At 64.3% G+C, this 54,111-nt stretch carries 59 protein-coding genes, 1 tRNA gene, 1 pseudogene and 1 riboswitch (1 of these 62 only partly in view); of the genes and pseudogenes, 29 read left to right on the top strand and 32 right to left on the bottom strand.

Features of this window, described 5'->3' with window-relative positions; translation table 11 throughout:
* Positions 1-786, top strand: the 3' portion of a protein-coding gene (locus B4F51_RS18435) for a lytic transglycosylase domain-containing protein (protein WP_296227900.1). Its footprint begins 411 nt before the window's first position; the window shows 786 of its 1,197 coding nt (coding positions 412-1,197); its start codon lies beyond the left edge, outside the window; its stop codon occupies positions 784-786.
* Positions 787-869: 83 nt separating this feature from the next.
* Here the strand turns inward: B4F51_RS18435 and B4F51_RS18430 are convergent, their stop codons facing one another.
* The 10 genes from B4F51_RS18430 to B4F51_RS18385 form a co-directional block, all read right to left on the bottom strand.
* Positions 870-2,054: a pyridoxal phosphate-dependent aminotransferase gene (locus B4F51_RS18430; RefSeq protein WP_296227899.1), complete on the bottom strand. Its 1,185-nt coding sequence runs from the start codon at positions 2,052-2,054 to the stop codon at positions 870-872.
* Positions 2,055-2,100: 46 nt separating this feature from the next.
* Positions 2,101-2,568, bottom strand: a complete 468-nt coding sequence (nusB, locus tag B4F51_RS18425) for a transcription antitermination factor NusB (protein WP_296227898.1) — start codon at positions 2,566-2,568, stop codon at positions 2,101-2,103.
* A gap of 39 nt (positions 2,569-2,607) precedes the next feature.
* On the bottom strand, positions 2,608-3,111 hold the full coding sequence (gene ribH / locus B4F51_RS18420) for a 6,7-dimethyl-8-ribityllumazine synthase (protein WP_296227897.1): 504 nt from the start codon (positions 3,109-3,111) through the stop codon (positions 2,608-2,610).
* A 92-nt stretch (positions 3,112-3,203) separates the two neighbouring features.
* The gene (gene ribBA, locus B4F51_RS18415; RefSeq protein ID WP_296227896.1) at positions 3,204-4,334 is read right to left on the bottom strand and encodes a bifunctional 3,4-dihydroxy-2-butanone-4-phosphate synthase/GTP cyclohydrolase II; all 1,131 of its coding nucleotides are present in this window, start codon (positions 4,332-4,334) and stop codon (positions 3,204-3,206) included.
* Between the two features lie 115 nt (positions 4,335-4,449).
* Complete coding sequence (locus tag B4F51_RS18410) at positions 4,450-5,103, bottom strand: riboflavin synthase (RefSeq protein ID WP_296227895.1); 654 nt, start codon at positions 5,101-5,103, stop codon at positions 4,450-4,452.
* A 3-nt stretch (positions 5,104-5,106) separates the two neighbouring features.
* The gene (gene ribD / locus B4F51_RS18405) at positions 5,107-6,219 is read right to left on the bottom strand and encodes a bifunctional diaminohydroxyphosphoribosylaminopyrimidine deaminase/5-amino-6-(5-phosphoribosylamino)uracil reductase RibD (RefSeq protein ID WP_296227894.1); all 1,113 of its coding nucleotides are present in this window, start codon (positions 6,217-6,219) and stop codon (positions 5,107-5,109) included.
* A 24-nt stretch (positions 6,220-6,243) separates the two neighbouring features.
* On the bottom strand, positions 6,244-6,819 hold the full coding sequence (locus B4F51_RS18400; protein WP_414706789.1) for a GspH/FimT family pseudopilin: 576 nt from the start codon (positions 6,817-6,819) through the stop codon (positions 6,244-6,246).
* On the bottom strand, positions 6,816-7,217 hold the full coding sequence (locus tag B4F51_RS18395) for a prepilin-type N-terminal cleavage/methylation domain-containing protein (protein ID WP_296227892.1): 402 nt from the start codon (positions 7,215-7,217) through the stop codon (positions 6,816-6,818). The genes B4F51_RS18400 and B4F51_RS18395 overlap by 4 nt, the downstream gene beginning before the upstream one ends.
* Positions 7,217-8,029 carry a pilus assembly PilX family protein gene (locus tag B4F51_RS18390; RefSeq protein ID WP_296227891.1) on the bottom strand — a complete coding sequence of 271 codons (813 nt, stop codon included), beginning with the start codon at positions 8,027-8,029 and terminating at the stop codon, positions 7,217-7,219. The genes B4F51_RS18395 and B4F51_RS18390 overlap by 1 nt, the downstream gene beginning before the upstream one ends.
* Positions 8,023-8,961 carry a PilW family protein gene (locus B4F51_RS18385; protein ID WP_296227890.1) on the bottom strand — a complete coding sequence of 313 codons (939 nt, stop codon included), beginning with the start codon at positions 8,959-8,961 and terminating at the stop codon, positions 8,023-8,025. Before B4F51_RS18385 ends, B4F51_RS18390 begins: the two co-directional genes overlap by 7 nt.
* An 846-nt stretch (positions 8,962-9,807) precedes the next feature.
* On the opposite strand from B4F51_RS18385, the gene B4F51_RS18380 reads away from it, so the two are divergent.
* The 6 genes from B4F51_RS18380 to B4F51_RS18355 are packed head-to-tail and all read left to right on the top strand — an operon-like array spanning position 9,808 to position 16,058.
* Complete coding sequence (locus tag B4F51_RS18380) at positions 9,808-10,356, top strand: GspH/FimT family pseudopilin (protein ID WP_349676305.1); 549 nt, start codon at positions 9,808-9,810, stop codon at positions 10,354-10,356.
* 2 nt (positions 10,357-10,358) lie between these two features.
* On the top strand, positions 10,359-10,910 hold the full coding sequence (gene pilV, locus B4F51_RS18375; protein ID WP_296227888.1) for a type IV pilus modification protein PilV: 552 nt from the start codon (positions 10,359-10,361) through the stop codon (positions 10,908-10,910).
* Positions 10,907-11,635, top strand: coding sequence for a PilW family protein (locus B4F51_RS18370; protein ID WP_296227887.1), 729 nt, complete (start codon positions 10,907-10,909; stop codon positions 11,633-11,635). Before pilV ends, B4F51_RS18370 begins: the two co-directional genes overlap by 4 nt.
* A gap of 5 nt (positions 11,636-11,640) precedes the next feature.
* Positions 11,641-12,222, top strand: coding sequence for a pilus assembly PilX family protein (locus B4F51_RS18365; protein ID WP_296227886.1), 582 nt, complete (start codon positions 11,641-11,643; stop codon positions 12,220-12,222).
* Positions 12,219-15,581 (top strand): pilus assembly protein, encoded by a 3,363-nt coding sequence (locus B4F51_RS18360; RefSeq protein ID WP_414706788.1) that lies wholly within the window; start codon positions 12,219-12,221, stop codon positions 15,579-15,581. The genes B4F51_RS18365 and B4F51_RS18360 overlap by 4 nt, the downstream gene beginning before the upstream one ends.
* A gap of 12 nt (positions 15,582-15,593) precedes the next feature.
* Positions 15,594-16,058 carry a type IV pilin protein gene (locus B4F51_RS18355; protein WP_296227885.1) on the top strand — a complete coding sequence of 155 codons (465 nt, stop codon included), beginning with the start codon at positions 15,594-15,596 and terminating at the stop codon, positions 16,056-16,058.
* A gap of 27 nt (positions 16,059-16,085) precedes the next feature.
* Here B4F51_RS18355 and nrdR read toward each other — a convergent pair whose 3' ends face one another.
* Both nrdR and glyA read right to left on the bottom strand, forming a co-directional pair.
* Complete coding sequence (nrdR, locus tag B4F51_RS18350; RefSeq protein ID WP_296227884.1) at positions 16,086-16,550, bottom strand: transcriptional regulator NrdR; 465 nt, start codon at positions 16,548-16,550, stop codon at positions 16,086-16,088.
* 117 nt (positions 16,551-16,667) lie between these two features.
* Positions 16,668-17,915: a serine hydroxymethyltransferase gene (gene glyA / locus B4F51_RS18345; protein WP_296227883.1), complete on the bottom strand. Its 1,248-nt coding sequence runs from the start codon at positions 17,913-17,915 to the stop codon at positions 16,668-16,670.
* A 132-nt stretch (positions 17,916-18,047) separates the two neighbouring features.
* Positions 18,048-18,177, bottom strand: a riboswitch (ZMP/ZTP riboswitch).
* A gap of 140 nt (positions 18,178-18,317) precedes the next feature.
* On the opposite strand from glyA, the gene ydfG reads away from it, so the two are divergent.
* The 14 genes from ydfG to B4F51_RS18275 all read left to right on the top strand — a co-directional run bounded on the left by ydfG (position 18,318) and on the right by B4F51_RS18275 (position 29,512).
* Positions 18,318-19,070, top strand: a complete 753-nt coding sequence (gene ydfG / locus B4F51_RS18340) for a bifunctional NADP-dependent 3-hydroxy acid dehydrogenase/3-hydroxypropionate dehydrogenase YdfG (RefSeq protein WP_296227882.1) — start codon at positions 18,318-18,320, stop codon at positions 19,068-19,070.
* A 69-nt stretch (positions 19,071-19,139) separates the two neighbouring features.
* A complete protein-coding gene (ybgC, locus tag B4F51_RS18335; protein WP_063392977.1) occupies positions 19,140-19,544 on the top strand; it encodes a tol-pal system-associated acyl-CoA thioesterase in 405 nt (134 codons plus the stop codon).
* On the top strand, positions 19,541-20,233 hold the full coding sequence (gene tolQ / locus B4F51_RS18330; RefSeq protein ID WP_296227881.1) for a protein TolQ: 693 nt from the start codon (positions 19,541-19,543) through the stop codon (positions 20,231-20,233). The genes ybgC and tolQ overlap by 4 nt, the downstream gene beginning before the upstream one ends.
* Before the next feature lie 12 nt (positions 20,234-20,245).
* Positions 20,246-20,680 (top strand): protein TolR, encoded by a 435-nt coding sequence (tolR, locus tag B4F51_RS18325; RefSeq protein ID WP_296227880.1) that lies wholly within the window; start codon positions 20,246-20,248, stop codon positions 20,678-20,680.
* A 46-nt stretch (positions 20,681-20,726) separates the two neighbouring features.
* On the top strand, positions 20,727-21,773 hold the full coding sequence (gene tolA / locus B4F51_RS18320) for a cell envelope integrity protein TolA (RefSeq protein WP_296227879.1): 1,047 nt from the start codon (positions 20,727-20,729) through the stop codon (positions 21,771-21,773).
* A gap of 56 nt (positions 21,774-21,829) precedes the next feature.
* A complete protein-coding gene (gene tolB / locus B4F51_RS18315; RefSeq protein ID WP_296227878.1) occupies positions 21,830-23,134 on the top strand; it encodes a Tol-Pal system beta propeller repeat protein TolB in 1,305 nt (434 codons plus the stop codon).
* 29 nt (positions 23,135-23,163) lie between these two features.
* Positions 23,164-23,682, top strand: coding sequence for a peptidoglycan-associated lipoprotein Pal (pal, locus tag B4F51_RS18310; protein WP_296227877.1), 519 nt, complete (start codon positions 23,164-23,166; stop codon positions 23,680-23,682).
* Positions 23,683-23,750: 68 nt separating this feature from the next.
* On the top strand, positions 23,751-24,524 hold the full coding sequence (gene ybgF / locus B4F51_RS18305; protein WP_296227876.1) for a tol-pal system protein YbgF: 774 nt from the start codon (positions 23,751-23,753) through the stop codon (positions 24,522-24,524).
* Positions 24,525-24,688: 164 nt separating this feature from the next.
* A complete protein-coding gene (queC, locus tag B4F51_RS18300) occupies positions 24,689-25,363 on the top strand; it encodes a 7-cyano-7-deazaguanine synthase QueC (RefSeq protein WP_296227875.1) in 675 nt (224 codons plus the stop codon).
* A gap of 6 nt (positions 25,364-25,369) precedes the next feature.
* Positions 25,370-26,485: a YeeE/YedE family protein gene (locus B4F51_RS18295; RefSeq protein ID WP_296227874.1), complete on the top strand. Its 1,116-nt coding sequence runs from the start codon at positions 25,370-25,372 to the stop codon at positions 26,483-26,485.
* Positions 26,486-26,531: 46 nt separating this feature from the next.
* A tRNA-Lys gene (locus B4F51_RS18290) sits at positions 26,532-26,607 on the top strand.
* Positions 26,608-26,707: 100 nt separating this feature from the next.
* A complete protein-coding gene (locus tag B4F51_RS18285; RefSeq protein WP_296227873.1) occupies positions 26,708-27,202 on the top strand; it encodes a nucleoside 2-deoxyribosyltransferase in 495 nt (164 codons plus the stop codon).
* Between the two features lie 125 nt (positions 27,203-27,327).
* On the top strand, positions 27,328-28,500 hold the full coding sequence (locus B4F51_RS18280; RefSeq protein WP_296227872.1) for an acyl-CoA dehydrogenase family protein: 1,173 nt from the start codon (positions 27,328-27,330) through the stop codon (positions 28,498-28,500).
* 97 nt (positions 28,501-28,597) lie between these two features.
* A complete protein-coding gene (locus tag B4F51_RS18275; RefSeq protein WP_296227871.1) occupies positions 28,598-29,512 on the top strand; it encodes a TauD/TfdA dioxygenase family protein in 915 nt (304 codons plus the stop codon).
* 4 nt (positions 29,513-29,516) lie between these two features.
* Here B4F51_RS18275 and B4F51_RS18270 read toward each other — a convergent pair whose 3' ends face one another.
* The 3 genes and pseudogenes from B4F51_RS18270 to B4F51_RS18260 all read right to left on the bottom strand — a co-directional run bounded on the left by B4F51_RS18270 (position 29,517) and on the right by B4F51_RS18260 (position 30,987).
* Entirely contained in the window at positions 29,517-29,978 is a 462-nt protein-coding gene (locus B4F51_RS18270; RefSeq protein ID WP_296227870.1) for an NUDIX domain-containing protein, read from the bottom strand.
* 1 nt (position 29,979) lies between these two features.
* Positions 29,980-30,318 (bottom strand): ABC transporter permease, encoded by a 339-nt coding sequence (locus tag B4F51_RS18265; protein ID WP_296227869.1) that lies wholly within the window; start codon positions 30,316-30,318, stop codon positions 29,980-29,982.
* Positions 30,315-30,987, bottom strand: a pseudogene (locus B4F51_RS18260) (ABC transporter ATP-binding protein). The gene B4F51_RS18265 and the pseudogene B4F51_RS18260 overlap by 4 nt, the downstream one beginning before the upstream one ends.
* 312 nt (positions 30,988-31,299) lie before the next feature.
* Between B4F51_RS18260 and B4F51_RS18255 the strand changes: the two are divergent.
* The gene (locus B4F51_RS18255) at positions 31,300-31,677 is read left to right on the top strand and encodes a hypothetical protein (RefSeq protein WP_296227868.1); all 378 of its coding nucleotides are present in this window, start codon (positions 31,300-31,302) and stop codon (positions 31,675-31,677) included.
* Positions 31,678-31,746: 69 nt separating this feature from the next.
* Here the strand turns inward: B4F51_RS18255 and B4F51_RS18250 are convergent, their stop codons facing one another.
* The 3 genes from B4F51_RS18250 to B4F51_RS18240 all read right to left on the bottom strand — a co-directional run bounded on the left by B4F51_RS18250 (position 31,747) and on the right by B4F51_RS18240 (position 33,128).
* A complete protein-coding gene (locus tag B4F51_RS18250) occupies positions 31,747-32,286 on the bottom strand; it encodes a DUF3318 domain-containing protein (RefSeq protein WP_296227866.1) in 540 nt (179 codons plus the stop codon).
* The gene (locus B4F51_RS18245; protein WP_296227864.1) at positions 32,283-32,660 is read right to left on the bottom strand and encodes a phage holin family protein; all 378 of its coding nucleotides are present in this window, start codon (positions 32,658-32,660) and stop codon (positions 32,283-32,285) included. The genes B4F51_RS18250 and B4F51_RS18245 overlap by 4 nt, the downstream gene beginning before the upstream one ends.
* A gap of 141 nt (positions 32,661-32,801) precedes the next feature.
* Positions 32,802-33,128, bottom strand: a complete 327-nt coding sequence (locus B4F51_RS18240) for a DUF883 family protein (protein WP_296227862.1) — start codon at positions 33,126-33,128, stop codon at positions 32,802-32,804.
* A 283-nt stretch (positions 33,129-33,411) separates the two neighbouring features.
* On the opposite strand from B4F51_RS18240, the gene B4F51_RS18235 reads away from it, so the two are divergent.
* Positions 33,412-34,050, top strand: coding sequence for a peroxiredoxin (locus tag B4F51_RS18235; protein ID WP_296227861.1), 639 nt, complete (start codon positions 33,412-33,414; stop codon positions 34,048-34,050).
* Positions 34,051-34,211: 161 nt separating this feature from the next.
* Here the strand turns inward: B4F51_RS18235 and B4F51_RS18230 are convergent, their stop codons facing one another.
* Positions 34,212-35,594, bottom strand: a complete 1,383-nt coding sequence (locus tag B4F51_RS18230; protein WP_296227860.1) for an NCS2 family permease — start codon at positions 35,592-35,594, stop codon at positions 34,212-34,214.
* 424 nt (positions 35,595-36,018) lie between these two features.
* A complete protein-coding gene (locus B4F51_RS18225; RefSeq protein ID WP_296227858.1) occupies positions 36,019-37,212 on the bottom strand; it encodes an acyl-CoA dehydrogenase in 1,194 nt (397 codons plus the stop codon).
* A 103-nt stretch (positions 37,213-37,315) separates the two neighbouring features.
* On the opposite strand from B4F51_RS18225, the gene B4F51_RS18220 reads away from it, so the two are divergent.
* Positions 37,316-38,137 carry an IclR family transcriptional regulator gene (locus tag B4F51_RS18220; protein ID WP_296227857.1) on the top strand — a complete coding sequence of 274 codons (822 nt, stop codon included), beginning with the start codon at positions 37,316-37,318 and terminating at the stop codon, positions 38,135-38,137.
* A gap of 10 nt (positions 38,138-38,147) precedes the next feature.
* Here the strand turns inward: B4F51_RS18220 and kynA are convergent, their stop codons facing one another.
* From kynA to kynB, 3 genes are read right to left on the bottom strand one after another with little or no spacing between them, the layout of a single operon-like run.
* Positions 38,148-39,032 (bottom strand): tryptophan 2,3-dioxygenase, encoded by an 885-nt coding sequence (gene kynA, locus B4F51_RS18215; protein ID WP_296227855.1) that lies wholly within the window; start codon positions 39,030-39,032, stop codon positions 38,148-38,150.
* Position 39,033: 1 nt separating this feature from the next.
* Positions 39,034-40,287: a kynureninase gene (gene kynU / locus B4F51_RS18210; protein WP_296227853.1), complete on the bottom strand. Its 1,254-nt coding sequence runs from the start codon at positions 40,285-40,287 to the stop codon at positions 39,034-39,036.
* 41 nt (positions 40,288-40,328) lie between these two features.
* Positions 40,329-40,958: an arylformamidase gene (kynB, locus tag B4F51_RS18205; RefSeq protein ID WP_296227851.1), complete on the bottom strand. Its 630-nt coding sequence runs from the start codon at positions 40,956-40,958 to the stop codon at positions 40,329-40,331.
* 159 nt (positions 40,959-41,117) lie between these two features.
* On the opposite strand from kynB, the gene B4F51_RS18200 reads away from it, so the two are divergent.
* Positions 41,118-41,642: an Lrp/AsnC family transcriptional regulator gene (locus B4F51_RS18200; protein ID WP_296227850.1), complete on the top strand. Its 525-nt coding sequence runs from the start codon at positions 41,118-41,120 to the stop codon at positions 41,640-41,642.
* A gap of 73 nt (positions 41,643-41,715) precedes the next feature.
* Positions 41,716-41,922, top strand: a complete 207-nt coding sequence (locus B4F51_RS18195) for a DUF3079 domain-containing protein (protein WP_296227849.1) — start codon at positions 41,716-41,718, stop codon at positions 41,920-41,922.
* 10 nt (positions 41,923-41,932) lie between these two features.
* Here the strand turns inward: B4F51_RS18195 and B4F51_RS18190 are convergent, their stop codons facing one another.
* A complete protein-coding gene (locus B4F51_RS18190; protein ID WP_296227848.1) occupies positions 41,933-42,499 on the bottom strand; it encodes a flavin reductase family protein in 567 nt (188 codons plus the stop codon).
* A 185-nt stretch (positions 42,500-42,684) separates the two neighbouring features.
* On the opposite strand from B4F51_RS18190, the gene msrA reads away from it, so the two are divergent.
* Positions 42,685-43,245: a peptide-methionine (S)-S-oxide reductase MsrA gene (gene msrA / locus B4F51_RS18185; RefSeq protein WP_296227847.1), complete on the top strand. Its 561-nt coding sequence runs from the start codon at positions 42,685-42,687 to the stop codon at positions 43,243-43,245.
* Positions 43,246-43,258: 13 nt separating this feature from the next.
* Here the strand turns inward: msrA and B4F51_RS18180 are convergent, their stop codons facing one another.
* The 4 genes from B4F51_RS18180 to B4F51_RS18165 all read right to left on the bottom strand — a co-directional run bounded on the left by B4F51_RS18180 (position 43,259) and on the right by B4F51_RS18165 (position 48,754).
* Entirely contained in the window at positions 43,259-44,344 is a 1,086-nt protein-coding gene (locus B4F51_RS18180) for a DUF72 domain-containing protein (protein WP_296227846.1), read from the bottom strand.
* A 4-nt stretch (positions 44,345-44,348) separates the two neighbouring features.
* Entirely contained in the window at positions 44,349-45,581 is a 1,233-nt protein-coding gene (locus B4F51_RS18175) for an SAM-dependent methyltransferase (RefSeq protein WP_296227845.1), read from the bottom strand.
* Positions 45,582-45,793: 212 nt separating this feature from the next.
* Positions 45,794-46,432 (bottom strand): pyridoxamine 5'-phosphate oxidase, encoded by a 639-nt coding sequence (gene pdxH / locus B4F51_RS18170; RefSeq protein WP_296227844.1) that lies wholly within the window; start codon positions 46,430-46,432, stop codon positions 45,794-45,796.
* 90 nt (positions 46,433-46,522) lie between these two features.
* Positions 46,523-48,754, bottom strand: a complete 2,232-nt coding sequence (locus B4F51_RS18165; protein ID WP_296227843.1) for an AsmA family protein — start codon at positions 48,752-48,754, stop codon at positions 46,523-46,525.
* An 83-nt stretch (positions 48,755-48,837) separates the two neighbouring features.
* On the opposite strand from B4F51_RS18165, the gene B4F51_RS18160 reads away from it, so the two are divergent.
* The gene (locus B4F51_RS18160; RefSeq protein ID WP_296227842.1) at positions 48,838-49,740 is read left to right on the top strand and encodes a tRNA threonylcarbamoyladenosine dehydratase; all 903 of its coding nucleotides are present in this window, start codon (positions 48,838-48,840) and stop codon (positions 49,738-49,740) included.
* A gap of 9 nt (positions 49,741-49,749) precedes the next feature.
* Here B4F51_RS18160 and B4F51_RS18155 read toward each other — a convergent pair whose 3' ends face one another.
* From B4F51_RS18155 to trxA, 4 genes are all read right to left on the bottom strand, one after another.
* Positions 49,750-50,073 carry a thioredoxin family protein gene (locus B4F51_RS18155; protein ID WP_296227841.1) on the bottom strand — a complete coding sequence of 108 codons (324 nt, stop codon included), beginning with the start codon at positions 50,071-50,073 and terminating at the stop codon, positions 49,750-49,752.
* Between the two features lie 99 nt (positions 50,074-50,172).
* Entirely contained in the window at positions 50,173-50,577 is a 405-nt protein-coding gene (locus tag B4F51_RS18150) for a bacteriohemerythrin (protein ID WP_296227840.1), read from the bottom strand.
* Positions 50,578-50,658: 81 nt separating this feature from the next.
* On the bottom strand, positions 50,659-51,324 hold the full coding sequence (locus B4F51_RS18145; RefSeq protein WP_296227839.1) for a DsbA family protein: 666 nt from the start codon (positions 51,322-51,324) through the stop codon (positions 50,659-50,661).
* 8 nt (positions 51,325-51,332) lie between these two features.
* Positions 51,333-52,178, bottom strand: coding sequence for a thioredoxin (gene trxA, locus B4F51_RS18140; RefSeq protein WP_296227837.1), 846 nt, complete (start codon positions 52,176-52,178; stop codon positions 51,333-51,335).
* Positions 52,179-52,363: 185 nt separating this feature from the next.
* On the opposite strand from trxA, the gene B4F51_RS18135 reads away from it, so the two are divergent.
* Positions 52,364-54,070 (top strand): long-chain fatty acid--CoA ligase, encoded by a 1,707-nt coding sequence (locus B4F51_RS18135; RefSeq protein ID WP_296227836.1) that lies wholly within the window; start codon positions 52,364-52,366, stop codon positions 54,068-54,070.
* Positions 54,071-54,111 lie beyond the last annotated feature (41 nt).

The following is a 54,111-nucleotide window of genomic DNA, read 5'->3' as shown; positions in this document are numbered from 1 at the left end:
GGTGCGGCCCAGGCTGTTGCCCCCGCTGCTGCCGTGCAAGGCGGCACGGTGGCGGCTGCAGGCTGGGACTCGCTGTCAAAGGTGCCGTCCGTGGCCGAGCTGGCCGCGCAAATCCCGAACACGCAGGTCGTCCGCGACGCGCGTGAGTCGGCGACCACGGGTACGCCGCGCGAGCAGGCCGCTGTGGCGGAGTACATCGCCCGCAAGTACCGCGTGGCAGCCACCGCCACCGGGCAACTGGTGAAGGCCGCATACCAGACCGGCAAGGAAGTCGGCCTGGATCCGCTGCTGATCCTGGGCGTGATGGCCATCGAGTCCAGCTTCAACCCGTTCGCGGAAAGCGGTATGGGCGCGCAGGGCTTGATGCAGGTGATGACCAAGGTCCACCAGGATAAGTACGAAGTGATGGGTGGCGTGGGCGCCGCGCTCAATCCGTACGCCAACATCAAGGTCGGTGCGCTGGTGCTGAAGGATTGCATCGCGCGTGCCGGTTCGATCGAAGGCGGCCTGAAGCTGTATGTCGGTGCGGTCACGCAGGGCGACGGCGGCTACGGCGGCAAAGTGCTGCAGGAGCGTTCCCGCCTGCGCATGGTGGCCACGGGTCATAAGTCGCCGGTGACGATGGCATCCGAGCGCGAAGCGGTGAAGCCGGTCGCGCCTGTGACGCAGGCTGAGGCACAGACTCAAGCTGCCAAGCCGGCCGTCAAGCCGCCGGTTGCTGGCCAGCAGGAAGAGGCGCGCCTGGACGACAAGTCGCACAGCGCTACTCGCGAGGGCCAGGCCTGATTACCAGGTACTTGCTGCTCTATATAGAGAAAGGCCGTCCCTCGGGACGGCCTTTTTGTTTGGGCGATTCAGAAACAGCGGGATCAGCGCCTGAACAGTTTGCCGAGCCGTTCCACAGCTTCTTCCAGGTGGTCCATTGCCGTGGCGTAGGACAGGCGGATGTAGTGCTGTGCAGTGTGTGGGCCGAAATCCAGCCCCGGCACGAGCACGACGCCAGCGTCGTGCAGCATCGACTGCGTGAGCGCATCGGCGTTGGCGGCGTGCGGATGGTTCACGCCGCGGCAGTCCGCGTAGACATAGAACGCGCCGTCCGGCTTGACCGGCACCTTGAAGCCGAGCGACTCCAGCGCCGGCACGATGAAATCCCGCCGGCGGCGGAATTCGGCCTTGCGGTCCTCATAGATGGCGAGCGCTTCCGGCTCAAAGCAGGCCAGCGCCGCATATTGCGCCACGGCTGACGCGCAGATGAACAGGTTCTGCGCCACCTTCTCGAACTGCGGCACCAATTCAGTGGGCGCCACCAGCCAGCCGAGCCGCCAGCCGGTCATGTTGAAATACTTCGAAAAGCTGTTGATTGTGACGACATCGTCGCCGAACGACAACGCGGAGACCGGTGCTTTGTCGTACGACAGCCCCTGGTAAATCTCATCGACGATCGAAAACCCACCGCGCGCGCGCGCCGTCTGCACGATGCGCTGCAGTTCGTCCGGCAGGATGGACGTGCCGGTCGGGTTGGAAGGGGAGGCCAGCAGCACGCCCTGCGTGCGGGTGTTCCAGTTGGTTTCGACCTGCGCGGCGGTCAGTTGGAAGCGTTCTTCCGGCCCCGACGGCACCAGCTTCGCCACGCCATCGAAGGCGGCCACGAAATGCCGGTTGCACGGATAGCTCGGATCGGGCATCAGCACTTCGCCGCCGATTTCCACCAGCACCGCGCAAGCCAGCAGCAGCGCCGCCGATGCACCGGCCGTGACGATGATGCGCTCGGGCGCAATATCGAGGCCGTAGGTGGTCTGGTAGTAGCGGGCGATCGCCTCGCGCAGCGGGCGGATGCCGAGCGCCCCGGTGTACTGCGTTACACCGCGCCGCATCGCATCGGCTGCGGCGCGCACGACGGGCTCGGCGGCAGTGAAGTCCGGCTCGCCGATGCCCATGTGGATAATGCTGCGCCCCGCCAGTTCCAGCTCGCGGGCCTGCTTGGCCAGCTCCATCACGTGAAAAGCGCGGATATTGGCCAGCCGGGCGGCTGTCTGCAGGCGGTAGGCGTCCATCTTGGAGCGGATCAAAAAGGGGTGAAGCGAACAGCAAACGCCGCGATCAGCGGCGGGCGGCAACCTCGACGGCACGCACTTGGGCGGCCAGCTTGTCCAGCACGCCGTTGACGTACTTGTAGCCTTCCACGCCGCCGAAGGTCTTGGTCAGTTCCACGGCCTCGTTGATGACGACCTTGTACGGAATGTCTACGCAGTGCACCAGTTCGTACGCGCCGACCAGCAGGGCCGCGCGCTCGACCGGCGACAGCTCGGCGACCGGGCGGTCCAGGAACGGCGTGAAGCTCTCGGTGAGCGTCGCTTCTTCGCGGATGGCGCCGTGCAGCAGGGCGTCGAAGTGCGCACGGTCGGCCTTGTTGAAGCCTTGCGCGTCTTGCAGGTGCGCTTCGACCACGCCCGGGTCGTTGCGGTTGAGCAGCCATTGGTACAGGCCCTGCAGCGCCAGTTCGCGCGCGCGGCGGCGCGCGCTTTTGGCAGGTGCCTTGGTCTTGGCCGGGGAATTGTCTTGCGTCATGGAAAAAGCCTTTGCGCGGGAGGTTGTCAGTACGCGCGCTTATTCGTTCTCGCCATCGTCGTCGTCATGGCCGTGGTCCTGCAGGCTGTCGAGCGCGGCGGTCAGGTTGGCCATTTCAACGGCGGCTCGGGCGCAGTCGCGGCCCTTCTCGCGGGTGCGGGCATGGGCCTGCGCGTCGGTGTCGGTGGTCAGGATGCCGTTGGCGATGGCGATGTTGAAATCCAGGCCAACGCGCGTGATGCCGGCGCCGGATTCGTTGGACACCAGCTCGAAGTGGTACGTCTCGCCGCGGATCACGGCACCCAGCGCGATCAGCGCGTCGAACTGGCCTGATTCGGCCATCTTCTGCAGCGCCAGCGGCGCTTCCAGCGCACCGGGCACCGTCACCAGCAGCACGTCTTCGCCGGCCACGCCGAGTTGCTCGAGTTCATCGATGCACGCCTCGCGCAGCGCCTCGCACACGGGCTCGTTGAAGCGCGCCTGGACGATGCCGATGCGCAGGCCTTCGCCGTTGAGATTGGTCGGGTAGAAGCCGTGGTCCATGGTGTATTCCGGTTGGGGTTGCCAGACGTGGCAACGTCAGAAAACAAGAAAGAAGAAAACCAGCGCGGCAGCCTGAGCTGCCGCACAAAACCTTAGTGAGCGGTGGTTGGCACCGCCTCGGGCGCATCCGCCATTGACTGATAGGCTGTGATTTCCAGGTCGTAGCCGGTCATGCTCGGCAATTTGAGTGGCGAAGCCAGCACACGCATCTTGCCGACGCCCACGTCTTTGAGAATCTGTGCGCCGATGCCATAGAGGCGCAGGTCGGGCTTGGCACGCGGGCGCTCGTGCGGGGTGTCCAAGGCGGTGAACTGGGTAAACAGGCGGTCCGGCGAATCGCCGCAGTTGAGCAACACCACCACCCCGACCGGGGCAGCCTGAACGGCGCGCAGGGCAGCGGGGACGCTCCACGAGTGCGTGGTGCGCTGGCATTCGAGCAGATCCAGCACCGACAGCGGCTCGTGCACACGCACCAACGTTTCGGTGCCCGGCGTCGGCGTGCCCTTGACCAGCGCCAGATGGGCACGGCCGGCAGCGTGGTCACGGAAGGCCACGGCGTGGAAGGTGCCGAACTGGGTTTCCATCGTGCGCTCGCCGACGCGCTCGACAATGCTCTCAGTGCGGCTACGGTATTCGATCAGATCAGCAATCGTGCCGATCTTCAGGCCGTGTTTCTGGGCGAACGCCACCAAGTCCGGCAAGCGTGCCATGGTGCCGTCGTCCTTCAGAATCTCGCAGATCACGCCGGCTGGTGTCAGGCCGGCAAGCGCGGTCAGGTCGCAACCGGCTTCGGTGTGGCCGGCGCGCATCAGCACACCACCCTTCTGGGCACGCAGCGGGAAGATGTGGCCCGGGTTCACCAAGTCCGCCGGCTTGGCGTTCCTGGCCGCAGCCACCTGGATGGTGCGTGCGCGGTCAGCGGCGGAAATGCCGGTAGTCACGCCTTCGGCCGCTTCGATTGATACGGTGAAGTTGGTGCCGAACTGCGTACCGTTGCGGCTCGCCATCATCGGCAGATCGAGCTGGTCACAGTGTTCTTCGGTGAGCGTCAGGCACACCAGGCCGCGCGCGTGCGTGACCATGAAGTTGATGGCTTCCGGTGTGACGTAATCGGCTGCCAGGATCAGGTCGCCTTCGTTCTCACGGTCTTCTTCGTCGACCAGGATGACCATCCGGCCGGCGCGGATTTCGGCAATGATTTCTTCGACTGAGGCGATCGACATGGCGTAACTGGAGGCGCGTCGCCGGTCAGCCTCCCGTTTGGCCACCGTGCGACTGCATAGATAGGAAGCCCGCTATTGTACGCCAAGGTAGCCCCAAGCCAGTGGGGCCGAGCGTTCAAACGGCCGCGAGCGGGCGGCTGCTGGCGGGCAGGCCGATGGCGGCGTGCGTGAGCATGCGCTCCACGTAACGGGCGATCAGGTCGATTTCCAGGTTGACCTGGCCGCCCACCGCCAGGTGCTTGAGTGTTGTGACCGCCACCGTGTGCGGGATCAGGTTGATCGAGAATTCGCAGCCGTCGGCATCGTCACGCACGCTGTTGACCGTGAGCGACACACCGTTGACCACCACCGAACCCTTATAGGCGAGGTAGCGACCCAGTTCCGGCTTGGCGCGTATGCGAAGTTCGTGCGATTCATTCACCGGCGCGAAATGCGTGACCGTGCCCAGGCCATCCACGTGACCCGAGACGAGGTGTCCGCCGATGTGGTCGGCCAGGCGCAGGGCCTTCTCCAGATTCACTTCGCCCGGGCGCTCCAGGCCGACGGTTTTCGACAGCGATTCGCGCGAGACATCCACGTCGAAGTGCGAATCGGACTTGGCCACCACGGTCATGCACGCGCCCTGGATGGCGATCGAATCGCCCAGCGCCACATCCCCGAGTGGCAGACCGCCCGAGGCGATGGACAGGCGCACACCCGCATCTGCGTTGGTGCCGAGCGGGGTGACGGTTTCAATGCGGCCGATGGCGGCGACGATTCCGGTGAACATAGATCAGTCTGTCGGGTTGCGGCGCGCCAGGATGCGGAGGTCGCCCCCGATGCGCGAGATGTCGTGAAAGAAGAATTCAGCCGCGCCTTCCAGCGTCTGCAGCGGCCCCATGTTGAACATGCCCTGGCCCGAGCCGAGCACCTTGGGCGCCAGGTAGACGAGGATCTCGTCGACCAGCCCTTCGTGCAGCAAGGAGCCATTGAGCTTGAAGCCGGCTTCGACGTGCAGTTCGTTGATCTCGCGGCGGCCGAGCTCGCGCAGCATGGCGGGCAGGTCGACCTTGCCGGCGGCGTTGGGCAGGAGGATGACCTCGGCGCCGCGCTCAGCCAGCGCGCGCATGCGGCCAGCCTCCGGCTGCGCGGCGAAGATCAGCGTCGGCTCGTGGTGGCCGTCGGCAGTGAGGATGTGGGCGTCGAGCGGAACGTCCAGCGCCGAGTCGACCAAGATGCGGCGCGGCTGACGCGGCGTGGGGACCGCTCGCACGGTCAGGCGCGGGTTGTCTTCGCGCACCGTGCCAATGCCGGTCAGGATGGCGCAGGCGCGCGCGCGCCAGCGATGGCCGTCGCTGCGCGCCTCGGTTTCGGTAATCCACTGGCTGATGCCGTTGTCCAGGGCGGTGCGGCCGTCCAGCGATGCGCCGACCTTCACGCGCACCCACGGCGTGCCGCGCGTCATGCGTGACACGAAGCCGATGTTCAGTTCGCGCGCCTCGCGCGCCAGCAGCCCGCAACGCACGTCGACGCCGGCGTCACGCAGTTTCTGTAGGCCGCGCCCGGACACGGCGGGGTTCGGATCTTCCATCGCGGCCACCACGCGGGCGATGCCAGCTTCGACGAGCCGGTCGGAACAGGGCGGGGTACGGCCGAAGTGGCTGCAGGGCTCCAGCGTCACATAGGCTGTGGCGCCGCGCACGTCCTGGCCGCGTGACTGGGCATCCTTGATGGCCTGGATTTCGGCGTGGTCCTGGCCGGCGGGCTGCGTAAAGCCCTCGCCGATGATGGTGTCGTCGCGCACGATCACGCAGCCCACGCGCGGGTTCGGCGTGGTGGTGAAGAGCCCTTTCTCGGCCAGCACCAAAGCGCGCTGCATCATGGCGTGGTCGAAATCGGAGAACATGGGTAGAAAAACGTGAGGTTGGGGTTAAGCATCGTCGGCGGAAGCGTCGGTGCCGCAAGCCTTGACGCCGGGCGTGGCCGGGTTGCATATGCGGGCGCGGCCCGCTGAGTTGATGACGACGCGGCGCACGTGCGTTCCAGATGCAATGGTGAGCGTGCCAAAGAATTGCGCACCGTTGCTTGATCGTGAGTATCCCACAGGTGAATAGGAAAGGGTGTTCACGCCTGACCGTGAGCCCCTGAACGAAAGCGAGACCGGCGGCACCACCGGAGGCGAAACGGTCATCAGGACGCTGTCGGGGGCAGGCCCGCGCGGGGCATCTTGTTGATCGTGGGAGGGCGACGAGTACAACGCCCAGCCGGATGACCAACCTTGCTTTTCATTCAGCGGGCCCAGATAGACCCATACCCGCTGGTTGCGCGACATGGATTGGGCAAGCGTGAGTGCGCTGGCAAAGCGGTCGGCCAGGATGACCACCGTCTCGCGCCGCCACCAATCCAGCCCGGCGGGCACGGCAAAGACAGTGAGCACCGACAGCACGGCCAGCACAATCACCATTTCTGCCAGCGTGACACCGGCATGTCTGCCACGGTGCTTCATGGCCAGCATGCAGGTGATGCTGGTTGGCGCGCGGCGCCGATCTGCGTGAACCGCTCGCCAGTGCTGCGTAGGACAAGCGTGCCGCAAGAGGTGCCGGGGCGCATGGGCTGGGCCGCCACCTCGACACAATGTGCGAGGGTGCGATCGCTGCACGGATTGGCCTGGATTTGGTATCCGGGCGCATGCTCCGGGAGCTTGCCTGACACGTCGTATTTGCCCTTGTGCGCGTGCTGCCGTTCCAGGCTCGCCATGGCCGCGACCAGCGCGGCGCGCGCCACAGTTCTTTGCGCACTGTCTCGATGGCTGGACCATGCCTGCGTGGCTGTCATCGTCAACACGGCCACAACGGCCAGCACGACTAGCAGTTCAATCAGCGTAAAGGCGGTGGGTTGGCGCATCAGGGTGTTCCTTCAACGATCAGCTCACGCCAGCTCAAGCGGCCCAGTTTGCGGGTTTGGATCTGAGTTTCAGCGGCGTGTTGCGGATCACCGTCGATTCTCCAAAGTGTGGTTCGGACGGTTTGCGTGATCAAGCCGTTGGGGCGAATGACCGGCGGTTCGGCCTCGATGGTGACCTGCGACGCCGATCGATTCGATACTCGTGGGCGAAAGACCGTCTGCAGTATGACGTTCACGGCTGGGTCGGCGCCGAAACCCGCAGCAGTGATGCGAAACAGCCGAGGTTGTGGCATCTCATCGGCTTGAGCTGGCTGGCCTGACCACCGGTCAGGAATGGGCTCGATGACATAGCGCGCGTCGAGGGCTGGCACGCGCTCGCTGTCCGGCGTGATTGGAGGTGCCTCGATTGGCACGCCAAACGTGGTCTCATCCAGCAGGCCCGCCAGCGCCAGGATCGACTGGCCCGGTAGAGGCTGGCACAGCCCGAGCGCGATGCCACTGCCGCAAGCGCCGGCGACAAAGCCGCGCAGCGAGACCGGGTCGAGCGCGGCGATGCGGTCTTGCGGCGGGATGGTGGCGCAACCCGGGGTCGCGGGTGTGTCCGTTGCCACGGACAGTTCGCATTCCGCTTCGGCCAGTGCAAATTCCGCCGAGTGTTTGGCTAATGCGTGGTCGGCTGTGAGCGAGACTCTACGCCGTTGGTCCAGCATCAGATGAAAGGCTGCCATGGTCAGCAGGCCAAACAACGCTACTGCCGTCACGACGATCACCAGTGAGAAGCCGCGCGCCTGGGTGCCGGCGCTGTTCAACATACGTCAACCTCGCAGGCCAGCGGATTGCGCACGCGCACGGTGGTCGTAAAGACGGCGCGGCGGCGCTGCGTTTTGGTTGGGGTGAACTCCCGGTCTTGTCGAGTGATGTTGCCTTCGGGCAGTGGCTGAAGGGGGAACAGCGCCAACCGGGGCGTGGGCTTGCCTGCGGCAATGGGGTCGCTGTACTCGCCGCGCGCAACCAGCGCGACGTGCACCGCCTGTACGCGGTGCCATTGGTCGCTCGTAAGTGAGCGGGCGGATAGCAGCTTGGTTGACGTCCCGTTGGCGGTGCCAACCGTATAGAGGAGTTGCAGCGTTTCGATGCCTCGGACCATGCCTGGCATGTCTTTGGAAAGCTCACCAGTACTGCGGCTTAGGGAGCGGCACATCAGTTGAGGTTCGTTGTCGGCGCTGGCCTCGGTGATGTAAAGAAGCATGACCCCGGCGCGCGGGTCATCCGAGTTGCCAGGGACGCGTTCAGGTACGGCATTGCCCAAACAATCGAAGATGTGGTCGCCCGCGCGCGAATTGTCCGTTGGGCTGCCCTTGCCGGCAAAGCGCACGGCCAGGGCATCGCTGCCGCGAACAGCCCCCCTTTCTTGGCAGTCGATGCGTGTGGGAGTGAGGTTGCGTGCTCGGCAATTGTCGGCGCCTTGAATAGACGGTGGCGCCTCCAAGTCAGTCCACTGGCGCACTCGCTGCGACGCTGGCGTATCCGTTATCCAGCCTGCTTGTTGTATCGCGGTGGTCAGTAACGCCAGTGCCTGGGTGCCGCGATCTTCGATCAGCGCCTCGTCGGCAATACGTTGATAGCGTGCACGAGCAACGAGCGTCAGTTGCAGCGCAATGCCGATCACGATCAGTCCAATCACCGTGCCGATCAGCAATTCGACCAACGTTGCGCCGCGCGGGGAGTGGGGCAGCCGGCGCATGTCAGCGCAAGTCAGCAGTTTCGATTCGGGTGCCGTGTTCGCGGATTTCGGCCGATAGCTCGCGCAGACTCTGGCTGGTGGTCTCCATCTGTTCCAGCGCAGTCAGAGTGCCTGCCGCGCACAATGAAAGTAGGGCGAGTGCGGCGAGGGATTCGATCAGGATGGCGCCATCGTGGCGGGGGCGCGGGTGGTGGAGAGGGGGCACGGCAGCGGTTAGCGGAGCATGACGGAGTCGCTCAAGTTAGTGTGAACTTGGCCGTATAAGTGTCATATCTGGTCAATACCCTCACAGGCAGTCAGATGCAAGCGGCCGTTCGTCAGGCGGACGCATACGAATCTTTGTTATCGAGCGTTGGTTTTTAGTCAATGTCGACTTGATCGAGCCTTATTCTCGAGCGATAGACAGTTGACACTTTTTGACTAATTCCCCACTATTTCGTTGGGTGCGTCTGCGTGCGCTTTTTTGCTGCGCAGACTGTCGTGTTCACGGGGGTAGGACACCGCCCAACAATAGAACTCGGGAAGTTCAGAAACCAGCAGCGCGGGCGAAATCGATTGCGCCGTGACTGCCGCATAACAAAACGTCGGGGGTATACATGAACAACGGGATTTCGCCCATCGGGCAATGCGGGCTTCCAGTCAGTCGTCTGTCGCACTGACATGGCGGCGGCGGTCCGCAGTCACGTTACCGCGCATCATCGATCGTCATCAAGCAACACCCGGCATACGTGCCGTGAGGTGAGGCGTGGCGATGGCCTCGGCATTCGTGCCAAGGGTTTGTCTCATGGTGCTCAGGCGGGACGTACATCCTCTAGATCCCTGTTCGGGGCCAGGGGCGCATCGCGTATGCGGTTGAATCGATCTCGTGGCGTCACGATGGTCGAGATCGTCATCACCCTCGCAATCGTTGCCATTGTGACGGTGATTGCGGTGCCTTCGTTTACCGGCACCATTCAGCGCGCTCGCACGCTGTCCGAGGCAAATTCACTAGTCAACGATATCCAGTACGCGCGTGGCGAAGCCATCAAGCGGGGGCTGCCAATCAGCCTGTGCGCCTCGAAGGACGGCGCAACATGCACGGGCGCGAACGTGTGGGATCTCGGCTGGATCGTGTTCACTGACGTCAATAACTCGGGCACGATCGACGATCCCGTCAACGACATCGTGTTGCGCAAGCGTGCCGGCTTGACCAGCGGAGACACGTTTATCGCAACCACCAGTTCAACAACGTCGAAGGCACTGACATACAGCCGCGACGGCTTTGCGATGAACCTGCCGAACAGCGGCACGTTCAAGGTCACGCTGAGCACCACACCGACGAACGCGACCGCAGCCCGTTGCGTGACGGTCAACATGGTCGGGCGCGCGGTACAGACGGGGGGCGCATGCAGCTAACGATGAAACGAGGCAATGTGGCCGGCTTCTCGCTGATCGAGGCGCTCATTACCTTGGTGGTGGTTGGTGTCGGTCTGCTGGGTTTGGCGAAGATTCAGGCGGCGGCGGTGGGTAATACGCAGACGTCCCGTGTGCGTTCGCTGGTGGCGCTGCAGACGGAAAGTCTGGTCGCTTCCATGCACGGTAATCGCGGTTTCTGGGCAAAGGTCAATACTGCGCCGGCGACGTTTGGCGCGAGCGGTGTGGCCGTGACGGATTCACAGGGGGGGCTCGGCACCACGGTCGCCAGTTGCCCAGACGCAAGCGGAAACGGCTGCACATCCGACAAGTTGGCGGCTTACGACCTCCAGCAATGGGCCCTGTCGATGAACGCGAACTTTCCAGGCTATGCCGCCACCGGCAACTGCAGCACTGACACCTCCTTGCCGGTGAGCTGCAACCTGACTGTGACGTGGGTTGAGAAGACCATCGCGGTTAACGCCACAACGGCTTCCGCGGCGGCCGCGAGCCAACCATCCACCCGGCAGAGCTACACGGTCTACGTTCAACCATGACTCGCAAACCGATTACTCCCCGGATGCGATGGGCGCACAGGCAGGCTGGTACAAGCTTGGTCGAGATCCTGATCGCCATGGCGATTGCGCTGTTTATCTTGGGCGGCGTGGTGGTGATGTTCATGAACATGCAGAAGACGTTCACGAACCAGGATCAGCTTGCGCAGCTGCAGGATAACGAGCGGCTGGCGTTGACCATCTTGACCAATACAGTGCAGTCGGCTGGCTACTTCCCGAATCCGCTGGTCAATACGGCAGTAACGGCGTTGCCAGGCGCTTCAGGCGTGGCAGCAGGCCAGGCGATTCTTGGCACAAGCGGGACGGGTACCGGTAGCAACAGCGACACGCTGACGACCCAGTTCGCCGCCGCCAGCGGCGATGGTGTGATGAACTGCCTGGGGCAGACCAACACGAGTGCTGGACAACTCGCATACATCAATACGCTGTCCATCAGTGCCAACAACGAGTTGCAGTGTTCGGTCAACGGTCAGGCGGCAGTGCCGCTGGTTAGCGGCGTGTCGGCTTTCAGCGTCTTATATGGCACCGATACCAACAACGATGGGAACAACGACGCGTATCTGACCGCCGCGCAGGTCACGGCAGGGAATTTTTGGCCCTCGGTCCACACCGTTCAGGTCAAGCTCACGTTCACGACGCAGTTCGGCGATCAGGGCGGGGCAACGAAACTGTGGACGCAGACGATCAGCCTGAAGAACCAACCATGAGAGCCATGATGCGTTTTTCCAGAAAGCCGGTCCGGCGCGCACGCGGCTACACGCTGATCATCGGTCTGCTGTTGCTGCTTGTGCTTACGCTGTTTGCGGTGAGCATGTTCCGCAGTTCCGGCTTGCAGGAGCGGATCGCCGCCGGTACGCGCGATAAGCAGCGTGCGCTGGAGGCTGCTCAGAGCGCGTTGCAGTACGGCGAATGGTGGATCGGACAGGGCAATGCCTCGGTCAGCGTCAACTGCGCGGACGTGAACAACGGCAACGTGTTGAGCAACATGCGAGTGTGCTCTAACGCGTTAACCAACCCCACCACTCTGCCCTGGGGTGCCGGGTCGTCTTATCTGCCACCGTTGATGACAGCGAACGGTGGCGGAGGGCTGGCCGGGGCCAGTTCACCGGCGGGCGACATCAACTACGCGGGCCAACCGGGCCTGTATATCAGTTATCTCGGGCTGAGCCCAAGCGGTCTGGCTCAGCTCTATCTAGTCACCGCCTATGGCTATGGCGGTGATGCGACCACGGCCACCGTGGTGCAGAGCACTTATCAAATGACGGCTGGCGCCAAGGATCTGGGGCTGCAATGATGAAAAAGAATCGACATCTCGCTTTGCTTGCCACGGCGGCGGTGTTGCCGGGCGCGTCCTATGCGCAGCTCGTGATTAGCGACACGCTGACAGGGGTGGCCTCTTCCTACGATTGGAAAGCGCTGAACGGTGCCTGCCTGACGGCGGGCAACAACACGGGCAAGATTCCGGCCTGCACTGGCTTGAACTATTACGGCACTACGACGCAGGTTGGGGGTACAACCGGCCGGCTCCCGGACAGTCCGGGGTCTGGTGCACTCCGCCTCACCAACGGGGACTACCAAGCTGGCACGAACGGCAACAACCAGACAGGCGCGGTTGTCTCGAACTTTACGTTCCCGACCAACCAGGGCCTACAGGTCACATTTACGACCGTGACATATGGCGGAAACGCCTACACGAATGCCAACGGCGCCAAGAGTGGTGCGGACGGCATCAGCTTCTTTCTGGCCGACGGTTCCCAGTCGCCAACTGTTGGCGCGTTGGGCGGCAGCTTGGGATATAGCTGCTCCAATGGCAATCCCACGTATGACGGCGTGCAAGGCGGCTACATTGGGCTCGGGATTGACGAGTTCGGAAATTTCTCGAATTCCAGCGATAACACCAATACAGGCGCAAACCCTAACGGAGGGGCGGGGGCAATTCCCGGTCGCATTAGCCTGCGTGGTGCGGGGAATACCAATTGGGCTTACTTGAACAGCAATTACTCGAGCTACTATCCGTCGGCGCTCACTGCTTCGCAACGCCAAGCCGCGGTGCAGAACACCTGTAGGACGGGAAAGGTCTGGGACTACAGCAGTGCTCGGAATCCGAAGCAGACATCCACCAAGGTCGGGAACAACTATGGCTATATCACCGGTGACACGCTCAGCGGTGTGACGATTTACAACCAAGAGGCCACCACCAAGCCAACACGGGGCGCGGCAACGCCCATCACGTACGCGTTGAGCATCACGAACGACGGCTTGTTGAGTCTGTCTTACAGCGTGAACGGTGGCACTACGCAGCCGGTGATCACCAATCAAAGCATCACCGCGTCGAATGGCCCGCTGCCGTCTTCGTTCCGGTTCGGGTTTTCGGCCGGTACGGGCGGCGGCAGCAACGTGCATGAGATCACGTGCTTCAAGGCAGCGCCGGTTGAGCAGTCCAGCAGTTCCGCTGGCACCAACATTCCGCAGCTTGGGCGTGTGACGGCGGGGACGCAGCTCTATCTCTCTTACTTCCATCCGAAAAATTGGTGGGGTGAGTTGACGGCGCAGACTATCGGGCCGGACTCGACAGGCAAGCTCGTTATCAATTCCACTGTCAACTGGGATGCGAGTTGTACGCTGACCGGTGGATCATGTACGGCGATGGGGTCGGGCACGACCGTGACCGCGCAAACACCGACGGCGCGCAGCATCTTGAGCTGGAATGGCAGCAGCGGTATTCCCTTCCAGTGGGCGAACCTGACGTCCACACAGCAGGCCGCGCTGACGGCCGGCGATGCCAGCGCAACCAGCGCGCGTCTCCTCTATCTGCGCGGTGATCGCTCCCAGGAAATCAACTCGAGCGGTGTCGGGACGTTCCGGGCCCGCACCGGTGTGTTGGGTGATATCGGAAACTCCAGCCCCACCTGGGTCGGCGCACCCTCAGCTCCATACAACGGCCCTTGGGTAGATTCGCTCTATGCCAAGGCATCGCCGGCGGAAGCCACCGGCAGCTACGCGAATTTCAAGACCACCTATGGGCAGCGACAGAACGTAGTGTATGTCGGCTCCAACGATGGGATGCTGCACGGTTTTCGCTCCGGCAGTTTTGATGCCAACGGCAACTTCGTCAATAACGCGACGACCCCTAATGATGGCACCGAGACGCTGGCCTACATGCCGGCCGCTGTGGTCAGTACCATCCACAATGGTTCGAATGGCAAGCTGGATTTCTCTTCGCCAGCGTACACGCACAACCTGTATGTGGATGCGACCCCCGGCACCGGCGAGCTGTATTACAACGGCGGCTGGCATACCTGGGTTGTCGGGGGATTGGGTGGTGGCGCAAACGCTAACGGTCCGATCGGCGACGGCACCACGACGGGCACTGGCGCGATCTTCGCGCTCGACGTGACCGACCCGTCCACGTTCCGCGAGAGCAACGCCAGCAAGTTGGTCATCGGCGAATGGTCGTCCGGGTCGATCTCGTGTACGAACGTGGCCAATTGCGGGAACTATCTGGGCAACACCTACGGCACGCCCGTGATCCGCCGCTTGCACAATGGCAATTGGGCGGTGCTGTTCGGTAACGGCTTGAACAGCCAGAACGGCACGGCAGGCATGTTCATCATGCTGGTGGATTCCAAGGGGCAGATCACGTTCCGCTATCTCGACACGGGTTATGGCCCGACGCAGGCCGGCACTACCAGCAAGAATGGCATTGCTTTCGTGACGCCGGCTGACCTCGATGGTGACCACATTAGCGATTACGTGTATGCGGGCGATGTCTATGGCAACATCTGGCGCTTCGATCTGACATCGCAAAATCCGGCGATGTGGAGCGTGTCGTCCAAACCGCTGTTTACGACATCGGCAGGGCAACCCATTACCTCCAAGGTGATCGCGGCGTCGGTCCCAGGTTCCGGCTTAGGTGGCCCTGCGCGCTTGATGGTGAGCTTCGGCACCGGTCAGGCATCTCCTGCGACGGTCACAAACCCCGCCACGTATGCGAGTGCGAATCAGGCCCTGTATGGCATCTGGGATTGGAACATGGACGCGTGGAACGCCATCGCTCCCTCCACGGCCAAATTTGCGTCGCTCTCATCGTCGGCGGGCCCGTCGAATGGGACCGTGCAGTTCGCAGATTTGCGACAGCAGAGCTCAGCGGATGCGGGGACTTCGAGTTCCGGGCTGGCTCAACGAACCGTCACCAGCTACAAGGTGTGCTGGAAGGGGTCCAATGATTGCACTGGCACCAACTCGCAGTTGGGCTGGGTGTTGCCATTGCCTGTCGGGCAAAATGAACAGGTGGTCTACAGCCCGACGCTTCAGTACGGCGTGGTTAACGTCAATACATTGATACCTGCAGTTCAGCAGGTGTTGTCTTGCAATACAACAGCGGCTTCCGGCTTTTCGTACGGTATCTCCGTCGCCAGCGGAGGCGCGACGGCGAAACCCTACTTTTACGATAACAGCGGCAACTTTCTCACCGCAGGCGGACAAGGTGTCAGCGCGGTGGGCATGAGCGGGACGGGTACCTCGACGTTTGTGACGCTCAACGGCAAGGTGTACGCGGTGATGCAGGGCTCGGACGGCACGCCTAGGTTCATTCAAATCAACCCATCCGCTACCGCAATCGGCTCACGCCTGAACTGGCTCAAGCTGCGCTAAGCGATGTCAGCCATGAATCGAGAAACCTCCATCCCGACACGCCAGGCCGCAGGCTTCACCCTGATCGAACTCATGATCGTGGTGGCCATCGTCGGCATTCTGGCGGTGATTGCCTATCCGTCGTATCAAAAGTACGTGCTCAAGTCGCACCGCGCCGACGCCAAGACCGCGCTGCTGGATCTGGCAGCGCGGGAGGAGCGTTACTTCACGCTGCAGAACACTTACGCCACTTCGCCCGCGGCGCTGGGATATGGGGCCGCCGCGTTTCCGATACCGGTCCAGACCGGTAGCCAGAGCTATTACCAACTGACTGTCGTGGTTAACAACGCTGCTGCAACAGGGCCCCAGTACAAGGCGACTGCAGCGCCGATGCCAATACAGCAGCCGGACGCTTGTGGCTCCTACACGATCGATCAGTTGGGGGTGCAGGGCAACACCGGCATGGCCACGGGTACCACCTCCGCCCAGTGCTGGTAACAAGAAAAGGGCCCTGGGGGCTCTTTCTTATTTGCGTGCACTCGTCGCCGCAACCTCATCCAACACGTCCCGAAACTCCGCCAAATCCTCAAAACTCCGGTACACCGACGCAAACCGGATGTACCCGATCTTGTCCAACCGCTTGAGCTCACGCATCACCAACTCACCCACACGGTCGCTGCCGATTTCCTTCTCGCCGTGGCTGAGCAGTTTTTCTTCGATGCGCGCGATGGCCTCGTCGATGGCCTCGGCGGACACGGGGCGCTTGCGCAGCGCCAGGCGCATGGAATCCTTGACCTTGTTGCGGTCGTAGTCGACGCGGCTGCCATTCTTTTTGACGACGGCCGGAAAGAACAGCTCGATGCGTTCGTAGGTCGTGAAGCGGCGGTCGCAGGACTCGCAGCGGCGACGGCGGCGTACGGTATCGCCTTCCTCCGACATGCGGGTCTCAATCACCTGGGTGGCCGCGTGGCCGCAAAAGGGGCATTTCATGCCGCTCTCCTCGGAAACCTCAAAACGCACTGCGCTAAAAGAACAACGCCGCGATGGCCGGGCAGGCACATCGCGGCAGGGTACTACGTGGCCGGGTGACCGGCCATTGCCAGACGCTTAGGCGTAGACCGGGAACTGCTTGGTCAACTCGGCCACCTTGGCGCGCACGGCAGCGATGTTCGCTTCGTCGTGCGGATTATCCAGCACATCGGCGATCAGGTGGGCCACCTTCACGGCCTCGGCTTCCTTGAAGCCGCGCGTGGTCATGGCTGGCGAGCCCAGACGGATGCCTGAGGTCACGAACGGTTTTTCCGGATCGTTCGGGATCGCATTCTTGTTGACTGTGATGTGCGCGTCGCCCAACACCTTCTCGGCTTCCTTGCCGGTGATGTTCTTGGCGCGCAGGTCGACCAGCATCACGTGGCTCTCGGTGCGGCCCGAGACGATGCGCAGGCCGCGGGCCATCAGCGTCTCGGCCATGGCGCGGGCGTTCTTGACCACTTGCTCCTGGTAGGTCTTGAACTCCGGCGACAGGGCTTCCTTGAATGCCACCGCCTTGCCAGCGATCACGTGCATCAGCGGACCGCCCTGGATGCCCGGGAAAATAGCCGAGTTGATGGCCTTCTCATGCTCGGCCTTCATCAGGATCACACCGCCGCGCGGCCCGCGCAGGCTCTTGTGCGTGGTCGTCGTGACGAAGTCGGCATGCGGCACCGGGTTCGGGTACACACCCGCGGCGATCAGGCCGGCGTAGTGCGCCATGTCCACCATGAAGTACGCGCCGATCGACTTGGCAATCTTGCCGATGCGCTCGAAGTCGATGCGCAGGGCAAATGCGGACGCGCCAGCGATGATCAGCTTGGGCTTCTTCTCTTGCGCCAGCGCTTCGAGCGCGTCGTAGTCGATGTCTTCTTGCGCGTTCAGGCCGTAGCTGACCACGTTGAACCACTTGCCGCTCATGTTCAGCGCCATGCCGTGCGTGAGGTGGCCGCCTTCAGCCAGGCTCATGCCCATGATCGTGTCGCCCGGCTTGAGCACGGCGAAGAACACGCCTTGGTTGGCCTGCGAGCCCGAGTTTGGCTGCACGTTGGCGGCTTCGGCGCCGAAGAGCTTCTTCACGCGGTCGATGGCGAGCTGCTCGACCACGTCCACGTATTCGCAACCGCCGTAGTAACGCTTGCCGGGGTAGCCCTCGGCGTACTTGTTGGTCAGTTGCGAGCCTTGCGCGGCCATCACGGCCGGCGAGGTGTAATTCTCGGAGGCGATCAGTTCGATGTGGTCTTCCTGACGCTGATTTTCCTTCTGGATGGCGGCAAAGACTTCGGGGTCGATCTGGTCGATGGTGTAGCGGCTGCGTTCGAACATGGCGAGTGTCTGGTCTGAAACGAAACGGAATTGGCGGTGGTCGGGCGAGGCGGGGAAACGCGCGCGGCTTGGGCAACTGCGTCGGCCTTTTTCAGGTCGGTGCAGCCGGGTGCCCAAGTCACCCTGCTTCCCATTCGCTGCCCAGGCGAGCGGCAGGCGTCGTTGTGCATGACGCCAGAAACCTTGCGCTTCCTCGTGGTCGCTGCCCACATGTCGAGGCCGCAGGGTGCTGCCTCAGGATTCGCCAGTCGCGCAAGGTGGAATGGTTGCCCGCGAGTGTACGACAGGCCCATGACCGCTGCAAGGCGCGGGGCGCCTGCCCGTACACATTGCGGCGCAACAGGCTGCAACGCTTCAGGTAAACTCTGCATTTCGTTTCTTTTCAGGCTCGGAGGCACTCCCATGATCGTATTCGTGACCGGCGCGACGGCCGGCTTCGGCGCAGCCATTGCGCGGCGTTTCGTGCGGGAAGGGCATCGCGTGATCGCGACCGGCCGCCGCCAGGATCGCCTTGATGCGCTCAAGGCGGAGCTTGGCGATGCGCTCCTGCCGTTCGTGCTGGACGTGCTGGACGCTGATGCCGTTGCCGCGCTGCCGGGCTCCCTGCCCGAGGGCTGGCGCGAGATCGACGTGCTGGTCAACAACGCGGGCTTGGCCCTCGGCCTGGAGCCGGCTCAGCGTGCCGACCTGACCGATTGGGACCGCATGATCGGCACCAATTGCTCCGGCCTGGTGCATATGACGCGCGCGTTACTTCCGGGCATGGTCGAGCGCAACCGCGGCCACATCGTCAACATCGGCTCGATCGCCGGGACGTACCCTTACCCGGGCGGCAACGTATACGGCGCCACCAAGGCGTTCGTGCGGCAGTTCTCGCTGAACCTGCGTGCCGACTTGACCGGCACCCGGGTGCGCGTATCCAACGTCGAGCCGGGCCTGTGCTCCGGCACCGAGTTTTCCAACGTCCGTTTCAAGGGCGACGATGCCCGCGTTGGGAAGGTCTACGAGGGCACGGAAGCCCTGACCGCCGACGACATCGCCGAGGCCGTTTACTGGATGGCGGCGCTGCCGGCGCACTTCAATGTCAACGCAATCGAGCTCATGCCCGTTTGCCAATCGTTCTCAGCTACCAGCGTGACGCGAGGCATGGCCTGAAATCCGGCGCAAGCCCTCGGCCGGCCGGTGGATGGCTGGCTGTCACTTGCGCCTTGGTAAAATGACTGGATGTCTTCTTTTGACTGGAACCTGCGCGTGTATTGGGAAGATACCGACGCAGGCGGCGTGGTCTTCTACGCCAACTATCTGAAATTCTTCGAGCGCGCCCGCACTGAATGGCTGCGCGCTCTTGGGGTCGATCAGCAAGCGCTGGCCGACACGACCGGGGCCATTTTCGTGGTGCGCAGCACCGCTGTGGACTACCGTGCACCCGCCCGCCTGGACGATCTGCTGCAGATCCGTTCGCGTATGGAACGGGTGGGGCCGGCGTCGGTCCAATTTGCCCAGGAAAGCTGGCGCGGCGACGTTCTGCTCGCCTCCGGCACGATTCGTGTTGGATGTGTCGACCGGCTCACATTCCGGCCGACCCCGATTCCCGCTCCCGTACTCGCAACCATCAAAGCCGCCGCATGAATCCCGTCGAGGTCACACAAGATCTGTCGATCGTCTCGCTGGTGCTGCACGCCAGCCTTTTGGTCCAATTCGTCATGGGCCTGCTGCTGGTGATGTCGCTGTTCTCCTGGACATACATCTTCCGCAAAGCCTTCGCCCTGCGGGCGGCGCGCAGCAAGACCGAATCGTTTGAACGCGATTTCTGGGCCGGCGGAGACCTTCAGGCGCTGTACCAGAGCGCGGCCAATAACCGCCACAACACCGGTGCGCTGGAACGTATTTTCGAAGCCGGTATGCGCGAATACCTCAAGGCGCGCGAACTGCAGCGCGGCACGGGCGACCCGAGCGCCATCCTCGATGCCTCCCGACGCGCCATGCGTGCTGCCTATCAGCGTGAGATGGATTCGCTCGAGTCGCATCTGCCATTCCTGGCTTCGGTCGGGTCGGTCAGCCCGTACATCGGCCTGTTCGGCACGGTGTGGGGGATCATGAACGCTTTCCGCGGTCTGTCGAACGTGCAGCAGGCCACGCTGTCGGCAGTGGCGCCGGGCATTGCCGAGGCGCTGGTCGCCACGGCCATCGGCCTGTTCGCGGCCATTCCGGCGGTGATTGCTTACAACCGCTACGCCACCGAGATGGACCGCCTGGCAAACCGGTTCGAGAGCTTCATGGAAGAGTTTTCGAACATTCTGCAGCGCCAGACGCGCTAAGGGCGGATCGTCATGGCTACCATCCAGCGAACGCGCCGAGCCCGACGGGCCAAGGCTGACATCAACGTCGTTCCGTATATCGATGTGATGCTGGTGCTGCTGGTCATCTTCATGGTGGCGGCGCCCGTGGTGAATCCGGGCGTGGTCAACCTGCCGACGGTGGCCAACGCCACGCCGCAGCAGACTCAGCCACCCATTGTCGTGACCATTAAGGGTGACGGTACGATCCTTGCTCGCATCAAGACGAGTTCGGGCGCGACCGAGCAGAAGCTCGCCAACAACAACGAACTGCGCGCCTTCGTCAAGCAGCGCACCGACGAAAACCCCGACCAGCCGGTCGTCATCGCGGCCGACAAGACGGTCCAGTACGATCGCGTGCTGACCGTGATGGGCGTGCTAAAGGGCGACGGCGTCAAGCGCGTCGGCCTGATGGTGAAGTCGCAATGAGCACGCTTGGCACGCACCTGAACCGAGGCGAGGCAACCTGAGCGTCATGGCTACGACGTCGTTGCACCGTTATGAGCCTGTTCGCGAGCGCGGCACGCTGCGCGCGTTCGGGCTGGCGTTCCTGACACATCTGCTGCTGATCGCCTTCCTGTACTTTGGCGTGCAGTGGCAGAGCAGCACGCCACGCGGCGAAGAGGCCGAGCTGTGGGATGAGGCTGCAATCCAGCAGGCCGTGCAGACTGCGCCGCCACCGCCGGAGGTCAAACCGGAGCCCGTCATCAAGGCGCCGCCGGCCAAGGTGGAGGAGGAGGCCGACATCGCGCTGGAGCAGCGCAAGCGCAAGCGTGAGCAGGAAGCTGCCGCAGCTGCTGCGCGCGAGGCCGAACTGGCCCGCCGGGCCGCCGAGGAACGTGAACAAGCGCGCGAGCAAGCCCAGCGCCAAGCGCGCTTGAAGGAAGAGCAGGCCCGCCAGGCAGAACTCCAACGCAAGGCCCAGGCTGAGCAGCAGGCCAAGCAAAAGGCTGCCGAGAAGGCTGCAGCCGAGGCTCAGGCGCGCAAGCACGCGCAACTGCAGGCGCAGGCGGACGCCAAGGCCAAGGCGGAAGCCGAAGCCAAGCAGAAAGAACTGAAGGCGAAGGCCGCCGCAGAAGCCAAGGCCAAGGCTGATGCCGAACGCAAGGCGGCTGAGTCCAAGGCCAACGCGCAGCGCAACGCCAATCTGCAACGCATGCAGGCAATGGCGGGAGGGGCGGCGGGCGCCACGGGCTCTGTGGCAGGTTCTGGCGGTGGCGTCGGCAACGCCATGGGCACGGGCGGCACGGCATCGGCGGGTTACGCAGAGCGCGTGCGCGCCAAGGTCAAGCCGAACATCGTATTCGACCCGGCTGCCATCACCGGCAACCCGTCGGCTGTGGTGGCGGTGCAGATGGCGCCGGACGGCTCGATCCTGTCCAAGCGCCTGACGAAGTCGAGCGGCAACGGCGCTTACGACGACGCCGTGCTGCGTGCGGTGGAACGCTCCGACCCGCTGCCGCGTGACACCAACGGCAAAGCGCCGGCGAGCGTCAATTTGACGTTCCGGCCCAAGGAATAACGCGCCAGCGTTGCCTCGGCGGCGCCGGTAACGGGTTCTCAGATTTGATACGGACGATGAACATGATCAGAAAGATGTGGATTCCGATGTTCCGACGAGCCGCGCAGGCATTGCTGCTGACGGCTGCGTGCGCCGGCGTGGCGCATGCCCAGCTTAACGTCGAGATTTCGGGGGTCGGCTCCAGCCAGTACCCGATCGCAATCGCCAACTTTCAGGGCGAATCGCAGGCGCCGCAGAATCTGACGGCGATCGTGCGAGCCGACCTGGTGCGCAGCGGCCGCTTCTCGAACGTCGATGTTGCGGGCGCGGTGGTGCCGGACAGCCCGACGCCCGATCTGGGCGCCTGGAAGACCCGCGGCGCTGCTGCCTTTGTGGGCGGCACCGTCACGCGCAACGGCGATCGCTACGAAATCCGCTTTCGCCTGTACGACACCGCCAAGGGCGAAAGCCTGGGCGGCCTGGCGCTCACGCGCGGCCCGGGGCAACTGCGCCTGGCCGCACACGAGATTGCCGACTACATCTACCAGAAGCTGATCGGTGAGCGCGGCATCTTTGCGACGCGCCTGTCGTACGTCTCCAAGGTGGGCCGTCGCTTCCAACTGCAGATTTCCGATTCGGACGGTGCCAATCCGCAGGTTGCGCTCACCAGCAACGAGCCGATCATCTCGCCGTCGTGGTCGCCGGATGGCACCAAGGTCGCGTACGTGTCGTTCGAGAGCAAGAAGCCGGTGGTGTACGTGCATGATCTGGTGGCGGGTCGCCGTACGGTCATCTCGAACCAGAAAGGCAACAACTCGGCGCCGGCATGGTCGCCGGATGGCCGTCGTGTGGCGGTGGCGCTCTCGCGCGATGGCAATACGCAGATCTACATCGTCAATGCGGATGGCTCCGGCCTGCGCCGCCTGACGCGCAGCAGCGCCATCGACACCGAGCCGTCGTTCTCGCCGGATGGCCACTCGATCTATTTCACCAGCGACCGTGGCGGCGCGCCGCAGGTCTACCGCATGTCGGCCGAAGGCGAAGAGGCCGGCGGTGCCCAGCGCGTGACCTTCAAGGGCGCCTACAACACGAGCCCGCGTGTGTCGCCGGACGGCAAGCTGCTGGCGTACATTTCGCGCGTGGGTGGCGGTTTCCGCCTGTACACGCAGAACCTGACCAACGGTGACGTGAATGCGCTGACGGATACGTCGTACGACGAATCCCCGAGCTTTGCGGCCAACGGCAAGTTCATCCTGTATTCCACGCGTGTGGGCGGCAAGTCGGTGCTGGCAGCGGTGTCGACCGATGGCCGTACGCGTCAGATTCTTTCTCTCCAGGCCGGCGAAGTTCGTGAGCCGGCATGGGGTCCTTTCATGCAATAACGAAGCCGTTCCTTTAGGAGAAATCGGACATGTCGAAGTCCCAAACCATGATCAAACTCGCAGCCATTGCCGCGCTGCTGGCCCTGGGCGCTTGCAGCTCGGGCGTGAAGCTGGATGACACCGCCAAGAACGCCGCAGGCGGTGCCGGCACGGGCGCTGACGCTCGCACGGTGACCCCGGTGGACGTGGGCCGCGACGAGCTGACCGATCCGAACAGCCCGCTGGCCAAGCGCAGCGTGTACTTTGATTTCGACAGCTATTCGGTCAAGTCGGAGTACCAAGGTCTGCTGGGCCAGCACGCGCGCTACCTGCAGTCGCACAATCAGCGCAAGGTGCTGATCCAGGGCAACACCGACGAGCGCGGCACCAGCGAGTACAACCTGGCGCTGGGCCAGAAGCGTGCCGAAGCCGTGCGCCGCTCGCTGTCGTCGATGGGTGTGCCTGACAGCCAGATGGAAGCCGTGAGCCTGGGCAAGGAAAAGCCGCAAGCCACCGGCCACGACGAAGACTCGTGGGCGCAGAACCGCCGCGCCGACATCGTTTACTGAGCGGCACAGTTTGAGGTTGGACGCGCCGGCCGCGTTTGCGTGGCCGGCGTTCTTACGTTGGCAATCACATGAATACGATGATGAAACAGCGCGTCTATCGGGCCATCCTGACAGCGACGCTCGTCGCGGGTGGAGTCCTGACCATGGCCGGCTCGGCGGCGGCGGGGGTGTTTGACGACGATGAGGCGCGCCGCGCCATCATCGAGGTGCGAGAGAAGTTCAACAACTTCCAATCGACGGCTGCCCAGCGCATCGATCAGAACAGCAAGAACCTGATCGACGCACAGAACCAGATCGATACGCTCAAGTCCGAGGTGGCGCGTCTGCGCGGGCAGAACGAAGTCCTGCAGAACGCGGTTGACACACTGACCAAGCAGCAGAAGGATTACTACGCCGACCTCGACGCGCGCCTGAAGAAATTCGAGCCGCAGCAGGCCACGGTGGAGGGTCGTGAGGGCATGGTCCAGCCCGGCGAGAAGGATGAATACGACGCCGCGCTCAAGACCTTCCAGACCGGCAATTTCAAGGGTGCAGGCAACCAGTTCTCGGCCTTCGTAAAGAAGTATCCGCAGAGCCCGTATCTGCCGCTGGCGCAGTTCTGGCTGGGTAATGCCCTGTACGCGCAACGTGACTACAAGGGGTCGAGCGCCGTGTTGGAACACATGGCACGCACCAACCCGCAGCACCCGAAGGCCGCCGACGCGCTGCTGCAGATCGCGACCAACCAGGGCGAGTCGGGCCAGAAGGCCGCCGCGCGCAAGACGCTGGAGACTGTCGCTGCCCAGTACCCCGGCTCCGAGCAGGCCAAGACCGCGGAAAGCCGCCTGAAGACGATGCGCTGATCGGCATATCGTTTTCTGACAGTACCGACGCCCGTCCGGCTGCACCGGCGGGCGTTTTTCATGGGGCGCCGAGAATGGCGGGCATGCGCGGCGCCGGACGCAGGCGAGGTGGCGGCGCGCTAAAATGCGGGCCTTCCCCTGATCTGCTCCACAAGGCTTCGCCCATGAAAAAACGCGCTATCGTCCTGCTTTCCGGCGGGCTGGATTCCGCCACCGTGCTCGCCATGGCCAATGCCGATGGTTTCGAGACCTATGCGCTGTCGATGCGCTACGGCCAGCGCCATTCGTCCGAGCTGGAGGCGGCCAAGAAGGTAGCGGCCGCACTCGGCGCCGTGCGCCACGAGATCGTCGACCTGGACTTGCGCAAGTTCGGCGGCTCGGCGCTGACCGACAACAAGCTCGCAGTGCCGATCGAGGGCGTGCACGAGGGCATTCCCATCACCTATGTGCCGGCGCGCAACACCATCATGTTGTCCTTGGCGCTCGGCTGGGCCGAGGCTGTGGGTGCGCGCGACCTGTTCTTCGGCGCCAACGCGGTCGACTACTCCGGCTATCCGGACTGCCGCCCCGAATACGTGGCCGCCTACGAGACGCTGGCCAACCTGGCCACCAAGGCCGGCGTGGAGGGCGAACGCTTCCGCGTGAACGCGCCCATCATCGCGATGACCAAGGCCGAGATCATCCAGGCTGGCACGCGCCTGGGCGTCGACTACAGCCTGACGGTGTCGTGCTACCAGGCCGATGACGAGGGCCGTGCGTGCGGCGTGTGCGATTCGTGCCGCATCCGCAAGGCTGGGTTTGAAGCGGCCGGCGTGCCCGACCCGACCCGCTACGTCTGACGCACCATGCCTGATATCGACCTTAACGCGCTGTCACACACCGTTCTGTGGGCGACCTTTGCACTCACGTTTGTCTTTGGCGCGATCCTGCAGCGCACGCACTTCTGCACCATGGGTGCGGTGTCCGACGCCGTCAACATCGGCGACTGGACGCGGCTACGCATGTGGGCGCTCGCCATTGGCGTGGCCACGATCGGCACGGGTGTGCTCGCCTCGCTCGGCCTGATCGATACGAGCAAGACGATCTATACGGCCAGCCGGCTGCTGTGGCTGTCTTCGCTGGTGGGCGGGCTGCTGTTCGGCTTCGGCATGGTGCTCGGCTCGGGGTGTGGCAGCAAGACGCTGGTGCGCATCGGCGGCGGCAATCTCAAGTCGGTGGTGGTGTTCGTGTTCCTCGGGGTGTCGGCGTACATGACGCTCAAGGGGGTGTTTGGCGTGCTGCGTGTGGCGACTGTCGATGGCGTAGCCGTTGCGCTGTCGACGCCGCAGGATCTGCCGAGCGTGCTGGGCCATGCCTTGTCGATGGACGTGCGCACGCTGCGCCTGGGGTTGGCGCTGGTGTTTGGTGGTGCGCTGTCGCTGTGGGCGCTGCTGGGGCGCGACTTCCGCACTGGTGACAACCTGCTCGGCGGCATCGGTGTCGGGCTCGTCATCGTGGCCATGTGGTATGTGTCGGGCCATCTTGGCTACGTGGCCGAGAATCCGAACACGCTGGAGGAAGCCTTTGTCGCGACCAACAGTGGCCGCATGGAGGCGCTGAGTTTCGTGGCCCCCGTGTCGTACACGCTGGAATGGCTGATGTTCTTCAGCGATACGTCGAAGGTGCTGACCGTGGGCATCGTGAGCGTGCTGGGCGTGATTGCCGGTTCGGCCGCGGTGGCGCTGGCCACGCGCACGTTTCGCTGGGAAGGCTTTGCGAACGCCGAAGACACCGGCAACCACATCGTCGGCGGTATCCTGATGGGTGCGGGTGGCGTGACGGCGCTCGGTTGCACGATCGGGCAGGGGCTCTCCGGCGTATCGACGCTGGCGATCGGCTCGTTCATCGCACTGGCGGGCATCCTGATCGGCGCGGTGCTGGCTTTCCGATACCAGATGTGGCGGCTGGAGCGCGCGGCATGACCTGCGTTGACAGACCGCCAATGCTCTGCCTATAATCGCGGTCTTTGGGTCCTTAGCTCAGTCGGTAGAGCAGTAGACTTTTAATCTATTGGTCGCGCGTTCGAGTCGCGCAGGACCCACCAAATTTCAGAGGGCCTGACAGCAATGTCGGGCCCTTTGTCTTTGTGCTTCGTCCATTCGGCGGCGCTATTCTGCGAGCGTGTCATCCGTCTGCCTACACCCATGCCCCTGCGCCTCTACCTCGCCGGCCCCGATGTCTTCCGCCCGCAACCCGCTGCGTATGGCGAAGCGCTCAAGGCGGTGTGCACGGAATACGGCTTCATCGGCTTGTACCCCCTCGACAACGCGATCGCACCGCAGGCCGGCGGCCCGCCGGCCACGGCCGCCGAGATTTATCGACAGAACATCGCGCTGATCGACTCCGCTGATGCCGTGATTGCCAACGTCGCGGACTTTCGCGGTTACGAGCCTGACTCCGGCACGTGCTTCGAGATCGGCTATGCCATCGCCCGTGGCAAGGATGTGTGGTGCTACCACGTGCCGGCTGCACCGCTGGTCGCGCAGGTGCCGAACACCGATGGCAATGATGCCGACGGCTGGGCCGTGGAAGATTTCGGCCTGCCGCGTAACCTGATGCTCGCCTGCAGCAGCCGCCTGGTCGTAGGCGATGCACGTGCGTGCCTGGAGCGCATGCGCGCGCACTACGCGGGCACGTAGCGGCAAGTTGTGCATTCCGCATAGTCGCGTGGCCGATATGCGTATGCGGATTGCTTCGTTCAGGGCGGGCGCGGCCGTCCGTATAGTGCCTGCACCGGATGGCGCCCGAGGCGCGAGGCACCCGCATGAAGCTCGACGATCTGCATCAACTCCCCGATTTGTCTTACCTGCTGGCCGAGCTGGCCGCAACCGCTGCGCAGCGCGACCAGCAAGGCGGCCACGCCGCGCATGAAAAGGCCGCCATCGCCCGTGTGGGTTTGCTGCCGCTGGTCATCCCCACGTCGTACGGTGGTACCGGCGCGAATTGGGCCGACGCCTTTGCCGCCGTGCGCAGCATCGCCGCCGTCGACAGTTCGCTCGGACATCTGCTGGCGTTCCAGTATCTGCAGACCGCCACCGTTTATCTGTATGCCTCCGACACGCAGCGCGAACGCTTCCTGCGTCCGACAGCCGAACTCGGCTGGTGGTGGGGCAATGCCGTCAACCCGCTAGACCATCGCCTGCATGCGCAGCGCTCTGGAAGCGGCTGGATCTTCGATGGCGAGAAGGGTTTCTGTTCGGGCACGCTCGGCTCCAACATGATGGTCGTCTCTGCGCACGATGCGCAAAGCGGCAAGCCCGTCGTGGCGGTGGTGCCGACCGCGCGCTACGGCATTCTCGTGCGCGATGACTGGCACCCGATTGGGCAGCGTCAGACCGACAGCGCCTCCGTGCAGTTTCGTCACGTGCTGGTGAGCGAAGACGAGGTGCTGGCCGGCCCGGAGACGGTCTTTGCACCGCACCAGACCTTGCGTTCATGCATCGCGCAGAACGTGCTGGTCAATCTGTATGCCGGCATCGCCGCCGGCGCGCTGGACGAGGCACGCAAGCACACGCTGCAAGCTTCACGACCGTGGTTCACCTCGGGTGTGGAGCGCGCCGCAGACGACCCCTACCAGATCCACCGCTTTGGCGAGATGCGTGTGCAGCAGCTCGCTGCCGAGGCGCTCGCCGATCGCGCCATCCAGCGCCTGGATCGTGCATGGCGCAAGGGCGCGGTGCTCACTGCCGACGAGCGCGCAGAGGTGTCGCTCGCCACCGCCGAGGCCAAGGTGGTGGCGCATCGCGCAGCGCTCTTCATCGGCCAGGAACTGTTTGAGGCGACGGGGGCGCGGTCCACCAAGGCCGTGCTCGCGCTTGACCGCTTCTGGCGCAACGCGCGCACGCACACGCTGCATGATCCGCTCGACTACAAACTACGCGCCATCGGCCGCTACGCGCTGGAGGGCATCCTGCCCGACGCCACCGTCTATAGCTGAGTGCCTGAGCGCGTATCGATCTGCGCATTCCTTCGTTGGCATGCCATATGCGTGGGCGGTGTAATGTGGAATTCGATTGTTGCCGCACGCTCTCACCATGTCTGACGTCGCTATCGCTCCCGGGGCCGCCTCCGCGGCGCCTGCCGTTCACACCACCCGCTTCCACGTGCGCCGCTTGACCGATGCGCCGCTCGGCGCCGAGGTTCTCGGCCTGCGTGATGCCGCCGATTTGTCCGACGCCGACATCGCCGCCATCCGCCAGGCTTGGCTTGCGCACGATGGTCTGTTGGTCTTTCGCGACGTGCAGCTCACGCCGGAGGCACAGGTGGCATTCAGCCGTCGCTTCGGCCCGCTGCAGGTGCACGTGCTCAACCAGTTCAATCTGACGGGGCATCCGGAGATTCTCGTCGTTTCCAACGTGGTCGAGAACGGCAAGCCGATCGGCCTCGGCGATGCGGGGCGCGACTGGCATTCGGATCTGTCATACAAGCCGCTGCCTAGCCTCGGCTCGCTGCTGCTGGAGCGTGAGCTGCCGCAGGAGGGGGGCGACACGCTGTTCGCCAACATGGTCCGCGCGTATGAGACGTTGCCGGCCGAACTCAAACGCACGATCGACGGCCGCCGCGCGGTGCATTCCTACGTGTATCGCTATGAGCGTCTGCGAGCGCTGTCGACCTGGCGAGCACCGCTCACACAAGCGCAGCGCGACGCCGTGCCGCCGGTCGATCACCCGGTGGTGCGCACGCACCCCGAAACGGGCAAGCGCGCACTGTTCGTCAATGAAGGCTTCACCTCGCACATCCTCGGCCTGCAGGAAGACGAAAGCATCAGCGTGCTGGAGCAGCTCTTTGCCCACAGCATCCGCGCGGACAACGTCTACACGCACCGTTGGCAGCCCGGCGACATGCTGTTCTGGGACAACCGCTCGACCATCCACTTCGCGCCTGGGTGCCCCGATGAATATCGCCGCACCTTGCACCGCACGACGATCGAGGGCGACGTTCCGGTTTGAAGGCTCAGAGACCGGCTTCGCGTAACCGTGTGTCGACGCTGGCCAGCGGCAGCGCTTGCGCGAACAGCCGCGTGAGGGATTGGCTCGCATACTGCGGCACCTCGTCGGCGCTGGCCCAGCGGTATGCGTCCATCTCGGGGATGAGCTTGCCGGTGCGATAGGAGTGGAACATCGACGTGCATGTCAGCGCACTGAGTGAAACCTCAGCGCGGCGCAGACGCGTGGCGAACAGATGCAGTTCCTTGTCGCGCTGGTAGGGAAATCGGCCGAGCTCGATCAGCGTGTGGCCATCCAACATGAGCCCGGTTTCTTCGCACGTCTCGCGCAGCGCTGTGTCTCGGTGCGATTCGCCCGGCTCCGTGGCGCCTTTGGGGATGTCCCAATGACGCGTTTCGGTGGCGTGGGCGAGCAGCACCTCGGCGTCTTCATTGAGCAGCACGAGGCCGCAGGACAGGGCGATCGGCATACTACTTCGCCCCGCCGCGCTGGACGATGCGCGAGACCAGCAACAGGCGCTCGCGGCTGAACAGGCGCCGGTAGGCCAGCAGCACCGCCGCCACCGTGCCCAGCCCTGAAGAAGCGGCCAGCACCTGGCCCGTCATCATGCCCGGCAGGCTCACTACGCCCACCACCGACATCTGGTTGATGATCGGCGTCATGCCGGCGCGCACGGCTGTACGTGCGGCATTGCGCGCCGCTTCCCAGCGTGTGCCGCCGAGCGCGACCGACAGCGCGCCGTTGACGAGGAGCAGCGCTGCCGCAATGCCGACCTGCCAGGCGGAGAGTGTGAGGTCCTGCCCGGTCATCGCGTGGGCTCCGTGCTCAGCCGGCCGGCTTCGACGCGCCATTGCCGATGGCCGATGCGCGCCGCCTGCGCCGGATCGTGGGTGATCCACACCCACGCATGGCGATCCGATGCCTGGGCAAACCAGTGCTGGAGCAGGGCTTCGATCGCACGCGCGGAGGCGGGGTCCAGCGCGGCGGTCGGCTCGTCGAGTAACAGCACCCGGTGCAGTTTGTAGTGTGCGGACCAGCGCTGCGATCTGTGCTTCGCCGCCAGAAAGATCAGCGGCTGCCTTGTCAAGAAAGCTCACCTCACGCCCGGCACCAACCAACAGGGCGATGGCGGTGCTGCGGTCGAATCCGGCGCTGCGCTGTCGCGCGCGTAGATGGAAGGGCAAACGCAGGTTGTCTTCCACCGTGCCAGGCAGCAACGCCGGACGCTGGCGCACGTAGGCAACCTGGCAACGGTAGGCGGGGATGGTGTGTGCGGTGATCATTTCACCATGCCATGTCACATGACCGTCATCGAGCGGATCGAGCAGGGCCAGGGCACGCAGCATCACGCTCTTGCCGGCGCCGGACGGACCGGTGAGCGCGATGCGGTCACCCGGGCGCACGCGGAACGTGGCCGGTTGCAACAGTGTGGTGCCGGTGCGTGCATCGCGGCGGTGGAGGTGAGTGGCAATCAGCATCGTGCGGGCGAGTGTGTTGCATACGGTACGGCATCAATGCAATGCATTGATGCATTGTGCATATGAGTGGATGAGGTGTATCTCCATCGAAATCTTTCATGGCGTTGCCGCGCTGTTTCCTGCCAGCGCGTGCTGGCGCGGCTGGCGTGCCATGCGGGGCGGCCCCTAGCCCGAACAGACGGTGCCGAACGTCACGGCGCGCTGCGCATGTCGGACGAATCCCGCATTCCACTCAGTGGTGCGAGGGTCGCCATTTGCGCGCACCCTGTTTAGCATCGAAGCATCACTGGAAGAAATGTGATGGAGGACGCCATGGAAACCGACAAGATTCAGATGGCACACCCATGGTGGCAGCCCGGGGTCTTTACATCGGCCCCGGCGATCTTCCTGTGGGTCTGCGCGCAGCTTCCCGCCGACATGCTCGGCGCCATCTTCCATGTGGGCACTTCGCCCGATTCCCTCATGCATGTGGGCGATTCGCTGTTCGTGATCGGCTGGACGGCCAGTGGGGCGTTGCTGTGGCATGGGCGTCGGCGCGTTACGCATGACACCGAGGTGACGGCGCCCGCCGTTGCACCGGAAGTGGCGCCCGTTGCGCAGCCCATTGAACACCCGCACGGCCTGGCCGCACTGCGTCAGAGCATGGCTCGCCGTTGGGAGCGTAGGCGGCATCCAATTCCGCTGCATTGATACCGCATTGCCGCAAACAAGCAAAAAAGGCCGGATTGCTCCGGCCTTTGTCTTTGTTGCAGGGTGCTTTCAGGACGTGCTGCCCGGGATGATCTCCGTCTTTTCGGGGGGCGCCGCCTCGGGCCCGCCGCCAGTGTGGTCCTCCTGGGCTTCCTGCCACTTGCGGTAGCCCCACCAAGCGGCGCCGGCCACCAGCCCCGCCTTGCCGAGCCGCCGCGCGATGCGGCCGATGACGGTACGACGCAGCCCAGCATAGGCCAGCGAGACGGCCGCGCCGACCAACGGATACTCACGCGCAATGCCCAGCGCGCGCATCAGGCTGTTGGGCCGGGCGAGCGGGCGGATCAGGCTCGGCAACAGCGTACCGAGGCCGCCCAGGCTGAAGGTGTGGCCGGCGGCGCGGCGCACGTCGTTGCGGGCCTGCGCGTAGTCGTAGCGTTCCAGCGCGGCACGTGTGAGCAGCAGCTCCTTGCGCACGGCCAGCGGCAGGCGCACCGCGTCGCCACGGCGAGACGGCCGGACATGGTGGCGCGCGCTGTGCGCAGGTTCATGGTCCGGCGCTGCGTCGGGCGCCGAGGTTGGCTGGGTCGGTTGGGTCGGATCGGTCATCGGCGCAGGATCTCCCGGTCTTTGTCGAGTTCGGCCAGCGTGGCTTCGAACAGCGGCGGCGCGTTGCGCAGCGACGCGCGCACCTTCCACAGGCAGGCCGCGGCGCCCAGCGCGTACAGCGCGGCCATGATCGCCAGCGACTGCCAGCGATAGGTGTCCCAGCACAGGATGACCACCAGCGCCGTGAGCGTCATGATGGCCAGGCCGATCAGGCTCACGGCCAGCATGCCGAGGAAGGCCGCGCCGAGCAGCCGGTCTTTTTCTTCAGCCAGCTCGACGCTCGCCAGTTCGAGCCGCGTCTGCAGCATCGAGACGACCGTGCCGGCCAGGTTCTTCAGGGAGGCGAACAGCTTTGGGCTGGTGTCGTCGGCCATGTTGGTTTCGGGAGGGTACGAGGCGAGCGGTGCCACCGTGAATGCAGCACACGCCATGCCCAGGGCGGGAGCGCCGGAATGCGACTGGCCGATGGCGCGATCCGTTTGGCGCGCGCCATCGGCCAGGAGAGATGCAGCGGATTACTTGCGGTTGAGCAGTAGGCCGATCAGCAGGCCCACGCCCGCCGCCACGCCCACGGCCTGCCACGGATGATCGTGGACATAGTCGTCGGTTGCACGTGCAGCAGCCTTGCTCTTGGTGACTACGGCGTCTTGCAGGTCTTGCGCCTTTTCCTTGGCTTGGCGCAGCAGGCCCATGCCGCGCTCGCGCAGTTCGGCGGCTTTTTCGCCGCTGCTGGATGCGGCTTGCTTGAGCAGTGCTTCGGCGTCGGACAGAACGGTCTTCACGTCGGTCATCAGTTTCTCCTTATTGACGGATTCGGCCAGGTTGGGGGATGTGTTCGTCATGGTCGGGCACCCTACGGTGTATCGGGGAGATCAATCGTCAATCGGTTGACGCGCTTATTCGCTAGCATATGTGTGGGTGTTGTGAAACTTCAAGCGCCCACGTCGCGCACGCTGCGATGGATCAAGCTTTGGTGATTGTCCGGCAACGTGTGCATGCCTTCTACCCTTTCGTCAGCAAATGCCGCGCCTAATGACAAAAAGTGATGTTGTTGTGAATTTATAGTCGTTTTGGTTGGATGGCAATCTGGCTATAGTGGTTCCCAATCAGTGCATGGAGGACACAATGTCTCTACGTTTGGGCGATATCGCCCCCGATTTTGAGCAGGATTCAAGCGTTGGCCGCATCAAGTTTCATGAGTGGCTGGGCAACAGTTGGGGCGTGCTGTTCTCGCACCCGGCGGATTTCACTCCGGTCTGCACCACCGAACTGGGCTTGACCGCCAAGCTCAAGGATGAGTTCGCCAAGCGCAATGTCAAGGTGATTGCGCTGTCGGTGGACCCGGTCGATTCGCACAAGAAGTGGATCGACGATATCAACGACACGCAAAACACGACCGTCAATTTCCCGATCATTGCCGATCCGGACCGCAAGGTTTCGCAGCTTTACGACATGATTCACCCGAATGCGAGCGAAACCTTTACCGTGCGCTCGCTGTTCGTGATCGACCCCAACAAGAAGGTCCGCCTGATCATCACGTATCCGGCATCCACGGGGCGCAACTTCAACGAGGTGCTGCGCGTGATCGACTCGCTGCAGTTGACCGAATACCACAGCGTGGCCACGCCGGGCAACTGGCAGGACGGTGACGACGTCGTCATCGTGCCGTCACTCAAGGATGAAGAGGTCATCAAGCAGAAATTCCCGAAGGGCTACAAGGCATTGCGCCCGTACCTGCGCCTGACGCCGCAGCCCAACAAGTAACCGGCTCCTTGGTAGTGTGATTGCCGCCCGGCCCTCGTGCCGGGCGTTTTTTGCGCTGGTTTTTGGTGCGCGCAAACGCTAGCGCGCGGCGCCGAAGCAAAACCGGCCAGCCCCTGCGGGTCTGGCCGGTTTGTCTTTTGTGAAGACGGATCAGTGCGCGATCAGATCGCCCAGCCGCCAGCGTAGAAGGCCGCCAGCGCCACGGCAATCGCCACGGTGCCGACGTTCAGCTTGCGCCATTCGCCGGCCACCACGCGGCCGATCACCAGCGTGGAGAAGCCGAGCATGATGCCGGTGACGATGTTGCACGTCAGCACGATGAACACGGCGCAGACCAAGCCGGCCAGCGCGTCGACCATGTCGTCCATGTGCAGCTTGCTCACGCTGGAGAGCATCAGCAGGCCGACGTACATCAGGGCCGGGGCGGTGGCATACGACGGGACCAGGCCGGCCAGCGGCGAGAAGAACATCACCGCCAGGAACAGCGCGCCGACCACGACGGCCGTCAGGCCCGTCTTGCCGCCGGCAGCCACGCCCACCGTCGATTCAATATAAGCCGCTGCCGGAGCGCCGCCGAAGAAGGCCGAGAAGATCGAGCTGAGCGAATCGGCCGTCAGGGCGCGGCCGCCGTTGGTGATGTGGCCCTTGTCGTTGAGCAGGCCGGCCTGGCCGGCCACCGCGCGGATCGTGCCGGTGGCGTCAAACACGGCAGTCATCACCAGCGCCAGCACGCTCGGCAGCACGGCGGCGGAGAGTGCACCGCGAATGTCCATCGCGCCGATCAGCGAGGCATGGCCCGCGGCGGCAAGCGACGGCAGGGCGAACACGCCAGTGAACTTCACGGCCGGGTCAAAGATGAGGCCCAGCGCCGAAATGGCGACGATGACGATCAGGATGCCGCCCGGCACGCGACGGCGCTCCATGCCGAAGATGGCTGCCAGACCCAGCACCGACATCATCACCGGGAAGGCGGTGATGTGGCCCAGTTGCACGGGCAGGCCAGGGCCAGCGTTCTTCACTACCAGGCCCACGTCGTTGGAGGCGATCAGCAGCAGGAACAGGCCGATGCCGATGCCTGTGCCGTGCGCCACGCCCGAGGGCAGGTTGCGCAGGATCCATGAACGCACGCCGGTGGCCGAGATGGCCGTGAACACCACCCCCATCAGGAACACCGCGCCCAGCGCCACTTCCGGCGAGAGCTTCTGCCCGAGCACCAGACCGAAGGCCATGAAGGCCGTGAGCGAAATTGCGCAGCCGATGGCGATCGGCAGTTTGGCCCACAGGCCCATCAGCAGTGAGCCAAAGGCGGTGGTCAGGCACACGGCGACAAACACGGCACTGGTGTCGAAACCAGCCTTGCCCAGCATGCCGGGCACGACGAACACGGCGTAGACCATCGCCATGAAGGTGGTGATGCCAGCCACGACCTCGCGCTTTTGCGTGCTGCCGCGCGCAGAGATCTGGAAATAACGATCGACAGCGCGCGTGTCGGCAAAGCCGGCGGCGTCGAGTTCCGTCACCGACGGAATGGACTGTTCAGCCATGGTGGGTTGTCTCCTGGCAGAGCTCCGCGCTGGTCGCCGGGTGGTCCGGCGTGGTCGGCAGCGTGAGGCGCCCTGTTCTGGTTTTGGTTTCGGTGCGGGTGCCTGCGTGCGCGCGCTGGCGTTCTCCAGACCGTTGTCTCGCGATGGTTTTTGTGTCGCGTTGCGCTGCAATCTGCGTATGGACCGCGCGCACGTTTTATCGGTGTGAGGGAGGTGCCGCTGAACAATCCGCCGGCACTTGGGGCGAAGCATAGACGCGCACCAACGGCCGATTCATGCGGCGAGCCGTATCCCCATCATTTGCAAACTTGTATAACGCGAGTGGAGGAGAACAACGGTGCCCAGGACGGGCGAGAGATGGGGCGACGGGTGTGGCGAGTCGTGCACGAGTGTGCATCAACTCGCCCAGGAATACAAAGCGCGATTAGAAGAAAGCCTGAATGCCCGTCTGTGCGCGGCCCAGGATCAGCGCGTGGATGTCGTGCGTGCCTTCGTATGTGTTCACCACTTCCAGGTTCACCACGTGGCGGATCACACCAAATTCATCGGAGATGCCGTTGCCGCCCAGCATGTCGCGCGCCACGCGGGCGATGTCGAGCGATTTGCCGCACGAGTTGCGCTTCATGATCGAGGTGATTTCGACCGCTGCGGTGCCTTCGTCCTTCATGCGGCCCAGGCGCAGGCAGCCTTGCAGGCCCAGCGTGATTTCGGTCTGCATGTCGGCCAGCTTCTTCTGCACGAGCTGGTTGGCGGCCAGCGGGCGGCCGAACTGCTTGCGATCGAGCACGTACTGGCGCGCGATGTGCCAGCAGGCTTCTGCAGCGCCCAGCGCGCCCCACGCGATGCCGTAGCGCGCCGAGTTCAGGCACGTGAACGGGCCCTTGAGGCCGCGCACGCCTGGCATCAAGTTCTCTTCCGGCACGAACACTTCGTCCAGCACGATTTCACCGGTGATGGACGTGCGCAGGCCGACTTTGCCGTGGATCGCTGGAGCCGTCAGGCCCTTCCAACCTTTTTCCAGAATGAAGCCGCGGATCTGGTCTTCGCCGTTGTCGTCCGGCAGCTTGGCCCACACGACGAACACATCGGCGATGGGCGAGTTGGTGATCCACATCTTCGCGCCCGAGAGCGAGTAGCCGCCGTCGACCTTCTTGGCGCGCGTGATCATCGAGGCCGGATCGGAGCCGTGGTTCGGTTCAGTCAGGCCGAAGCAGCCGATCCATTCACCGGTGGCCAGTTTGGGCAGGTACTTCTGCTTTTGTGCCTCGCTGCCGAATTCGTAGATCGGCACCATCACAAGCGACGACTGCACGCTCATCATCGAGCGGTAACCCGAATCCACACGTTCGACTTCGCGCGCGATCAGGCCGTAGCTGACGTAGTTCAGGCCGGGGCCGCCGTACTGTTCGGGAATGGTCGGGCCCAGCAGGCCCAGTTCGCCCATCTCACGAAAGATCGACGCGTCGGTCTTCTCATGCCGGAACGACTCCAGCACGCGCGGCATCAGCTTGTCCTGGCAATAGGATGCGGCGGCGTCGCGCACCATGCGCTCGTCGTCGGTCAATTGTTGGTCGAGCAGCAGGGGATCGGCCCAGTTGAAGGCATTGCGAGCAGTCACAGCGGTAGTCTCCGAGATTTTGTTGTTCCGAGATACGGAACACAGTTTCGAAATTTAGAGCTATCATAGCGCAATCGACGATGATTTCCAGGCCTTTTTTGCCATGAGCACAACCCGTCTCCCCGACCCCGAATTCGATACCAGCCGCGAAGGTGATCCGAACTTCGTGACGGCGCTCGCGCGCGGGCTCGAGCTGTTGCGTGCGTTCCGCCCTGGCGACACGCTGCTCGGCAACCAGGAGTTCGTCCGCCGCACGGGTTTTCCGAAGGCGACGGTCAGCCGCTTGGCCGGCACGCTGGTCTCGCTCGGCTACCTGCGCTATGACGAGGCGCTCGGCAAATACGGGCTCGATGCCGGCGTGCTGGCACTTGGCTTCGCGTACCTGGCGTCGAGCGATGTGGTGCAGCTTGCGCGTCCGCACATGAGCGCGTTCGCGCAGCGGCACGGCGTGTCGATCTCGCTGGGCAAGCGAGATCGGCTCGACATGGTTTATCTGGAAACGATCCGCCACGACAGCCCGGCGATGAGCGGGTCGGCGGGGCTGGGTGTGGGCTCGCGGCTGTCGCTGCTGTCGAGTTCGATGGGGCGGGCGTATCTGGCCTCGCTGTCGGCAGCGCGGCGCGAGCGCATCTACGATGCACTGCGCACGCAGCAGCCCGCGCAATGGGCAGCCGAAGGCGCTGCGGCGGACGATGCGGTGAGGGCCGGCGTGCGCGATGGCTATGCGGTATCGCTGCGCGACTGGCATCCGGCTATCCACGCGTGCGCGGTGGCCTTCTTTGTGCCCAGCCAGCGCGAGCCCTATGTGGTGAGTTGCAGCGCGCCATACACAGCGGCCGATGCGGAGCGTATCCGCACCGAGCTTGCGCCCGCGCTGCGTGAATTTGCGGCAAGACTCGGCCAGGTGACCGAGCCCGCCGCGTAGGCTGCATCGATTACAGATCGGTGCGCAGCTTCCACAGCTCCGGAAACAGCACCACGTCCAGCATCTTGCGCAGGTAACCCACGCCTTCGGTGCCGCCCGTGCCGCGCTTGAAGCCGATCACGCGCTCCACCGTGGTCACATGGCGGAAGCGCCATTGGCGGAAGGCGTCTTCCAGGTCGACGAACTTCTCGGCCAGTTCGTACAGCTCCCAGTGGTGCGTCGGGTCGCGGTAGACCTCCAGCCACGCGGCTTCCACCGAAGCGTTGTACGTGACCGGGCGCGACCAATCACGCTCGACGCAGTCTGCATCGAAGCTGAAGCCGTGGCGCGCCATGTAGCGCACGGCTTCGTCATACAGCGACGGCGTTTCCAGCGCGGCTTTCACCTGCGCGTAGTGCTCGGAGCGATGCGCATGTGGCTGGAGCATCGCCGCGTTCTTGTTGCCGAGAATGAACTCGATCTCGCGGTACTGGTACGACTGAAAGCCCGACGACTGCCCCAGGTGCGGGCGCATGGCCGAGTATTCCGGCGGCGTCATCGTGGCGAGCACGTTCCACGCCTGCACGAGTTGATCCATGATGCGCGACACACGCGCCAACATCTTGAATGCGGGCGGCAGGTTGTCGTTGCGCACGCAGTCGCGCGCGGCGCGCAGTTCGTGCAGCATCAGCTTCATCCACAGCTCGGTGGTCTGGTGCTGGACGATGAACAGCATCTCGTTGTGATCCGGCGAGCGCGGGTGCTGCGCGTTCAGGATCTGGTCGAGCGCGAGGTAATCCCCGTAGCTCATCGACTGCGAGAAATCCATCTGTGCGTTGTGCCAGCGCTCGCCCTGGGCGCCGTGCACGGGGCAGCCCGATGCGACGGGCTGGGCGGGTTGAATCGTGTCAGTCATCTCAGGTCACCAACGTACGTTCGTTGAATTGGGCCGATTGCCATGTGCCGGTTTCCAGCACGTCGCGCAGGATTTCCACGGCATCCCACACGTCGGCAAAGCTCGTGTACAGCGGCGTGAAACCGAAGCGCATGATGCGCGGTTCGCGGTAGTCGCCGATCACGCCGCGCGCAATCAACGCCTGCATGACGGCATAACCATTCGGGTGTTCGTAGCTGACGTGGCTGCCGCGCACGGCATGGTCGCGCGGCGTGGCGAGCGTGAGCGGGAAGCCTGCGCAGCGCGTTTCCACCAGCGTGATGAACAGATCGGTCAGCGCGAGGGACTTGGTGCGCAGCGCGGTCATCGAGGTCTGCGCAAAGATGTCGAGGCCGCATTCCACCATCGCCATCGACGTGATCGGCTGCGTGCCGCACAGGAAACGGCCGATGCCCGCGCCGGCGTCGTAGCGCGATTCCATCGCGAACGGCCGCGCGTGGCCCCACCAGCCAGACAGCGGTTGCCAGAAGCGCTCGCGCAGCTTCGGAGCCACCCACACGAAAGCCGGCGAACCCGGGCCGCCGTTCAGGTATTTGTAGGTGCAGCCGATGGCGTAATCTGCGCCGCCCGCGTGCAGGTCCACCGGCACCGCACCGGCCGAATGCGCCAAATCCCAGACTGCCAGTGCGCCGTGCTGGTGCGCCAGCGCGGAGACGGTCGCCATGTCGTACATGTGGCCGCTCTTGTAGTTCACGTGCGTGAGCATGGTGACAGCCACATCGTCGCCCAGTGCCGCTTCCAGTTCGTCCGGCGAGTCGATCAGGCGCAGCTTGTAGCCGTCGCGTAGCAGGTCGGCCAGGCCTTCGGCGATGTACAGGTCAGTCGGGAAGTTATGCGTTTCCGAAACGATGATCTTGCGGGCTGGCGCGTCTTCTCGCTGCACACGCAGCGCGGCGGCGAGCACCTTGAACAGGTTGATCGAGGTGGTGTCGGTGACGACCACCTCGTCTTCGCGCGCGCCAATGAGTGGAGCGAGTTTGTTGCCCAGGCGGCGCGGCAGTTCGAACCAGCCGGCAGAATTCCAACTGCGGATCAGGCCGTCGCCCCATTCGCTGGCGATGACTTCCTGCGCGCGGGCGAGCGCGGCTTTCGGGCGGGCGCCGAGCGAGTTGCCGTCCAGGTAGATCACGCCGTCGGGCAGCGCGAAGGCGTCGCGCAGCGGGGCGATCGGGTCGGCCGCGTCGCGTTCGAGGCAGGTGTTGCGGGTGATGGTCATGGTGAACGTGGGGGCGAAGAAATCGGTTGCGGTTCTGTGGGTCAGGGCAGGCGGCGCAGCACGGCGCGCACGGGGCTCGCATCGAGCGTGGCGAACTTGAGCGGCAGGGCGATCAGTTCATAGTCACCGGCGGGCACCTCGTCGAGCACCAGCCCTTCGAGGATGGCTAGGCCGTGCTTGCCGACAGCATGGTGCGCGTCCATGGTCTTGGAGGTCTGCGGGTCCAGCGAGGCTGTGTCGACGCCGATCAGGCGCACGCCGTGCGCAGCCAGCAGTTCGATGGTCTCGGGCGCGATGGCGGGGAACTGGTCGTCCCACGTGGTCTGCGGCATCCGTGCGTAGGTGCGCAGCAGCACGCGCGGCGGTGTCCCGGCCAGCGCTTCGCGCACGTGCTCCGGCTCGACACGTGCGACACCCACGCAGTGGATGACGCGGCAGGGGCCGAGGTAGGCGTCCAGCGGCACTTCACCAATCGGAGCACCGTCCGCGCGGTAATGCATCGGCGCATCGGCATGCGCGCCGGTATGCGGCGACAACGTAATGCGCCCGACGTTGACCGGGCAGTCCCCTTCGAGCTTCCACGCAATTTCCTGCGAAAACGGCGTGTCGCCGGGCCAGGTGGGCGTGGCGGTCGAGAGGGCGGGGCTGATGTCCCACAAAGTGCGTTCCAAGGCGGCTCCCGGGCTGAAATCGCGTGTCAAAAAGCATGAATCCGTGCCGAAATGATAGGGAAATCCGCGCGCAATGGGTTTGCATATTCGTGCGTGTGATTTCGTTGGATTCGCATAAAATGCAATTCTTAGACGAAATCACACAATCTACTGCGACATATGCAACTGGATACCACCGATCTGCGCATTCTCCAGGTCTTGCAGCAGGACGGGCGCATCAGCAACCAGGACTTGGCCGAGCGCGTGGCGCTATCTCCGTCGGCATGCTTGCGGCGCGTGCGGATGCTGGAAGAGGGCGGCGCCATCACTGGCTACCGGGCGCAATTGGGGCGGGAGGCGTTGGGGCTGGAGCTGGAGGCCATCGTGCAGGTGTCGATGCGGCAGGACGTGACCGGCTGGCACGAAACCTTCATGGCCGCCGTGCAGAGCTGGCCCGAGATTGTCGCGGCCTACATCATCACCGGGGATTGCAATTACATCTTGCGCGTGCAGGCGCCCAACTTGCAGCACTACTCAGAGTTCATCATCGAGCGGCTGTACAAGACGCCGGGCGTGATGGACATCCGCTCGAACATCGTCCTACGCACCATCAAGGACCGCGAAGGTGGGTTGTCTCTGTTGATGGATGCGCGCGGTGTGCGGCCGCTGGAAGCCAGCACGGGCAAGCGCGGCAAGGCTGGTTAGTTTCTGACGCGGATCAATCCCCTACTGGCAGCATGCTTGGATAGTTGGCCTGTGTTGTCGACCGGAGCCGGTCATGGCCAAGAAATTTCCGCTGCACCCCGTACACCCCGAGCGCATCTGCTGGGGCTGCGACAAGTATTGCCCGACCGATGCGCTGGGCTGTGGCAACGGCTCGGGCCGTACCCAGCACCCCGCCGAACTGCTCGGCGACGACTGGTACGAATGGGGCGATTGGGGGATCGATGCTGAGGCCCCGCGCAAAGCGGCCGACCCCACATGATGCGCTGGGCTTACTTGCCGATCTGCGTGAGCGACGAGAACGCGCCGCGATGAAACACCAGCGGCGCGCCGTGCGGATCGACCACGCCGCAGCGCTCGACTTCGCCGACGAAGATGACGTGATCGCCCTCGTCGTAGCGGCTGCGGTTATGGCATTCGAACCACGCCAGTGATTGCGCGAGGATGGGCAGGCCCGTCGGGCTCGGGTAGTAGTCCACATTGGCGAAGCGGTCGCCCTTGAGCGTGGCGAAGCGCTTGCACAAGTCCAACTGTTCTGCCGCCAGGATGTTGATCACATAGTGCGAGCCGGCATGGAAGAGCGGAAACGAATTCGCCTGCGTGCCCAGGCTCCACAGCACCAGGGGCGGATCGAGCGACACCGAATTGAACGAGCTGGCCGTTACGCCCACGAACGCCGGCTTGCCCGGTCCACCTTCCGAGCGTGTGGTGACGACCGTTACGCCGGTGGCAAACTGGGACAGTGCGTGCCGAAAATGCGCGACATCGAAATCAGGCGGGGCGGCGCGGCCATGCGCCGACGGCTCGCGCGCGGAAGATTCGCTGTCGCGCGCATCCATGGGAATGGCTCCGTGGTGATCCATGCAAACAATCTAGAGTGATGGCCCAATTGTAACGGACGCCCCCATAGGCCGCCCGCGCGTAGGGCTTTGCGTGATGCAGCGCACATATGTCAGCGCTCGTGTCAGGATAGGCGCCCCCGGCCGACCAATGGCAGCCTAATCAACCTAGCAGGAGAGTCCAAATGACCGAACAAAGCGCCCTTGAAACCGCCGTCCTGGGCGGAGGCTGCTTCTGGTGCCTGGAAGCCGTGTTCCAGCAGGTGCAGGGCGTGCGCGGCGTGGTGTCCGGCTATGCCGGCGGCCATGTCGATCGGCCCAGCTATCGCGCGGTTTGCAATGGCGACACCGGCCATGCCGAGGTGGTGAAGGTGACATTCGACCCGGCGGTGATTCCATACCGTGAGATCCTCGACATCTTCTTCGCCATCCACGATCCGACCACACCGGACCGCCAGGGCAACGATGTCGGCCCGCAATATCGCTCGGCCATCTTTGCGCAAACGCCCGAGCAGTTGGCGATAGCCCGCAGCGCCATCGATGATCTCGGCGCCAGCGATATCTTCGAAGCCCCCATCGTGACGGAATTGGTGGATGCCAGCGGCGACAAGGTGGCCTTCTGGCGCGCGGAGGAGGAACACCAGAACTACTTTCGCGACCACCCGGCGCAGGGCTACTGCGCATTCGTCATCTCGCCCAAGGTGGCGAAGTTCCGCAAGCAGTTTGCGCACCGCCTGCAAGGGTAAGGCGGGGCAGAGGTTAGGCTGCGTCCGCCGGCAGGCGCGCGGCGATGGCCTCGGCCAGCTTGATGCACGACAGCGGTGACGATCCCTCGGCCTTGTTGCTGACCAGGATCGTCACTTTGCGCCCTGCCGCCAGGGCGGCGACCGCCATGTCGGCCAGCGTCTCGCGCGAGAACGGGTCTTCGTCGACCAGTTTGTCGAACGGCTTGTAGGCGGCTTCGGCTTGCGCGTAGCGATAGCGGCTGTTCAGGTTCCAGCGCACGACTAGTGGTCCACCTGCGCCTTCATCCAGCAACGCAACGGCAGCAGCCTGCCGGTCAGCCGCCGGCATCCGCTCGTGCAGGCCGACGCAGTAGCGCACGCCGGCCGCGCGCAGCATCTTGATGAAGCGCGGCGTGAGCAGCGTGGCGTCGCGCAATTCCACGGCATAGACCGCATCGGGATTGAGCTGCGGGTCGATTGGCGGCAAGGCGGCGAGGAAGGTTTCGAGCCGTTCCACAAAGCCCAGCGCATCCTCCGCCAGTGCGCCCAGCGGCGAGAGCTGGAACACCAGCGGCCCGCAGCGCGTGCCCAGCCCGCGCATGGCCGGGTCGACAAAGTCGCGAATGGCAAATTCGGCATTCAGAAAGGCAGGGTTGGCCATGCGCCCGCGACCGTCCGATTCGCGAATCCACGCGTCACACACAGCAGCCGGTGCCTTGACGGCAAAGCGGAAGTCCTCCGGCACGCTGGTCGCGTAGGCTACGTAGTCCGCCAGCGGAATCGGTGCATAGAAGCCGCGGTCGATGCTGACCGTGCGTAGCAGCGGGTGCTTGGCATACGCCGCCAGCCCCTTGCGCGCGAGCATCGAGCCGGAATACGTCCCCGCATAGACCAGGCCATCCCACCCCGGATACGACCACGACGATGTGCCGATGCGCAGCCCGCGCGGCAGCCGCTGCGCGAGCGCCGCTACCTCGGGCGCAACCGTGGCCGGCTGCACGCCCTGGCGGGTGGAAGAACGCTTGGGTTTGGCAGCGGGATTGGCGGGTTCGGCGGCCGAATTGTCGCTAGGTGCGGGCGGCGCGCCGAACAGATCGTCGATGGAGGAGCTGGCGGTCAACTGGTCACGCGTAGATATAGCGGCGCGACCACGGGATCGATGTCGCCGACTTGCCGGCCTTCTGCAGGACGGTCTGGAAGATCGAGATCTCGTCGGCGTCGAAGGCATGTGCGCAACCGGCCAGGTAGACGCGCCAGATGCGGTATGTCTTCTCGCCGACCATCGCGCGGATGGTCTCGCCGTTGGTCTCGAAGCGCTCGGCCCAGTGCTCGAGCGTGCGCGCATAGTGGCGGCGCAGGCTTTCGACGTCAAGCGCTTCCAGTCCGCCTTGCTGGGCGGCTTCCAGCGCCAGCGAGATATGCGGCAGTTCGCCCTGCGGGAAGACGTAGCGATCGATAAAGTCGCCGCCGCCCAACGAGCTTTCGCCGCCGGCCGGGTCGGACGACGTGATGCCATGGTTCATGGCGACGCCGCCGTCGGCCAGCAGGTCGTGCATGCGGCGGAAGTAGCCCGGCAGGTTCTTGCGCCCGACGTGCTCGAACATGCCGACGCTGGTGATGCGGTCGAACTGGCCGTTGAGGTCGCGGTAGTCCTGGATGCGGATTTCGATCTGGTCTTGCAGGCCGGCAGCGCGCACGCGCTCAGTGGCGAGGTCGAACTGATTTTGCGACAGCGTCACGCCCAGACAGCGCGCACCGTACTTCTGCGCCGCGCGCAGCACCAGCGCGCCCCAGCCGCAGCCGATGTCGAGCAGCGTCTGCCCGGGCTGCAGGCGGATTTTGGTTAGGATGTGGTCGATCTTCTTGAGCTGCGCCTCGTCGAGCGTTTCGTTACCGTTCTCAAAGTAGGCACAGGAATAGACCATGTTCTGGTCCAGCCACAGCTTGTAGAAGTCGTTAGAGACGTCGTAGTGGTACTGGATCGATGCCTTGTCGCCTTCCTTCGTATGGGCGAAGTGGCGTACCACGCGGGCCAGCGCATTGCCGCTGCTGCCCACGGCAACGGCGGCCAGGCCATAGCCGACGTTGATGATGTCGGCCAGCTTGCCGTCCAGGTCGATCTTCTCCTGAACGTAGGCTTCGCCGAGGTTGTTGAGCGTGGGGGAAAGCAGCAGCGGCAGGGCGCTGGCCTCACGCACGGTCAGCGTGACGCGGGGTTGCTCGAAACGGCCGAGCTCGTATTGATCGCCGTTCCACAGGCGCAGGCGCACCGGGAGGTTGGCAGACTCGCGGATGTCCTTGATCCACTGTTCAAGCTTGCCGTTGATCTTGCGGTCAATCGCCTGTTGGAAAAACATGTCGACGCCTCCCTGATGTGCACGATATCGGGGCAGCCATCGGATTGCCGCCCGAACGCATCACATTAGCTTACGACAAACTTTCCCATGGTGCTGTGCGGGTCATGCGGGCAGCACGCGGTGTCTTCCTGACGGCAGCAAGCGCCGTGCCGTTATGCCGCAACGCGCAATAAATCATTGCACGCCGGCATCCGGCTGCCGGAGCAAGGGGATCAGGGGGCGAGGCGGACGATTTTCCAGCCACCGTCCGCCTGCCGCTGATATTCCAGCCGATCGTGCAGGCGCGACGGGCGGCCTTGCCAGAACTCCATGCGCTCAGGCAGCAGACGGTAGCCGCCCCAGTGCGGCGGGCGCGGCGGGGCGTCGCCAAAGCGTTCGCTGTATTCGGCTTCGCGTGCTTCCAGCGTGGCGCGGTCGGGCACCTCGCTGCTTTGCTCCGATGCCCAGGCCCCAAGGCGCGAGCCCAGCGGGCGCGAATGGTAGTAGGCGTCGCTCTCGGCCTCCGTCACCTTCTCGACGATGCCCTGGATGCGCACCTGGCGCTCCAGCCCGATCCAGTGGAACAGCAGCGCCGCGCGCGGATTGGCAGCCAGTTCGTCGCCCTTGTGGCTGGCGTAGTTGGTGAAGAAGGTGAAGCCGCGCTCGTCCAGGTTCTTGAGCAGGACGATGCGGGCCGAGGGCTGCCCGTGCGCATCGACGGTGGCCAGCGACATGGCGTTGACTTCAGCCACCTCGGACTTGAGCGCTTCATCGAACCAGCGGCGGAACTGGCGCAGGGGGTTGGCGTCGACGTCGGCGATGTCGAGCGAGGCACGGGCGTATTCGGTGCGGATGTCGGCGATGGAAGTCATGGTGCGTGAGCGGTGCACAGCGGTGCAAGAGGCGAACGGGCCGAGTATAGACAAGCTGGCCGGCCCCTGTTTGCGCGGCGTCAACCGGCATCAACCGCCGCTGGTGTGCGGATCGCGCGCGGGCGGTGCGACGGTGGTCGCGGAGGTCTTGGCGTCGGCCGCGGATACCTGGCTCGGCTTGCCGTTGCGGTACGTCTTGCCTGGCGGTGGCGCGGTTGGGCGCTGGCGCACATCGGCCAGCAGCTTGCCGCACGTACTGTCCGGCGCGGGTTTGAGTTCCAGTACCGGCAGCACCGCCGCCACCGGTGCGGCAAACGCCAGCGCCACCGCGCCGCCGGCACGCAACGCCACCACCGCCGGGTTGATCGACACGTCCGGATGCTTGTACGTGCCCTTCACATACAGCGGCGTGCGCAGCGAGAACACGCGCAGCCCCTTCGAATCCGGATGGATGGTGAAGTCCAGCGCCTCCTGCTTGAAGCTGGTCGCGCCGGTCACGTCGATGACGGCATCCTGCGTATCGACCAAAAACGTGCGTGCCCGCGCCAGCCCGTCGCTCACGGCAAAGTCGCCAGCCGCGCAGTTGATGGTGACCTGCTTGTCGCCAAAGAGCTTGGTGAGGATCACGTTGCCGACGTTCAGTCCCATGGCTTCGAGAATGAACTTGCTGATGGTGCCCTGCTCGACGAGCACCTTTATCTCGCCGTTGGACGAGCCGAGCAAGGCGGCGACCGAGTTGCCGGTGGCGGACAGCTGCGCGTCGCCGTTGATCGTGCCGACGCTGGCCTGCATCGATTCGATTTTGGGGAAGAGCTGCTTGATGTGAAAGCGGCGTGCCGCCAGCGCCGCGCGAGCCTGCATCGGCGTGGCGTTGCCGTCGAGCTGGATGTTGGAGGTGAGCGCGCCGCCAGCAACGCCGAAGTTGAGCGGGTCGAGCGTGAGCACAGCATCCTGCAGCTTGACGTGCGTGACGAGGTGGTCGATCGGCAGGTCGGCGCTGTGGACGATGCGCTCGCCGGTGAACTTCACGTCGGCATCGATGGCGTTCCAGCGGTCGGTGCGGAAGGGCTCGATGGGCAGCACCTTGTCGGCGGGCTGGTGTACGGCCTCGTCGCCGGGTTCGTTCCGTTTGGCCTTGCTGGCGTTGGAATCGGCGCCGATGATCGGGGCCAGGTCGGCAAACAGCAGTTGGTGCGAGACCAGTTCGCCGCTCAGTTGTGGGCGGGGCTCGCGCATGGCGAAGGTAAGCGTGCCGCCGAGGTCGGAGCCACCCACGCGGCCGGTGAATTTTTCGTAGCGCCAGTTCGAGCCCTGTTTGCGCAACTCGCCAATCAGGCGCCCGCGCGTGTCAAATGGCGGCGTATCCGGCAGCACCACGCCAGTCAACGGATACAGGTGCGCCATGCTTGCGCCCGACAGGTGCAGGCGCAGATCCAGCGCCGTGAGGCTGGCCGGATTGGTGAGCGTGCCAGCCAAGTCGATGCGCGTCTTACCGATCGTCACATCGGCCTGCAGCGGGTAGGGGCGGCGTGCATCCTGCAAGCGCAGCACGCCGCCGGCCTTGCCGCTGCCGTTGATGGCGGCGTTGTTGTACGTGCCCTTGACCGTCCAGGCGATGCCGTAGGGCTGTTGCGGATCGGGCGCGACAGGCGTCTTGGCGACTGCGCCGGAAGCTGCAGCCGCCAACGCTGTCGGCACCACCGGCGGCTGCTCGTCGCCCTTGATGGTGGTGCCGTTGGCTGCGGTGTAGAGCGCCTGGTTGTCGACCGTGTCGATCGTCGCGGCCAGGTGAATGCGTTTGATGTCGTCATCCAGCGCCAGCGAGCCCTTGCTGAACGCGATCTCGCGCAACTCCAGTTTCCAATTTGAGGGCTGCTTGTCGCCGCCGGCGAGATCGAATGTCCAGTTGTTGCGGTTCTGCTTGTCGCGCTCCAGCGCGATGGTTGGCGTGTCGAGTGTCACGCTCGGGATGACGATGCGGTGTGCCAGCAGCGGCAGCGCTTCCAGCACGAAGGTGAGCTGATGAACCGTTGCCACATGCGGTTGTTTGGTCCAGTCAGGGTTGCCGATGGTGATGTCGTTGGCAATCAGGCGCGGCCACGGCACATAGGCGCGCCAGCCTGATTCGCCCTCGGGCTTCTTCCAGGTGAGCACGAGATCGCCATTGATGGCGAAGGGCCGGCCGATGGCTTGGGATACGTGATCGTTCAGGTAAGGCTTGGCATGGCTCCAGTCGAACGTCAGCACAAAGATGACCGCCGCCGCTACGATGACGACGGGTGTGATGACCAGTCCGAGGGCGAGCTTGCCGGATGTACGCATGGGTTTTGTTGTTGGTGTGACACGTAAAAATCCGACTTGCCGCGTTGTTATATAGTTCGGCGCAGTTCCGATTCAATTGTGTCATGAGCCAAGTAGCAATCAGCGCGCCCGCGCACCCGCCCATCCTGGATGACGAATACGCACGCCGGTTTGGCGGCGTCGCACGGCTGTACGGCCCGCAGGCGCTGGAGCGTTTTGCAGCGGCGCACGTGTGCGTGATCGGCATCGGCGGCGTGGGTTCGTGGGTGGCTGAAGCCCTGGCGCGCTGCGGCGTCGGCAAGCTCACGCTGATCGACCTCGACCACATCGCCGTTTCCAACACCAATCGTCAGATCCACGCGCTGGGCGATGCCTACGGCATGGCCAAGGTCGATGCCATGGCCGAGCGCATTCTGCAGATCAACCCGCGCGCAGAGATCAGCCGCATCGATGATTTCGTCACCGTGGACAATGCCGAGACGTTGCTCGGCCATCCGTTCGACTACGTGATCGACGCCATCGACGCGGTGAAGGTGAAGACCGCCATCGTGGCGTTCTGCAAGCGCACCGGCAAACGCGTGGTGACGTGTGGCGCAGCGGGTGGGCAACTGGACCCGACACGCATCCGCGTGACAGACCTCTCTCGCACGATCCAGGATCCGCTACTGGCCAAGGTGCGCGGCAATCTGCGCCGTCAGCACGGCTTCCCGCGCGACCCCAAGGCCCGTTTTGGCATCGATGCGGTGTATTCGGATGAGCCGCTGCGCTATCCGGAACCCGAGCAGCAGGCGTGTGCCGTTGAATTGCCGGTCGAATCGAGCCACGCGGGCATCGACGATCTGGCAGCGGCAGGGGAGATCGAAGTGGTCAATGCCCCGCCGGCGCCGCAGCCGTCGCAAGGCCCGCAAGGGCTCGCCTGTGCGGGCTTCGGGTCGTCCGTCTGCGTGACGGCCGTGTTCGGGATGGTGGCGGCATCGACGGCGCTGCGAGTGATCGCAGCCGTCTAGCTGCTTGCGCTATTGCGGGATGAACTGGTCCAGCTTTTCCCGGATCTTGTCGGCGTAGACCCCCGACCACTCCTCACGCGGCTGGCTGTTGGCGAAGACCACGAAAGCCGGCATGACCGACACGCCGTACTTGGCCGCGGTGCCCTCGTTTTCATCGAAATCCATGGTGACGAAGGTGGCGCGCCCGGCGTAGTTCGGCTCCATCTTCTCGAGGCTGGCCACGGCAGACTGGCTCGGGTGACTCCACTCAGCGGCGAAGCACACGACCACTGGCTTGCTTTGCGAGGCGTCGATCACGTCTGACTGAAACGAGGCATCGTTGACGGTCTTCATGGGCACTCCTTGCCGAGGTGGGAAGGCCAGCGCGACGCTGGCCGCGCAGGGGGAGCCTTCTGACTCTAGGGCAGGACGATGCCGACCGACAACCCGCGTTCAGTCGACGTGCGCGGCGCTGCCCAATTGCGCCAGATACGTCGTCATCATCCGGTCCATCACATCCACGTGCTGGGTAAACCACTCGGGTAGCTCAGCGACTAGGCGGCGGCCTAGCTCCATCTCCCCAGCAGCGGCGCGCTTGCGCACTTCGCGGCACAGGGCCAGCACGTTGTCGTGCTCGTTGCGGTGGCAGTGGCGCGGGGGGAATTCCGCCGCATCCATCCACGCGTTCTCCTCGCCGAAGTGCACTTCCGTGTGCGCGATGAAAGCGTCAAGAGCGGGAATGAACTCGGCGTCCGAGGTATCGGCGACGGCATTGAGCAGCGCGCAGAACTCGGCGTGGTTGGCATCGGTGGCGGCGTCTCCGAGGTGGAGCGCCTCAGACCATTCGATCACGGGCATGACGGGCGGAGGTGTGAGGTGGACGAGCCCGTCAGCTTACGCGACGGTCGCCGTGCCCAGGTTTGACGCCGGGCAAACGCGTTAACCGGCGTCTGGCGCGGGATGCTGCTGCATCACTTCCACCGCCCGCGCGTACAGCGCCACCGATGGCGCATAGCCGCGCCCGATCTGGTACAGCGTGTTGCCTTGTTCGGCCAGTAAGCTCGGGAAGCCGTTGATGCCCCAGCGGCGCGAGAGGCGAAAGTCTTCGCGCGTCTCGTTGCGCAGCGCTTCCGTGTCGAATACCGCATCGAAGTGGGCCGCGTCGATGCCGCTGGTGATGGCCACCTCGCGCAGCACGTCGGCCTGCGTGGTGTTGCGGCCTTCGGCGTAGAAGGCACGCTGCACGGCATGGAAGAGGGCGAGCAAGCGCTCGTCATTCTCGCCCCAGTGTTCGCGCGCCATGACGACGGCGCGGCAGGCAGGCTCGGTGTCGTAGACAAAGCCCTCGCGGCGCATGGCTACCTCGGGGGACTGGTCGAACGGCATGCCGCTGCGCTCGGCCACGGCGTGCCAGTGGTGGAGGATCTCGTCGCGCTTCTCGTCCGGCAGCGGCTCGCGCTGGCCAGGGCGCAGCCCGCCGGTGATGAGCGTAACGGGCATCGACGCGCCCAGCGTATCGGCCAGCCGCTTGCGCAGGTCGGCAAGCTGCGGACCGAAGCCGTAGCACCACGAGCACATCGGATCGGCCACATAGATCAATCGCATGGTGCGTCCTAGTTCAGCTTGGAGGCGAGTTGCCGGCGCCAGTGCGATACGGCCTGCGGCGCGTCACGCATCATGTCGAATACCGACACCATGGTTTTGCGCGCGACGTCGTCCCGGAAGGCGCGGTCGCGTTCAACGATGGCGAGCAATTGTTCCAGCGCAGCTTCGTACTGCTGGCCGGCGATATGCCGCTGGGCCAGGTCCAGGCGCGCCTGCAGGTTGTCGGGCTCGGCTTGGACGAGCGTCAGCAGGGCGTCGATACCGGGCAATGCGCCGGCTTGCTCGGCCGCCTTCAGGCGCGTCTGCAGCGGGGCGTAGCGCTCGTCCTGCGGCGCCTTGGGCGAGAGCAGCGCAAACTCGTTCTGCGCTGCCCGCACGTCGCCGGTGTCAAGTAGCAGGTTGACGAGCTCGAAGCGTGCCGCGTCGAAGCCGGGGTCGAAGGCCAGCGCGTTCTGGAATGCCTCGCGCGCATGGGCGATCTCGCCGGTCTGGTGCGCGGCCAGCCCTTCGCGGTAGGCCACGTCGGCCGGCTGCGGAATGACGCGGTCCAGGAACGCGCGCAGTTGCCCCTCGGGCAGCACGCCGACGAACTGGTCGACGGATTTACCATCTACGAAGGCCACCACATACGGGATGCTGCGCACGTTGAAGTGTGCCGACAGCTCGGGGTTCTCGTCCGAATTGACCTTGGCAAGCTTCCACTTGCCTGCGTATTCGGCTTCGAGCTTTTCCAGCATCGGGCCAAGCGTGCGGCAGGGGCCGCACCACGGCGCCCAGAAATCGACCAGTACCGGCACTTGGCGAGATGTTTCGATCACTTCTTGCGCGAAATTCTGCGAGGTGACGTCGCTCATTGTCGGGATTCTCCTGGGAAAGGCTGCCGGCGGGGTATGCCGGCAAGGCATTGGGCATTCTACGTGGGGGCGCATCGAGGCGTTTTCACCGCCGCAAAAATCTGTGTCCTGACAACGGTTGAAAATAGAACGATCGTTCGGATACCATCCGGTAAAAACAACAGACAGATTTTCGGAGACACGCTATGACACGACCACACTTCCAGTTCTGGCCGCGGCGGCTGCCGCACAACATCAGCTCGCCGCAAACGAGCCTTTGGTACAACCTGGAAGTGTCGGCACGACGCTTTCCGGACAAGGACGCGATCGTCTTCTACGGTCGCCACACCTCGTTCCGGGAACTGCACGACGACGCGCTCGCCGTGGCCGGCTGGTTGCAGCAGGTGGCGGGCGTGCACAAGGGCGACCGCGTGCTGCTGTACATGCAGAACTGTCCGCAGTTCATTGCCGCGTACTACGGCATCCTGCGGGCCGACGCGGTGGTCGTGCCGGTCAACCCGATGAACCGACCGGAAGAGTTCAAGCACTACATCACCGACGCGGGTGCCGCGACGGTCATCTGCAGCGCAGACCTTGCCCCCTTTGTGATGGCGGCCAACGATGAGCTGCCCGAAGCGCAGCGCACGCGCCACCTGCTGGTCACGTCCTATGCCGACGCGCTGCCGGCCGCCTACGAATACCCCGAAGACGCACCGCCCGCGTGGATTACCGCGCAACATCCGGTGCAGCCCGGCGCCGTGGCCTGGACCGACATGCTGGCCCAGCGTCATGCTCCTGGCCCGCACACCGCTGGCCCGGATGACTTGGCCGTGATGCCGTACACCTCGGGCACCACCGGCTTTCCGAAGGGCTGCATGCATACGCACCGCACCGTCATGCACAACGTCGTGGGTGGCGCGCTATGGTCGGGCTCGACGATGGAAGGCGTGAGTCTGTCGATCATCCCGCTGTTCCACGTGACCGGCATGCAGTACGGCATGAACGCGCCGATCTACATGGGCTCCACTGTGGTGATGCTGCCGCGCTGGGACCGTGAGGTGGCTGGCCGACTCATCTCGCGTTACAAGATCACGCACTGGACGAACATCCCCACGATGGTGATCGACTTTCTGGCCAGCCCCCAGCTGGCCGAATTCGACCTGTCCAGCCTGCGCTACATCGGCGGCGGCGGCGCCGCGATGCCGCAGGCGGTGGCGCAGCGCCTGCTGCAGGATTTCAACCTCGCCTATCAGGAAGGTTACGGTTTGTCGGAAACCATCGCGCCCACGCACAGCAACCCGGCCGAATATACCAAGCAGCAGTGCCTGGGCATTCCTGTCTTCAACACCGATGCGCGCGTGGTGGACCCACAGACGCTCAAGGAGCTGCCACCGGGCGAGGTGGGTGAAATCATCGTCAGCGGCCCGCAGGTCTTCCTGGGTTACTGGGGCAAGCCGCAGGCCAGTGCCGAAGTCTTCATCGAGTTCGAAGGCAAGCGCTTCTTCCGCACGGGCGATCTGGGCAAGATGGACGAGGAAGGCTACTTCTTCCTCACTGATCGCCTCAAACGCATGATCAATGCGTCCGGCTTCAAGGTCTGGCCGGCCGAGGTGGAGAGCCTGCTGTACAAGCACCCCGACGTGCAGGAAGCCTGCATCATCGGCACGCGTGACGCGTATCGCGGCGAGTCGGTCAAGGCGGTGGTGGTGCTCAAGGCTCATGCCAAGGGCAAGACCACCGAAGACGACATCATCCACTGGGCGCGCGACAACATGGCCGCCTACAAGTACCCGCGCGTGGTGGAGTTTGTCGATGCGCTGCCCAAGTCCGGTACGGGGAAGGTGATGTGGCGCACGCTGCAGGAGCAAGAGAACGCCAGGAACGAGGCCACCGAGAAACCGGCGGCAGCCTGAAGACGAAGGGGCCTCACAGGGCCTAATGCCGTTCAGTTAAG

Source organism: Ralstonia sp. UBA689 (genome assembly GCF_002298975.1).
Lineage (GTDB): Bacteria > Pseudomonadota > Gammaproteobacteria > Burkholderiales > Burkholderiaceae > Ralstonia.
This window is presented reverse-complemented; position numbering and strand designations above follow the sequence as displayed.

Excerpts from the sequence above, each read along its gene's own strand:
- ribBA (WP_296227896.1), bottom strand. The coding sequence starts at position 4,334 with ATGTCGATCGCCTCAGTCGAAGAAATCATTGCCGAAATCCGCGCCGGC.
- B4F51_RS18385 (WP_296227890.1), bottom strand. The coding sequence starts at position 8,961 with ATGCGCCGGCTGCCCCACTCCCCGCGCGGCGCAACGTTGGTCGAATTG.
- ydfG (WP_296227882.1), top strand. The coding sequence starts at position 18,318 with ATGATCGTATTCGTGACCGGCGCGACGGCCGGCTTCGGCGCAGCCATT.
- B4F51_RS18230 (WP_296227860.1), bottom strand. The coding sequence starts at position 35,594 with ATGGCTGAACAGTCCATTCCGTCGGTGACGGAACTCGACGCCGCCGGC.
- pal (WP_296227877.1), top strand. The coding sequence starts at position 23,164 with ATGTCGAAGTCCCAAACCATGATCAAACTCGCAGCCATTGCCGCGCTG.
- B4F51_RS18275 (WP_296227871.1), top strand. The coding sequence starts at position 28,598 with ATGTCTGACGTCGCTATCGCTCCCGGGGCCGCCTCCGCGGCGCCTGCC.
- B4F51_RS18165 (WP_296227843.1), bottom strand. The coding sequence starts at position 48,754 with ATGCGTACATCCGGCAAGCTCGCCCTCGGACTGGTCATCACACCCGTC.
- B4F51_RS18195 (WP_296227849.1), top strand. The coding sequence starts at position 41,716 with ATGGCCAAGAAATTTCCGCTGCACCCCGTACACCCCGAGCGCATCTGC.
- B4F51_RS18160 (WP_296227842.1), top strand. The coding sequence starts at position 48,838 with ATGAGCCAAGTAGCAATCAGCGCGCCCGCGCACCCGCCCATCCTGGAT.
- kynA (WP_296227855.1), bottom strand. The coding sequence starts at position 39,032 with ATGACTGACACGATTCAACCCGCCCAGCCCGTCGCATCGGGCTGCCCC.
- ybgF (WP_296227876.1), top strand. The coding sequence starts at position 23,751 with ATGAATACGATGATGAAACAGCGCGTCTATCGGGCCATCCTGACAGCG.
- tolQ (WP_296227881.1), top strand. The coding sequence starts at position 19,541 with ATGAATCCCGTCGAGGTCACACAAGATCTGTCGATCGTCTCGCTGGTG.
- B4F51_RS18270 (WP_296227870.1), bottom strand. The coding sequence starts at position 29,978 with ATGCCGATCGCCCTGTCCTGCGGCCTCGTGCTGCTCAATGAAGACGCC.
- nusB (WP_296227898.1), bottom strand. The coding sequence starts at position 2,568 with ATGACGCAAGACAATTCCCCGGCCAAGACCAAGGCACCTGCCAAAAGC.
- ribD (WP_296227894.1), bottom strand. The coding sequence starts at position 6,219 with ATGTTCTCCGATTTCGACCACGCCATGATGCAGCGCGCTTTGGTGCTG.
- B4F51_RS18245 (WP_296227864.1), bottom strand. The coding sequence starts at position 32,660 with ATGGCCGACGACACCAGCCCAAAGCTGTTCGCCTCCCTGAAGAACCTG.
- B4F51_RS18355 (WP_296227885.1), top strand. The coding sequence starts at position 15,594 with ATGAATCGAGAAACCTCCATCCCGACACGCCAGGCCGCAGGCTTCACC.
- B4F51_RS18235 (WP_296227861.1), top strand. The coding sequence starts at position 33,412 with ATGTCTCTACGTTTGGGCGATATCGCCCCCGATTTTGAGCAGGATTCA.
- B4F51_RS18365 (WP_296227886.1), top strand. The coding sequence starts at position 11,641 with ATGATGCGTTTTTCCAGAAAGCCGGTCCGGCGCGCACGCGGCTACACG.
- B4F51_RS18395 (WP_296227892.1), bottom strand. The coding sequence starts at position 7,217 with ATGCGCCAACCCACCGCCTTTACGCTGATTGAACTGCTAGTCGTGCTG.
- B4F51_RS18370 (WP_296227887.1), top strand. The coding sequence starts at position 10,907 with ATGACTCGCAAACCGATTACTCCCCGGATGCGATGGGCGCACAGGCAG.
- B4F51_RS18410 (WP_296227895.1), bottom strand. The coding sequence starts at position 5,103 with ATGTTCACCGGAATCGTCGCCGCCATCGGCCGCATTGAAACCGTCACC.
- kynU (WP_296227853.1), bottom strand. The coding sequence starts at position 40,287 with ATGACCATCACCCGCAACACCTGCCTCGAACGCGACGCGGCCGACCCG.
- B4F51_RS18145 (WP_296227839.1), bottom strand. The coding sequence starts at position 51,324 with ATGCGATTGATCTATGTGGCCGATCCGATGTGCTCGTGGTGCTACGGC.
- B4F51_RS18285 (WP_296227873.1), top strand. The coding sequence starts at position 26,708 with ATGCCCCTGCGCCTCTACCTCGCCGGCCCCGATGTCTTCCGCCCGCAA.
- B4F51_RS18390 (WP_296227891.1), bottom strand. The coding sequence starts at position 8,029 with ATGTTGAACAGCGCCGGCACCCAGGCGCGCGGCTTCTCACTGGTGATC.
- nrdR (WP_296227884.1), bottom strand. The coding sequence starts at position 16,550 with ATGAAATGCCCCTTTTGCGGCCACGCGGCCACCCAGGTGATTGAGACC.
- B4F51_RS18155 (WP_296227841.1), bottom strand. The coding sequence starts at position 50,073 with ATGAAGACCGTCAACGATGCCTCGTTTCAGTCAGACGTGATCGACGCC.
- trxA (WP_296227837.1), bottom strand. The coding sequence starts at position 52,178 with ATGAGCGACGTCACCTCGCAGAATTTCGCGCAAGAAGTGATCGAAACA.
- pilV (WP_296227888.1), top strand. The coding sequence starts at position 10,359 with ATGAAACGAGGCAATGTGGCCGGCTTCTCGCTGATCGAGGCGCTCATT.
- B4F51_RS18250 (WP_296227866.1), bottom strand. The coding sequence starts at position 32,286 with ATGACCGATCCGACCCAACCGACCCAGCCAACCTCGGCGCCCGACGCA.
- B4F51_RS18255 (WP_296227868.1), top strand. The coding sequence starts at position 31,300 with ATGGAAACCGACAAGATTCAGATGGCACACCCATGGTGGCAGCCCGGG.
- B4F51_RS18200 (WP_296227850.1), top strand. The coding sequence starts at position 41,118 with ATGCAACTGGATACCACCGATCTGCGCATTCTCCAGGTCTTGCAGCAG.
- msrA (WP_296227847.1), top strand. The coding sequence starts at position 42,685 with ATGACCGAACAAAGCGCCCTTGAAACCGCCGTCCTGGGCGGAGGCTGC.
- B4F51_RS18135 (WP_296227836.1), top strand. The coding sequence starts at position 52,364 with ATGACACGACCACACTTCCAGTTCTGGCCGCGGCGGCTGCCGCACAAC.
- glyA (WP_296227883.1), bottom strand. The coding sequence starts at position 17,915 with ATGTTCGAACGCAGCCGCTACACCATCGACCAGATCGACCCCGAAGTC.
- B4F51_RS18175 (WP_296227845.1), bottom strand. The coding sequence starts at position 45,581 with ATGTTTTTCCAACAGGCGATTGACCGCAAGATCAACGGCAAGCTTGAA.
- B4F51_RS18240 (WP_296227862.1), bottom strand. The coding sequence starts at position 33,128 with ATGACGAACACATCCCCCAACCTGGCCGAATCCGTCAATAAGGAGAAA.
- B4F51_RS18280 (WP_296227872.1), top strand. The coding sequence starts at position 27,328 with ATGAAGCTCGACGATCTGCATCAACTCCCCGATTTGTCTTACCTGCTG.
- B4F51_RS18190 (WP_296227848.1), bottom strand. The coding sequence starts at position 42,499 with ATGGATGCGCGCGACAGCGAATCTTCCGCGCGCGAGCCGTCGGCGCAT.
- pdxH (WP_296227844.1), bottom strand. The coding sequence starts at position 46,432 with ATGACTTCCATCGCCGACATCCGCACCGAATACGCCCGTGCCTCGCTC.
- B4F51_RS18295 (WP_296227874.1), top strand. The coding sequence starts at position 25,370 with ATGCCTGATATCGACCTTAACGCGCTGTCACACACCGTTCTGTGGGCG.
- ybgC (WP_063392977.1), top strand. The coding sequence starts at position 19,140 with ATGTCTTCTTTTGACTGGAACCTGCGCGTGTATTGGGAAGATACCGAC.
- tolA (WP_296227879.1), top strand. The coding sequence starts at position 20,727 with ATGGCTACGACGTCGTTGCACCGTTATGAGCCTGTTCGCGAGCGCGGC.
- tolB (WP_296227878.1), top strand. The coding sequence starts at position 21,830 with ATGAACATGATCAGAAAGATGTGGATTCCGATGTTCCGACGAGCCGCG.
- B4F51_RS18360 (WP_414706788.1), top strand. The coding sequence starts at position 12,219 with ATGATGAAAAAGAATCGACATCTCGCTTTGCTTGCCACGGCGGCGGTG.
- B4F51_RS18265 (WP_296227869.1), bottom strand. The coding sequence starts at position 30,318 with ATGACCGGGCAGGACCTCACACTCTCCGCCTGGCAGGTCGGCATTGCG.
- ribH (WP_296227897.1), bottom strand. The coding sequence starts at position 3,111 with ATGGACCACGGCTTCTACCCGACCAATCTCAACGGCGAAGGCCTGCGC.
- B4F51_RS18150 (WP_296227840.1), bottom strand. The coding sequence starts at position 50,577 with ATGCCCGTGATCGAATGGTCTGAGGCGCTCCACCTCGGAGACGCCGCC.
- B4F51_RS18400 (WP_414706789.1), bottom strand. The coding sequence starts at position 6,819 with ATGAAGCACCGTGGCAGACATGCCGGTGTCACGCTGGCAGAAATGGTG.
- B4F51_RS18430 (WP_296227899.1), bottom strand. The coding sequence starts at position 2,054 with ATGGACGCCTACCGCCTGCAGACAGCCGCCCGGCTGGCCAATATCCGC.
- B4F51_RS18220 (WP_296227857.1), top strand. The coding sequence starts at position 37,316 with ATGAGCACAACCCGTCTCCCCGACCCCGAATTCGATACCAGCCGCGAA.
- tolR (WP_296227880.1), top strand. The coding sequence starts at position 20,246 with ATGGCTACCATCCAGCGAACGCGCCGAGCCCGACGGGCCAAGGCTGAC.
- B4F51_RS18380 (WP_349676305.1), top strand. The coding sequence starts at position 9,808 with ATGCGGTTGAATCGATCTCGTGGCGTCACGATGGTCGAGATCGTCATC.
- queC (WP_296227875.1), top strand. The coding sequence starts at position 24,689 with ATGAAAAAACGCGCTATCGTCCTGCTTTCCGGCGGGCTGGATTCCGCC.